At 71.0% G+C, this 57,671-nt stretch carries 49 protein-coding genes, 1 tRNA gene and 1 pseudogene (1 of these 51 only partly in view); 37 read left to right on the top strand and 14 right to left on the bottom strand.

The annotated features are described in order from the left end of the window. Window positions 1-17: 17 nt before the first annotated feature. On the bottom strand, window positions 18-1,733 hold the full coding sequence (locus ABZ808_RS21795) for a phospholipid carrier-dependent glycosyltransferase (RefSeq protein WP_357009345.1): 1,716 nt from the start codon (window positions 1,731-1,733) through the stop codon (window positions 18-20). 84 nt (window positions 1,734-1,817) lie between these two features. Between ABZ808_RS21795 and rsmI the strand changes: the two genes are divergently transcribed. Next, window positions 1,818-2,666 (top strand): 16S rRNA (cytidine(1402)-2'-O)-methyltransferase, encoded by an 849-nt coding sequence (gene rsmI / locus ABZ808_RS21790; RefSeq protein WP_357009342.1) that lies wholly within the window; start codon window positions 1,818-1,820, stop codon window positions 2,664-2,666. 25 nt (window positions 2,667-2,691) lie between these two features. Here the strand turns inward: rsmI and ABZ808_RS21785 are convergent, their stop codons facing one another. Beyond that, entirely contained in the window at window positions 2,692-3,660 is a 969-nt protein-coding gene (locus ABZ808_RS21785) for a hypothetical protein (RefSeq protein WP_357009339.1), read from the bottom strand. 149 nt (window positions 3,661-3,809) lie between these two features. Here ABZ808_RS21785 and metG point away from each other — a divergent pair, with 149 nt between their 5' ends. Beyond that, window positions 3,810-5,612, top strand: a complete 1,803-nt coding sequence (metG, locus tag ABZ808_RS21780) for a methionine--tRNA ligase (RefSeq protein ID WP_357009336.1) — start codon at window positions 3,810-3,812, stop codon at window positions 5,610-5,612. A gap of 50 nt (window positions 5,613-5,662) precedes the next feature. Here metG and ABZ808_RS21775 read toward each other — a convergent pair whose 3' ends face one another. After that, window positions 5,663-6,910 carry a hypothetical protein gene (locus ABZ808_RS21775; RefSeq protein WP_357009333.1) on the bottom strand — a complete coding sequence of 416 codons (1,248 nt, stop codon included), beginning with the start codon at window positions 6,908-6,910 and terminating at the stop codon, window positions 5,663-5,665. Window positions 6,911-7,131: 221 nt separating this feature from the next. On the opposite strand from ABZ808_RS21775, the gene ABZ808_RS21770 reads away from it, so the two are divergent. From ABZ808_RS21770 to ABZ808_RS21745, 6 genes are all read left to right on the top strand, one after another. Then, on the top strand, window positions 7,132-8,031 hold the full coding sequence (locus tag ABZ808_RS21770; RefSeq protein ID WP_357009329.1) for a TatD family hydrolase: 900 nt from the start codon (window positions 7,132-7,134) through the stop codon (window positions 8,029-8,031). A gap of 46 nt (window positions 8,032-8,077) precedes the next feature. Then, the gene (gene rsmA, locus ABZ808_RS21765) at window positions 8,078-8,947 is read left to right on the top strand and encodes a 16S rRNA (adenine(1518)-N(6)/adenine(1519)-N(6))-dimethyltransferase RsmA (RefSeq protein ID WP_357009326.1); all 870 of its coding nucleotides are present in this window, start codon (window positions 8,078-8,080) and stop codon (window positions 8,945-8,947) included. A 77-nt stretch (window positions 8,948-9,024) separates the two neighbouring features. After that, window positions 9,025-9,975: a 4-(cytidine 5'-diphospho)-2-C-methyl-D-erythritol kinase gene (locus ABZ808_RS21760; protein ID WP_357009323.1), complete on the top strand. Its 951-nt coding sequence runs from the start codon at window positions 9,025-9,027 to the stop codon at window positions 9,973-9,975. A gap of 114 nt (window positions 9,976-10,089) precedes the next feature. Then, entirely contained in the window at window positions 10,090-11,895 is a 1,806-nt protein-coding gene (locus ABZ808_RS21755) for an ABC-F family ATP-binding cassette domain-containing protein (RefSeq protein ID WP_357009322.1), read from the top strand. A gap of 102 nt (window positions 11,896-11,997) precedes the next feature. After that, window positions 11,998-12,453, top strand: a complete 456-nt coding sequence (locus ABZ808_RS21750; RefSeq protein WP_357009319.1) for a DUF4383 domain-containing protein — start codon at window positions 11,998-12,000, stop codon at window positions 12,451-12,453. Between the two features lie 207 nt (window positions 12,454-12,660). Continuing rightward, the gene (locus ABZ808_RS21745; protein WP_357009316.1) at window positions 12,661-13,137 is read left to right on the top strand and encodes a DUF4383 domain-containing protein; all 477 of its coding nucleotides are present in this window, start codon (window positions 12,661-12,663) and stop codon (window positions 13,135-13,137) included. Window positions 13,138-13,167: 30 nt separating this feature from the next. Here the strand turns inward: ABZ808_RS21745 and ABZ808_RS21740 are convergent, their stop codons facing one another. Together ABZ808_RS21740 and ABZ808_RS21735 are read right to left on the bottom strand one after the other, a co-directional pair. Then, window positions 13,168-13,854, bottom strand: a complete 687-nt coding sequence (locus ABZ808_RS21740; RefSeq protein ID WP_357009314.1) for a TetR/AcrR family transcriptional regulator — start codon at window positions 13,852-13,854, stop codon at window positions 13,168-13,170. A gap of 220 nt (window positions 13,855-14,074) precedes the next feature. Further along, window positions 14,075-15,040 carry an acyl-CoA desaturase gene (locus ABZ808_RS21735; RefSeq protein WP_357009311.1) on the bottom strand — a complete coding sequence of 322 codons (966 nt, stop codon included), beginning with the start codon at window positions 15,038-15,040 and terminating at the stop codon, window positions 14,075-14,077. A gap of 303 nt (window positions 15,041-15,343) precedes the next feature. On the opposite strand from ABZ808_RS21735, the gene ABZ808_RS21730 reads away from it, so the two are divergent. The 8 genes from ABZ808_RS21730 to ABZ808_RS21695 all read left to right on the top strand — a co-directional run bounded on the left by ABZ808_RS21730 (window position 15,344) and on the right by ABZ808_RS21695 (window position 23,104). Next, window positions 15,344-15,415: transfer RNA gene (locus ABZ808_RS21730), tRNA-Gln, on the top strand. Window positions 15,416-15,525: 110 nt separating this feature from the next. Further along, complete coding sequence (gene glmU / locus ABZ808_RS21725; protein WP_357009308.1) at window positions 15,526-17,058, top strand: bifunctional UDP-N-acetylglucosamine diphosphorylase/glucosamine-1-phosphate N-acetyltransferase GlmU; 1,533 nt, start codon at window positions 15,526-15,528, stop codon at window positions 17,056-17,058. A gap of 57 nt (window positions 17,059-17,115) precedes the next feature. Next, window positions 17,116-18,096, top strand: coding sequence for a ribose-phosphate diphosphokinase (locus ABZ808_RS21720; RefSeq protein WP_357009305.1), 981 nt, complete (start codon window positions 17,116-17,118; stop codon window positions 18,094-18,096). Between the two features lie 344 nt (window positions 18,097-18,440). After that, entirely contained in the window at window positions 18,441-19,139 is a 699-nt protein-coding gene (locus ABZ808_RS21715) for a 50S ribosomal protein L25/general stress protein Ctc (protein ID WP_357009302.1), read from the top strand. 95 nt (window positions 19,140-19,234) lie between these two features. Then, window positions 19,235-19,825: an aminoacyl-tRNA hydrolase gene (pth, locus tag ABZ808_RS21710; protein ID WP_357009299.1), complete on the top strand. Its 591-nt coding sequence runs from the start codon at window positions 19,235-19,237 to the stop codon at window positions 19,823-19,825. 133 nt (window positions 19,826-19,958) lie between these two features. Next, on the top strand, window positions 19,959-20,789 hold the full coding sequence (locus ABZ808_RS21705; RefSeq protein WP_357009296.1) for an inositol monophosphatase family protein: 831 nt from the start codon (window positions 19,959-19,961) through the stop codon (window positions 20,787-20,789). Window positions 20,790-20,864: 75 nt separating this feature from the next. Next, window positions 20,865-21,776, top strand: coding sequence for a sulfate adenylyltransferase subunit CysD (gene cysD / locus ABZ808_RS21700; RefSeq protein ID WP_357009293.1), 912 nt, complete (start codon window positions 20,865-20,867; stop codon window positions 21,774-21,776). Between the two features lie 74 nt (window positions 21,777-21,850). Next, the gene (locus tag ABZ808_RS21695; RefSeq protein WP_357009585.1) at window positions 21,851-23,104 is read left to right on the top strand and encodes a GTP-binding protein; all 1,254 of its coding nucleotides are present in this window, start codon (window positions 21,851-21,853) and stop codon (window positions 23,102-23,104) included. A gap of 165 nt (window positions 23,105-23,269) precedes the next feature. Here the strand turns inward: ABZ808_RS21695 and galK are convergent, their stop codons facing one another. Both galK and galE read right to left on the bottom strand, forming a co-directional pair. Next, entirely contained in the window at window positions 23,270-24,439 is a 1,170-nt protein-coding gene (gene galK, locus ABZ808_RS21690) for a galactokinase (protein WP_357009290.1), read from the bottom strand. Then, window positions 24,436-25,422, bottom strand: a complete 987-nt coding sequence (gene galE / locus ABZ808_RS21685) for a UDP-glucose 4-epimerase GalE (protein WP_357009287.1) — start codon at window positions 25,420-25,422, stop codon at window positions 24,436-24,438. The genes galK and galE overlap by 4 nt, the downstream gene beginning before the upstream one ends. A 188-nt stretch (window positions 25,423-25,610) precedes the next feature. Between galE and ABZ808_RS21680 the strand changes: the two genes are divergently transcribed. From ABZ808_RS21680 to ABZ808_RS21655, 6 genes are all read left to right on the top strand, one after another. Continuing rightward, window positions 25,611-26,756 carry a hemolysin family protein gene (locus tag ABZ808_RS21680; protein WP_357009285.1) on the top strand — a complete coding sequence of 382 codons (1,146 nt, stop codon included), beginning with the start codon at window positions 25,611-25,613 and terminating at the stop codon, window positions 26,754-26,756. A 33-nt stretch (window positions 26,757-26,789) separates the two neighbouring features. After that, window positions 26,790-27,815 (top strand): tryptophan--tRNA ligase, encoded by a 1,026-nt coding sequence (gene trpS, locus ABZ808_RS21675; RefSeq protein WP_357009283.1) that lies wholly within the window; start codon window positions 26,790-26,792, stop codon window positions 27,813-27,815. Between the two features lie 25 nt (window positions 27,816-27,840). Then, window positions 27,841-28,410 carry a 2'-5' RNA ligase family protein gene (locus tag ABZ808_RS21670; RefSeq protein ID WP_357009280.1) on the top strand — a complete coding sequence of 190 codons (570 nt, stop codon included), beginning with the start codon at window positions 27,841-27,843 and terminating at the stop codon, window positions 28,408-28,410. A 78-nt stretch (window positions 28,411-28,488) separates the two neighbouring features. After that, window positions 28,489-29,412: a YhjD/YihY/BrkB family envelope integrity protein gene (locus ABZ808_RS21665; protein ID WP_357009277.1), complete on the top strand. Its 924-nt coding sequence runs from the start codon at window positions 28,489-28,491 to the stop codon at window positions 29,410-29,412. Window positions 29,413-29,431: 19 nt separating this feature from the next. Beyond that, window positions 29,432-29,800 carry a GntR family transcriptional regulator gene (locus tag ABZ808_RS21660; protein ID WP_357009275.1) on the top strand — a complete coding sequence of 123 codons (369 nt, stop codon included), beginning with the start codon at window positions 29,432-29,434 and terminating at the stop codon, window positions 29,798-29,800. Window positions 29,801-30,000: 200 nt separating this feature from the next. After that, window positions 30,001-30,438, top strand: a complete 438-nt coding sequence (locus tag ABZ808_RS21655) for a hypothetical protein (RefSeq protein WP_357009272.1) — start codon at window positions 30,001-30,003, stop codon at window positions 30,436-30,438. Between the two features lie 158 nt (window positions 30,439-30,596). Here ABZ808_RS21655 and ABZ808_RS21650 read toward each other — a convergent pair whose 3' ends face one another. Beyond that, window positions 30,597-32,216, bottom strand: coding sequence for a glycoside hydrolase family 13 protein (locus ABZ808_RS21650; protein ID WP_357009270.1), 1,620 nt, complete (start codon window positions 32,214-32,216; stop codon window positions 30,597-30,599). A gap of 32 nt (window positions 32,217-32,248) precedes the next feature. Then, entirely contained in the window at window positions 32,249-33,295 is a 1,047-nt protein-coding gene (locus tag ABZ808_RS21645) for a LacI family DNA-binding transcriptional regulator (RefSeq protein ID WP_357009267.1), read from the bottom strand. Between the two features lie 198 nt (window positions 33,296-33,493). On the opposite strand from ABZ808_RS21645, the gene ABZ808_RS21640 reads away from it, so the two are divergent. Genes ABZ808_RS21640 through ABZ808_RS21625 form a run of 4 tightly spaced genes read left to right on the top strand, consistent with a single transcriptional unit; the run spans window position 33,494 to window position 39,136 of the window. Beyond that, the gene (locus ABZ808_RS21640) at window positions 33,494-34,741 is read left to right on the top strand and encodes a maltose ABC transporter substrate-binding protein (protein WP_357009264.1); all 1,248 of its coding nucleotides are present in this window, start codon (window positions 33,494-33,496) and stop codon (window positions 34,739-34,741) included. Continuing rightward, window positions 34,741-36,378, top strand: coding sequence for an ABC transporter permease subunit (locus ABZ808_RS21635; protein ID WP_357009261.1), 1,638 nt, complete (start codon window positions 34,741-34,743; stop codon window positions 36,376-36,378). Before ABZ808_RS21640 ends, ABZ808_RS21635 begins: the two co-directional genes overlap by 1 nt. Before the next feature lie 44 nt (window positions 36,379-36,422). Continuing rightward, entirely contained in the window at window positions 36,423-37,304 is an 882-nt protein-coding gene (locus ABZ808_RS21630) for a sugar ABC transporter permease (protein ID WP_357009583.1), read from the top strand. Window positions 37,305-37,309: 5 nt separating this feature from the next. Continuing rightward, entirely contained in the window at window positions 37,310-39,136 is a 1,827-nt protein-coding gene (locus ABZ808_RS21625; protein WP_357009258.1) for a glycoside hydrolase family 13 protein, read from the top strand. A gap of 29 nt (window positions 39,137-39,165) precedes the next feature. Here ABZ808_RS21625 and ABZ808_RS21620 read toward each other — a convergent pair whose 3' ends face one another. Continuing rightward, the gene (locus tag ABZ808_RS21620) at window positions 39,166-39,885 is read right to left on the bottom strand and encodes a DUF305 domain-containing protein (RefSeq protein ID WP_357009256.1); all 720 of its coding nucleotides are present in this window, start codon (window positions 39,883-39,885) and stop codon (window positions 39,166-39,168) included. 415 nt (window positions 39,886-40,300) lie between these two features. On the opposite strand from ABZ808_RS21620, the pseudogene ABZ808_RS21615 reads away from it, so the two are divergent. From ABZ808_RS21615 to ABZ808_RS21590, 6 genes and pseudogenes are all read left to right on the top strand, one after another. Beyond that, window positions 40,301-41,641, top strand: a pseudogene (locus tag ABZ808_RS21615) (hypothetical protein); the annotation flags it as partial. Window positions 41,642-42,075: 434 nt separating this feature from the next. Continuing rightward, entirely contained in the window at window positions 42,076-42,417 is a 342-nt protein-coding gene (locus ABZ808_RS21610; RefSeq protein ID WP_357009580.1) for a hypothetical protein, read from the top strand. A 275-nt stretch (window positions 42,418-42,692) separates the two neighbouring features. Beyond that, complete coding sequence (locus ABZ808_RS21605; protein ID WP_357009578.1) at window positions 42,693-43,760, top strand: BMP family ABC transporter substrate-binding protein; 1,068 nt, start codon at window positions 42,693-42,695, stop codon at window positions 43,758-43,760. A 122-nt stretch (window positions 43,761-43,882) separates the two neighbouring features. Continuing rightward, entirely contained in the window at window positions 43,883-45,547 is a 1,665-nt protein-coding gene (locus ABZ808_RS21600) for an ABC transporter ATP-binding protein (RefSeq protein WP_357009253.1), read from the top strand. Window positions 45,548-45,703: 156 nt separating this feature from the next. Further along, window positions 45,704-47,065, top strand: coding sequence for an ABC transporter permease (locus ABZ808_RS21595; RefSeq protein WP_357009249.1), 1,362 nt, complete (start codon window positions 45,704-45,706; stop codon window positions 47,063-47,065). 3 nt (window positions 47,066-47,068) lie between these two features. Then, window positions 47,069-48,349, top strand: a complete 1,281-nt coding sequence (locus tag ABZ808_RS21590) for an ABC transporter permease (RefSeq protein WP_357009246.1) — start codon at window positions 47,069-47,071, stop codon at window positions 48,347-48,349. 93 nt (window positions 48,350-48,442) lie between these two features. On the opposite strand, the gene gap is transcribed toward ABZ808_RS21590, so the two are convergent. Together gap and ABZ808_RS21580 are read right to left on the bottom strand one after the other, a co-directional pair. Beyond that, entirely contained in the window at window positions 48,443-49,453 is a 1,011-nt protein-coding gene (gene gap, locus ABZ808_RS21585; RefSeq protein ID WP_357009243.1) for a type I glyceraldehyde-3-phosphate dehydrogenase, read from the bottom strand. Then, complete coding sequence (locus ABZ808_RS21580; RefSeq protein WP_357009241.1) at window positions 49,450-50,052, bottom strand: TetR/AcrR family transcriptional regulator; 603 nt, start codon at window positions 50,050-50,052, stop codon at window positions 49,450-49,452. The genes gap and ABZ808_RS21580 overlap by 4 nt, the downstream gene beginning before the upstream one ends. 89 nt (window positions 50,053-50,141) lie before the next feature. On the opposite strand from ABZ808_RS21580, the gene ABZ808_RS21575 reads away from it, so the two are divergent. The 3 genes from ABZ808_RS21575 (at window position 50,142) to ABZ808_RS21565 (ending at window position 52,954) form a co-directional block, all read left to right on the top strand. Continuing rightward, on the top strand, window positions 50,142-50,846 hold the full coding sequence (locus ABZ808_RS21575) for a cytidine deaminase (protein ID WP_357009238.1): 705 nt from the start codon (window positions 50,142-50,144) through the stop codon (window positions 50,844-50,846). Window positions 50,847-50,880: 34 nt separating this feature from the next. After that, window positions 50,881-52,161 (top strand): thymidine phosphorylase, encoded by a 1,281-nt coding sequence (locus ABZ808_RS21570; protein ID WP_357009236.1) that lies wholly within the window; start codon window positions 50,881-50,883, stop codon window positions 52,159-52,161. A 112-nt stretch (window positions 52,162-52,273) separates the two neighbouring features. Continuing rightward, window positions 52,274-52,954, top strand: coding sequence for a DUF4272 domain-containing protein (locus ABZ808_RS21565; protein ID WP_357009233.1), 681 nt, complete (start codon window positions 52,274-52,276; stop codon window positions 52,952-52,954). A gap of 12 nt (window positions 52,955-52,966) precedes the next feature. Here ABZ808_RS21565 and ABZ808_RS21560 read toward each other — a convergent pair whose 3' ends face one another. Next, a complete protein-coding gene (locus tag ABZ808_RS21560; protein ID WP_357009230.1) occupies window positions 52,967-54,004 on the bottom strand; it encodes a putative RNA methyltransferase in 1,038 nt (345 codons plus the stop codon). Window positions 54,005-54,064: 60 nt separating this feature from the next. On the opposite strand from ABZ808_RS21560, the gene ABZ808_RS21555 reads away from it, so the two are divergent. Further along, a complete protein-coding gene (locus ABZ808_RS21555; RefSeq protein WP_357009228.1) occupies window positions 54,065-55,144 on the top strand; it encodes an adenosine deaminase in 1,080 nt (359 codons plus the stop codon). A gap of 3 nt (window positions 55,145-55,147) precedes the next feature. Here ABZ808_RS21555 and ABZ808_RS21550 read toward each other — a convergent pair whose 3' ends face one another. Continuing rightward, window positions 55,148-55,483: a hypothetical protein gene (locus ABZ808_RS21550; protein WP_357009225.1), complete on the bottom strand. Its 336-nt coding sequence runs from the start codon at window positions 55,481-55,483 to the stop codon at window positions 55,148-55,150. 460 nt (window positions 55,484-55,943) lie between these two features. On the opposite strand from ABZ808_RS21550, the gene ABZ808_RS21545 reads away from it, so the two are divergent. Further along, window positions 55,944-57,671: the 5' portion of a nitrate- and nitrite sensing domain-containing protein gene (locus ABZ808_RS21545; RefSeq protein ID WP_357009222.1), read on the top strand. Its footprint extends 1,914 nt past the window's final position; 1,728 of the gene's 3,642 nt are visible here — the first part of the coding sequence; its start codon is at window positions 55,944-55,946; its stop codon lies off the right edge, out of view.

Genomic DNA, 57,671 nt, shown 5'->3' with positions numbered 1-57,671 from the left:
GCGTCGCCTGCCGGTGCTTATATCCACCGGCCGTCGAGCCACATCCGTGCCAGCCAGTCCGAGTACGGGATCACCTTGCCCACGAAGATCGGATAGAAGTACGCGAAGCACAGCCCCACCAGCAGCACGTAAGCCCCGGCCGCGACGCTGCCCACCAGCCTGCGTTCGTAGCCCGGGTCGCCGGGCGTCAGCGCTGCCATCTCGCCCACGTCGCCCCCGGCCGGGGCGATCAGCGCACCCAGCACGTAGACCACGGCCAACACCAGGAACGGCAGCACCGGCGCGGCGTAGAACGAGAACATCGTCCGGCCGTCGAGGGCGAGCACGAACCAGGGCAGGATCCCCGCCGCCACACTCAGCAGGATCGCGCCGGCCCGCCAGTCGCGCCGTGCCACGCCCAGCCACACCAGCGCCACCAGGGCGGGCAGGAACGACCACCACAGCAGCGGGGTGCCCAGCAGCAGGATCTCCGAGGCGCAGGACGGTGCGCCGCAGACACCGTCGCCCGAGTAGTGGAACGCCACCGGGCGACCGAGCAGCAGCCACTGCCACGGCCAGGACTGGTATTTGTGTGCGTCGTCGAGTTGGGCGTGGAAGCCGTACGCCGCACGGTGGTATTCGAAGAGGTTGATCAGCGGGCCGATCACCGGGGCGTCACTGAGCGAACCGGTCGGGTACGCCGTCGACGATGCGGACCGGTAGTAGCCGTCGTCGGTGAGCAGCCACCCCGACCAGCTGGCGAGGTAGGTGAGCACCATCAGCACGCCGGCCAGCACCAGCCAGGGCAGCTCGTCGAGCGCGGTGTCCCGCCACGGCCTGCGGACGCCCGCGGACCGGCGGACCCCGACCTCCCAGAGGATCACCAACAGCGCGAAGACGGGCACGAAGTAGACCGCGCTCCACTTCACCGCGCAGGCGCAGCCGATCAGCACTCCGGCGGCGAGCCGCCACCAGGGCCACGTGCGCCAGCCGGTCGGCGGGCGACCCGCGCGGCCTGGCTGGCTGGGGTCGAGCCCGTCGTCCAGTGCGCGTGCCCAGCGCCGGCGGCGGGCGTCCCGGTCGAGCACCAGTGCGCCGAAGGCCGCCAGCACGAAGAACAGGAGGAAGATGTCGAGCAGCGCCGTGCGGGACAGCACCAGGTGGAAGCCGTCCAGGGCGAGCAGCAGACCGGCCGCGCAACCCAGGACCGTCGAGCGGAACATCCGCCGGCCGATCCGGACCAGCAGGAGCACTGACAGGGTGCCGATGACGGCCGCCGAGAACCGCCAGCCGAACTCCGGCGAGGTGGTGATCAGGTGCCCGGGAACGGAGACCTTCGAATCGGCGTCCTGATAGCCGAAGGCCCACTCGCCGAGGCCGATCAACCACTTGCCCAGTGGTGGGTGCACCACGTACGAGGGGACGTTGTCCTTGTAGTTCCACTCGACGCCGCGGCTGATCAGCCCGTAGCCGTCCTTGGCGTAGTACGTCTCGTCGAAGATCTTGCCCTTGATGCGGGACAGGTCGACGAAGCGCAGGATCGCCGCGATGGCCACCACCACGGCGGTGGCGAGCCACGAGAACCGGTCCGCCCGTGCGTCGACGGTGGCGAACCGGCGGCGGATCACGGCGGCCGCGCCACCGCCGTCGGCGCGGGGTGCCGCCGGGTCCGGTGTGGGGCTGGGCTCGCCCGTCACCTCGACCGTGGTTGCCGGGTCGGCGCTCGGGCTCTGCGCTGTCGACGCACTCGTCACCCGGCGATCGTAGGCTGCCAAGGTGTCCGGTGGCGCCCGTCGTCCCTGATACCGGTATCGATTGTCGATGAAGGAGACGATGTCGTGGGTGAAATGTCCGAAGCTGGGCGCCTGATCCTGCTCGGTGCTCCGCTCGGCAACCCCGCCGACGCGTCGGCCCGGTTCCGGGACGTGCTGGTCAGCGCCGACGTGGTCGCCGCCGAGGACACGCGTCGCCTCACCCGGCTGGCCCGCGACCTCGACATCACCATCGGGGGCCGGATCGTCTCCTACTTCGAGGGCAACGAGGAGCGGCGAACCCCCGAACTGGTGGAGGTCATCCTCGGCGGGTACACGGTGGCGCTGGTCACCGACGGCGGCATGCCGAGCGTCTCCGACCCGGGCTACCGGCTGGTCCGGGCCACGCTCGACGTCGGGGCGCCGGTCACCGTCGCCCCCGGGCCAAGCGCGGTGACCACCGCCCTCGCCGTCTCCGGGCTGCCCTGCGACAGGTTCTGCTTCGAGGGATTCCTGCCCCGGACGCCCGGCGCCCGCCGGTCCCGACTGCGGGCGCTCGCCGCCGAGGAGCGCACCCTGGTCTTCTTCGAGGCGCCACACCGGATCGGCGCGTCGCTCGCCGACCTGGCCGACACGTTCGGCGCGGACCGGCCGGCCGCGCTCTGCCGTGAGCTCACCAAGACCTACGAGGAGGTGCTCCGCCGCCCTCTCGGCGAACTCGCCCGATGGGCCGCCGAGGGCGACCCGCGTGGCGAGATCACCCTGGTGGTCGCCGGTGCGCCGGTGACCGCCCCGGAACGTCCCGACGACGACACCCTGCGCGCGGCGGTCGCCGAGCGCGAGGCCGCCGGCCGGTCCCGCCGCGACGCCATCACCGACGTCGCCACCGAGTACGCCCTGCGTCGCCGCGACGTCTACACGATCGTGCACAGCTGACCGGGGCTCCCGACCCGGGCCGGGTTCACCACGCGGCGACGAGGAATCCGAGAGTGATCAGCGCAGGGCCGGCCAGCGCGGCGGTCACCGCCCAGCGGCGGTGCCGCCGACCGGGCAACCGGGTCGCGCCGGTCCACCGGGCGATGCCGGCGGCGCAGCCGGCCACCACCAGCAGGCCGGGCAGCCAGCGCAGGTGCCGACCCGCGCCGGTGTCGGCGTACGCGGTGCCGCTGCCCGGGCCGGTCATCCGCGCCGGCAGCGCCGTCCCGGGAGCGTCGCGTCCGATGGGCACACCGCTGACGCGTACCCCGTGGGCCAGGAACCGTCCGTCGTCCGCCGTGAAGATGCCCCGGCACCGCTGGGACAGCCCGCTGCCGGTGCACTCGTCGATCACCACGGTGCCGACCCGGGCGTGCCCGACTGCCAGCCAGAACGGCCCGGCGCTGACCCAGGCGAAGAAGGCCGCGACCAGGCTCAGCAGCACCAGCGCGGCCAGCCCGGGCAGCGGGTCCGGCAGCGCCGTCGTCCGGGTCGGCGCGCGGCGGGCGGGCCGCCGGTCCCGCTGGGGCTCGGTGTCCTGCCGCACCGGGGTGCCGTCCCAGTGCACCTGCTCGATCGGCGCCCAGAAGGCGCTGCCCTCGTCCTCTGGTGCGTCGGCGTCGAGCCGGCGGGCGCCCTGGTGCCAGCGGTTCTGCTGGCGGACCGGCACCCGGCGCGGCACCGCGTCCACCGGTGCCCCGGTGGTCGGCTCCACCTCGACCGTCGCCCCGGCCGGGTCAGCCGTCGCCACCGTGTCGGCCGTCGCCGTCTCGGCCGTCGCCACCGTGTCGGCCGACGGGCCGCTCCTGTCGGTGTCGGGCACCAACCGGGGCTGGGGCGCCACCCCGGCGCTCCGGGACGCGCCGGGCGCCGGGGCGGGCTCGTCGCCGACCACCGGCCCGGTGGGAGGGTCGTCGTGATCCCGGGCCGCTCGTCTGCCAGTCACGACGTTCATTGCACACCGGTCACGGAGGCAGAACGGGCAGCTTGACAGCGTGTCGGCGACAAATCGGACCATTGGCTGGGGTGGTCGGCCCGGTCCGCCGGGCCGGCACCCCCTATTGGTTCGCGGGCTCCCCGGACGGGTCACTAGGCTTGCTGCTCATGAGTCACGTTCTCGCGGCAGTGGCCTGGCCGTACGCCAACGGCCCCCGCCACATCGGCCACGTCTCCGGTTTCGGCGTTCCCTCCGACGTCTTCGCCCGGTATATGCGGATGGCCGGCCACGACGTGCTCATGGTCTCGGGCACCGACGAGCACGGCACCCCCATCCAGGTGCAGGCCGACGCCGACGGGGTCACCCCGCGCGAGCTGGCCGACCGGTACAACAGGGTGATCGTCGAGGACCTGCACGGCCTCGGGCTCTCCTACGACCTGTTCACCCGCACCACCACCCGCAACCACTACGCCGTGGTGCAGGAGTTGTTCGAGGGGATGTACCGCAACGGCTACATCGTGCCCAAGACCACGATGGGTGCGATCTCGCCGTCCACCGGGCGCACCTTGCCCGACCGGTACATCGAGGGCACCTGCCCGATCTGCGGGTACGACAGCGCGCGGGGCGACCAGTGCGACAACTGCGGCAACCAGCTCGACCCGATCGACCTGATCGACCCGAAGTCGCGGATCAACGGGGAGACTCCGAAGTTCGTCGAGACCGAGCACTTCTTCCTGGACCTGCCCGCCCTGGCCGACGTGCTGCGGCAGTGGCTGGACAACCGGGAGGGGTGGCGGCCCAACGTGCTGCGGTTCTCCCGCAACCTGCTCGACGACCTCCAGCCCCGGGCGATCACCCGGGACCTGGAATGGGGCGTACCGATCCCGCTGGACGGCTGGCGGGACCGGCCCGACAAGCGGATCTACGTCTGGTTCGACGCGGTGATCGGCTACCTGTCCGCCTCGATCGAGTGGGCGCGCCGCTCCGGCGACCCGGAGGCGTGGCGCAGGTGGTGGTCGACCGACGGCGAGGGCAAGGACGCCCGGTCGTACTACTTCATGGGCAAGGACAACATCGTCTTCCACTCGGTGATCTGGCCGGCGCTGCTCTCCGGTTACTCGGGCGAGGGCTCCCGCGACGGTGAGCCGGGCGAGCTGGGTCGGCTCAACCTGCCGACCGAGGTGGTCTCCAGCGAGTACCTGACCATGGAGGGGCGCAAGTTCTCCTCGTCCCGCAAGGTGGTCATCTACGTCCGGGACTTCCTGGAGCGCTACGACGCCGACGCGCTGCGGTACTTCATCGCCGCCGCCGGCCCGGAGAGCAACGACACGGACTTCACCTGGGCCGAGTTCCTCCGCCGCAACAACGACGAACTGGTCGCCGGCTGGGGCAACCTGGTCAACCGGTCCATCTCGATGGCGGCGAAGAACTTCGGCGCGATCCCGCCCGTCGACCCGGCGGGCCTCACCGAGGCCGACGAGGCGCTGCTCGCGGTGGCCCGGACGGGCTTCACCACGGTCGGCGACCTGATCGGCCGGCACCGGCAGAAGCAGGCCATCGGTGAGGCGATGAAGGTGGTCGCCGAGGCCAACAAGTACCTCTCCGACCAGGCGCCGTGGAAGCTCAAGGCTGAGGCCGACAAGCCCCGCCAGGGCACCATCCTGCACGTCGCCCTCCAGGTGGTCAGCGACGCCAACACGCTGCTCACCCCGTTCCTGCCGCACTCCGCGCAGCAGGTGCACGAGCTGCTCGGCGGCACCGGTGTGCACGCGCCGATGCCGGTCATCGAGCAGGTCGACGACCTGGACGGCGGGCCGGCGTACCCGGTGCTGACCGGGGACTACACGGTCGGTGCGCGCTGGGAGTCGGTGCCGCTGGAGGCCGGCCGGCCCCTGGCCGCGCCGACGCCGGTGTTCCGCAAGCTCGACCCGTTGATCGTCGACGAGGAGCTGGCCCGCCTGGCCGGCTGAGCGGCTGAGCGCTCGACGCGCGGCGGTGAGCGTCCTACCGCCGCGCGTCGTCACATCGCGTACCGGGTGTCCATCACCTGGTCGTCGGTCACCTCGGTGGCCGGCGCCCACGTCTCGTAGACGCCACGGTCGTGGCACTGCGCGCCGGTGGTGACCACCGAATCCGGATCCGGGTAGCGCAGCCGCAACCGCAGCCAGCCGGCCTCCTCCCGCAGCACGAGGCACGGCACGCCGCGCCACTGCGCGAACCGTAGTCGGCGGGCCACCAACTCCACCGGGTACCGGGCCGCCCGGGTCATCGCCAGCACCCGGAAGCCGCCGGGCAGGTCGGCCACCGCCTCGTACTCGGTGTCGCCGTACATGCCGACCAGTTGGGTGGAGCGCGGCGCGTCCCCGGTCGGCACGTACTCCTGGTCCGGGGACAGATCCGGCACCGCCGCCAGCAGGTGCCGCCACTGCGGGCCCGCCATCCGCAGCCACCCGCGCTGCTCGGCCTGGTAGGTGTAGAGCACCACCTCCACCCCGTCGGCGGGGTACGCGAGCAGGGTGGCGTTCGCCGGCATCGGCAGATCGGCGAAGTCCCGGGTGATGAACTCCGGGATGAACTGGCCGTTGCTCGGCACGAAGCCGGTGCCCAGCACCGGTGGACCCAGCCGGTCCCGGGATGCGAGGGCGGTCAGCCCTCGGTGGGCCCCGCCCGCCGGTACGTCGTAGTCACCCGGGTCGGCGGCCCGCCACCGCAGCGCGTACGCGACGTCGAGGCCGTCCCGGCTGGTGTCCCCGTCGGTGCGCAGCACCGTCGTCGCCGCCGGAGTGCGCAGGTGCGCCACATCGTGCTCCCGGTAACAGAAGCCGTGCGGCAGCCAGCCCCGCACGTAGCCGGAGAGTTGCCGGGCGGAGAGCATCTTCACCATCCGGGTGCCCCGCCGCACGACCGCCGACGCGCGTACGGCGACGAGAGTCGGATCGCCCGCCGCGGCCGGCTGCTGGCTGAGTTGGTGCAGGTGGGCCCAGCCCTGCTCCCGGTGCGCCGGCATCATCAGCGGAGTCTCCGGCTCCTCGGCCGCCTCGGTGGCCCCGTGCACCGCGGTCACCTCGGTGACGTGCACGAACCGACGCCACGGCAGGGCGCCGCCGGACCGGGGCGCCCACTCGAAGCCGGCCACCTCGCTGGCGCTGAACAGCTCGTACGCGGCACCCCGGGCGATCTCCTCGGCCGCGTACGTCCCGCCACCGAACGCCACGCGCAGTCCGGTCCGTTCGTCGGCGGCGCCGCCGGCCTGGGGGGTGACGCTCATGCCGCCACCTCCCTCTGCTCGGTGAGATGCGGGCCGACACGGCCCGGTGGCGCACTCAGTCCGCTCATTGCCAGCACTCCGCCTCGCTCCGTGCCGTCGCCTCGCGTCACGCTGCTGTGCCTGCCGTTCGCTCGCCACGCTCGCTTGGTGGCACGCTAGAGTCGCGCGGCGTAGTCGAGGTGAACGCCGGGTGGCGGGCGGATGGACAGCCCCGGTGTGTGATGCTGTCGCTGATGAGCGAGCCGACTGAAACCCGCCGCGAACGTGCCGCCCGGCGGGCCGGAGAGTTCCCGCCCGCCCCCGAGCCACTGCCCCGGCCGGTGCTGGACAGCCACACCCACCTGGACCTCACCGTCAGCGAGGCCGGCGTGCCCGGTGGCGGGTCGGCCGACGACCCGATCGCCGCGGCGGTCGGGGTGGCCGCCACGGTCGGCGTGGACCGGCTGGTCCAGGTGGGCGTGGACGTGGCCTCCTCGCGCTGGGGCGCGGACATCGCCGACAGTCATCCCGCCGTGCTGGCCACCGTGGCGCTGCACCCCAACGAGGCGCCCCGACTGGCCGACCTCGACGAGGCGCTGCGGGAGATCGAGTCGTTGGCCGCCCGCGACCGGGTCCGGGGGATCGGCGAGACCGGGATGGACTTCTTCCGGACCGGCGACGAGGGGCGCGCCGCGCAGGAGGAGAGCTTCCGCGCGCACATCGCCATCGCCAAGCGGTACGACCGGGCGCTGGTCATCCACGACCGGGAGGCGCACGCCGACGTGCTGCGGATCCTCGACGCCGAGGGCGCCCCGGACACGGTGGTGTTGCACTGCTTCTCCGGTGACGCCGACTTCGCCCGCGAGTGCGTCCGCCGCGGCTTCCTGCTCAGCTTCGCCGGCACGGTCACCTTCGGCAGCGCCGGCGCGCTGCGGGAGGCCGCCGCGCTGACCCCGGTGGACCAGATCCTGGTGGAGACCGACGCCCCGTACCTCACCCCGATGCCGCACCGTGGCCGGCCGAACGCCTCGTACCTGATCCCGCTCACCGTCCGCTCGCTCGCCGCGACCACCGGCACCGACCTGGACGAGCTGTGCGCCGCCATCTCGGCCACCGGCGACCGGGTCTTCGGCCCGTGGTGAGCCCGGCCCGCCGGTCGGCCCCGACGCCGCCGCTACGCTGCCAGCCATGACCGGTCTTCTCGGCCCGGCGGAGATCCGGGAACTCGCCGCCCGGCTGGGCGTCGCGCCCACCAAGAAGCTGGGCCAGAACTTCGTGCACGACCCGAACACCGTGCGCCGGATCGTCACCGCCGCCGGCCTGACCCCCGACGACGTGGCCCTGGAGGTCGGTCCCGGGCTCGGCTCGCTCACCCTGGGGCTGCTGCCCGTCGCCGGGCACGTGCACGCCGTCGAGATCGACCCGGTGCTCGCCGGGGCGCTGCCGGAGACCGCCGCGCGGCACGCCGGGCCGGACGCCGACCGGCTCACCGTGCACCGCGCCGACGCGCTGCGCGTTCGCGCCGCCGAACTGGCCGACCCGCCGCCGACCGCGCTGGTGGCGAACCTGCCCTACAACGTGGCCGTGCCGGTGGTGCTGAACCTGCTCGCCGAGCTGCCCACCCTGCGGCACGGCCTGGTCATGGTGCAGAAAGAGGTCGCCGACCGGTTGGTCGCCGGTCCCGGCTCGAAGGTGTACGGCATCCCGTCGGTCAAGCTCGCCTGGTACGCGAAGGCCCGCAGCGCCGGTCGGGTGCCGCCGAACGTGTTCTGGCCGGTGCCGAACGTCGACTCCGGCCTGGTGGCCTTCACCTGCCACGAACCGCCTCGCGACGACGTACCCCGGGAACGGGTCTTCGCCGTGGTGGACGCGGCGTTCGCGCAGCGTCGCAAGACCCTGCGCGCCGCGCTGGCCGGCTGGGCCGGCGGCGCGGACCGGGCCGCCGCCGCGCTCATCGCGGCCGGCGTCGACCCCGGTGCCCGGGGGGAGTCGCTGACCGTCGAGCAGTTCGCCGCCATCGCCGCGTCGGCCCCGGTCGGTACGCCGGCCGCGAAGTAGGCTGACGCCGTGCCCGCCAAGGAGTTGACCTTGATCAAGCCGTTCGACACTCGCCTGCTCGTGCGGGACGTCACCCCGTGACCGAGGCCTGGCGACCGGACGACGAGGACGAGCGGCGCGGGGCCATCGGGCCGGTGAGGGTCCGGGTGCCCGCGAAGATCAACCTGCACCTCGGGGTGGGTCCGCTGCGCCGCGACGGCTACCACGAGTTGAACACCGTCTACCACGCCATCTCGATCTACGACGAGCTGACGGCCCGCCGGGGCGACACCCTTGCCCTGACCATGGAGGGCGAGGGCACCGGCGAGCTGGCGTTGGACGACACCAACCTGGTGATCCGCGCCGCGCACGCCCTCGCCGGGTACGCGGGGGTGCTGCCGCACGCCCGACTGCACCTGCGCAAGCAGATCCCGCTCGCCGGTGGGCTGGCCGGCGGCAGTGCCGACGCGGCCGCCGCGCTGGTGGCCTGCGACGCCCTCTGGGGCACCGGGCTGTCCCGCGACGAGCTTGCCGGGATCGCCGCCGACCTCGGCTCCGACGTGCCGTTCCTGATCTACGGCGGCACCGCGCTGGGCACCGGCCGGGGCGAGGCGGTCAGCCCCGTGCTGGTCCGGCCGACGTCCTGGCACTGGGTCGTGGCGATCGCCGACGTCGGCCTGTCCACGCCTGCCGCGTACCGCGAGTTGGACCGGCTTCGCGATTCCGGCGCCGCCGGCACCCCGCTGGGCAGTACCGATGCCCTGCTGGGCGCGCTGCGTCAGCGTGACCCCCGGGTCCTCGCCCGTACGCTCGGCAACGACCTTCAGGACGCGGCCCTGGCGATGCGCCCGGCGCTGGCGGACACGCTCAAGGCCGGTGAGGCGGCCGGCGCGCTCGCCGGCATCGTCTCCGGCTCCGGCCCGACCTGCGTCTTCCTCGCCCCCGACGCGGCCAACGCGGAGCGGATCGCCGCCGAGCTGGCCACGGCGGGCGTGTGCCGACAGGCGCGGGTCGCGCACGGCCCGGTCGCCGGGGCCCGCGTCGGCTGACGTCGCGTCCGCCGGTGGGCGCGCGGCGCGGTAGGCCGGGGCGTCCGCGTACCCTTGTGGCAGGCGTCCAGGTGCCCGCCGGCACCCGGACGCCTTGATCATGAAGGGTGGAACGTGGCCAACATCGTCAATCTGGACCGGGTGTCCAAGGGGTATGGCGCCGCCGGGCGGCTGCTCACGGACGTCTCGCTCGGCCTGGACGACGCCGACCGGATCGGCGTGGTCGGCCTCAACGGTGCCGGCAAGTCCACCCTGCTGCGACTGCTCACCAAGCAGGAGGACCCTGACGACGGCCGGGTGACCCACCGCCGCGACCTGCGCGTGCTCTGGCTGCCGCAGCAGCTCGCGCTCGCCCCCGACGCCACCGTCCGGGACGTCGTGCTCGGCACCGCCTGGCTCGGCGAGGGCATGGGCGCCGAGCACGAGTGGGCCGGTGACGCAGGGGTGCGCGCCATCCTCGACGGCCTCGGCATGCCACACCTCGGCCTCGACCAGCCGGTCGGCCCGATGTCCGGTGGCGAACGGCGCCGGGTGGCGCTCGCCGCGCTGCTCGTCCGCGACTCCGACCTGTTGATCCTCGACGAGCCCACCAACCACCTCGACGTCGCCGGTGTCGACTGGCTGGCCCGGCACCTGGTCGGTCGCAAGGGCTCCCTGGTGGTGGTCACCCACGACCGGTGGTTCCTGGACGCGGTCTGCACCACCACCTGGGAGGTCGCCGACCAGGCCGTCCGCGCGTACGAGGGTGGGTTCGCCGCCTGGATCCTCGCCCGAGCCGAGCGTGAGCGCGTCGCCGCCGCCACCGAGGCCCGCCGGCAGAACCTGCTCCGCAAGGAGATCGCCTGGCTGCGCCGTGGCCCGCCGGCCCGCACCTCGAAGCCCCAGTTCCGCATCGACGCCGCCAACGCGTTGATCGCCGACGTGCCGCCGGCCCGCGACACCATGTCGTTGCAGCGGATGGCCACCTCCCGGCTCGGCAAGCAGGTGTACGACCTGGAGAACGTCGAGCTGCACGCCGGGCCGAAAGAGATCCTGCGGGACGCCACGTGGCTGGTCGGCCCCGGTGACCGGATCGCCATTCTCGGTGCCAACGGCGCCGGCAAGACCACGCTGCTGCGGATGCTCGCCGGGATCACCCGCCCCGACGGTGGCCGCTTCAACACGGGCTCCACGGTCCGGCCGGCGTTCCTGTCCCAGGAGCTCGCCGAGCTGCCCGGGCACCTGCGGGTCCTCGAAGCCGTCGAGGAGGTCGCCCGCCGCGTCCAGCTCGGCGACCGGGAGGTCTCCGCCGCCCAGCTCGCCGAGGTCTTCGGTTTCGACGACCGCCGCCTCTGGACACCGGTCAGCGACCTCTCCGGCGGTGAGCGCCGCCGGTTGCAGATGCTGCGGCTGCTCGCGGGTGAGCCCAACGTGCTGCTCTTCGACGAGCCCACCAACGACCTGGACACCGACACCCTGGCCGCGCTGGAGGATCTGCTCGACTCGTGGCCGGGCACGATCATCGTGGCCAGCCACGACCGCTACCTCATCGAACGGGTCACCGACACGGCGTACGGGATGTTCGGCGACGGTCGGCTCGTGCACCTGCCAGGCGGCGTCGACGAGTACCTTGCCCGGACCGCCGAACGGGCCGGTGCACCCCGGACCGCTGCCAGCCCGACCACCGTGTCCGCCGGCCCTTCTGCTGGCGGCATGTCCGCGGCCGACGTCCGCCAGGCCCGCAAGGAGCTGACCCGGCTGGAACGGCAGCTCGGCAAGCTCGACCAGCGCGAGGTCACCCTGCTGGACCAGCTCGCCGCCGATGCCACCGACTACGCCAAGGTCGCCGACCTGGACACCCAGCTCAAGGACCTGCGCGCCGAACGGGAGCGGATCGAGGAGACCTGGATGACCCTCGCCGAGGACCTGCCCGAGAGCTGACCGGGGTGGAACGCGTCGCCCCGGGGGACGTGTGCGGCGTCACACCACCACATGCGGGACAATCGTCGGCGACACCTCACCCACGGCGTTGGAGACTCAGACATGGCCCACACCCCCGTCAACCACCCCGCGCGGCCGATCTACCGGGCGATCGGCGGGCTGACCGGTCTGTACCTGGTGGTCTTCGGTGTGCTCGGCATCATCACGACCGCCGGCGACGAGATCTTCGCTAAGGACGACACCCAGGTCCTCGGTCAGGGCACCAACTTCGGGTTCTCGCTGTTCAGCGTGCTTATCGGGATCATCGTGCTGGTCGGCACCGCGCTCGGCCGCAACATCGACGTGGCGATCAACCAGTGGCTGGCGTACGCCCTCATGGCGATCGGCCTGGCCAGCCTCGCGTTCATCCGGACCGACGCCAACATCTTCAATGTCAACGTGTTCACCGTGGTCGTCATGCTGACGGCCTCCCTGGTGCTGCTCATGGCCGGCATGTACGGCAAGGTCGGCTCGGAGGAGGAGGCGGAGGCGTTCCAGAAGGCTCGCCTCGTGCTCTGAGGTCGTTTCTTGGTCGCTGTTGTGGTTTTCGCCGGAGCCCGAGCTGCTCCGGGCGGTCAGGCTTGATCCCTGCGCAGCTCGGGCTCCGGCGAAAACCTGACCTGGTCCAGCCTTTCGGTGGCCCTTCCGCTTTGCCCGTTCATGGGACAGCTTCTGTCGCCTCGGGTGACAATCCTCCTGAATCGGTTAATTTGGGAGGTCCGAGGTATGCCGCACTTTCCGGTGAACCATCCGGCACGGCCGCTCTACCGGGTTCTGACCGGTCTGATCGGCCTCTACATCCTGGTCTTCGGCGTCTGGGGTGTCGCCGAGACGATCGGTGACCCGCTCTTCGACCGGGGCAGCCACTGGGCGCTCGGCCTGCGAACCAACCTGGCCTTCTCACTCGCCTCGGTGATCTTCGGAGTCGTTCTGATCATCGGGGCGTCCCGGCGCACCAACCTCGGCCACTACATGAACCTGACCGCCGGCGCGGTGTTCCTGGCGACCAGCATCCTCATGATGTCGGTGCTGCAGACCGATGCGAACTTCCTCAACTTCTCGATGTCGACAGTCGTCGTGTCGATGGTGTTCGGCCTGATCCTGCTCGGCACCGGCCTCTACGACAAGGTCGGGTCCGAGGAGCACGCCGAGACGGAACGCCAACGCCGTAACCACCCGGTCGCCGAGGTGCACCGCCGCTGAGCGGGAACGGCCGCGGCCGTCGCTGACGGGTCAGCGGCGGCGCGCGGTGATCAGGCCCGGTTTCGCCTCCAGGTGCGACAACCCGTTCCAGGCCAGGTTGACCAGGTGCGCCGCCACCACCTCCTTACGTGGCTTGCGCACCTCCAGCCACCAACTGCCGGTCAGCGCGACCATGCCCACCAGCGCCTGCGAATACAGTTCGGCCAGCTTCGGGTCGTACCCGCGGCTCTTGAATTCGGCGCCCAAAATGTGCTCGACCTGGTGTGCCACGTCGTTCATCACGCTGCTGAAGGTGCCCGTCGCGGACATCAGCGGCGACTCGCGGACCAGCACGCGGAACCCGCTGGTCTCCTCCTCGATGTAGCCCAGCAGGGCCATCGCCGCCTGCTCCAACAGCTCCCGCGGGTGCCCGGCGGTCAACGCCGTGGTGATCCGGTCCAGTAGGGCACGGACCTCCCGGTCCACGACCACCGCGTAGAGCCCTTCCTTGCCGCCGAAATGCTCGTAGACCACCGGCTTCGAGACCTTGGCGCGGGCCGCCACCTCCTCGATGGAGGTGGCGTCGAAACCGCGCTCGGCGAACAGTTGACGGCCGGTCGCGATCAACTGCTCCCGCCGCTGGGCCGCCGACATGCGTACCCGGGAGGTGGTTTTGGGTTTGGCCGCGGAAGCCGCAGCCGCGCGCCGGCCTCCGGCAGTGTCGCTGACCTCAGGCATGTCGCCGCCTCGCTGGCGCTCGGTGACGCCCTGCCGTGGGATGGTGCCTCCGTTGTGCCCGCTCACATCGTCGCCTCACTGGCGGGCGGCCCAGCCGCCCGCCGTGCAGTGCGACCGCACCCGGTTGGGGCCCGGCCCTGTCCGCCGAGCCGTCCGGTCCCCCCGCTTGGCTCGGTCATCCGGCCATCCTGCCAGGCGCCCTCCAGGAGTACCGCCCGGTTTACCGGGGTGGGACCGGCTTCACGAGCTTCGCCGCGATGCGTTCCGGCTTCGGCCAGCGGACCTGCGACGCCGCACCGATCTTCTCGAACAACCAGATGACGCGGGCGGAGATGTCCACCTGGCCACGCAGGACGCCGTGCCGTGCGCTGGTGGGGTCGGCGTGGTGCAGGTTGTGCCAGCTCTCGCCGAACGACAGGATCGCCAGCGGCCAGAAGTTCGACGCCCGGTCACCCTGGCGCATGGCGAACGGACGCTCGCCGTAGACGTGGCAGACCGAGTTGATCGCCCAGGTGACGTGGTGCAGCAGGCCGATCCGGACCAGCCCGGCCCAGAAGAACGCGGTGAGCGCGCCCTGCCACGACCAGGTGACCAGGCCGCCGATCAGCGCCGGGCCGAGCAGCGAGATGGCCACCAGGGCCGGGAAGAGCCGGTCCACACGGCTGATGTCGCGATCGGCGATCAGGTCGGGCGCGAACCGTGCCCGGTTGGACAGCTCCCGACGGAACAACCAGCCAACGTGGGCGTGGAACAGCCCGCGGGTCAGCGCCCAGAAGCTGGTGCCGAAGCGCCACGGGGAGTGCGGGTCACCCTCCAGGTCGGAGAAGGCGTGGTGCCGCCGGTGGTCGGCCACCCACTGGATGATCTCGCCCTGCACCGCCAACGAACCCGCGACCGCCAGCGAGACGCGCAGCCACCGCTTGGCCTTGAACGAGCCGTGCGTGAAGTACCGGTGGAAGCCGACGGTGATGCCGAGCCCGCAGACCACGTACCAGACCAGGCCGATGACCACGTCGGTCCAGCCCAGCCAGCCGCCCCAGGCCACCGGGACGGCGACCAGCAGGGCCGCGAAGGGAATCACGACGAACGCCCACAGGCCGGCCAGGATCCCGGGGGACTGGCTGCCGTCGGTGAGCGGTTTCGGGCCGGGGCCGGTGGTGTTGGGTTCGAGCACAGTGGTCGACATGGCACCTCGCAGGGGGGGACGAAAGGATCACGAAGCTACGCCTACGTCACCGTAACTTACGGCACCGTAGATCGCACGAGGAAGTTTCCGAAAAGGCGCTGAGAGGCAGGTCAGAGCCTCGCCGATGGCGACCGCAGGCGGCCGGTCACCGACGTCCGAGTCGAATCCGGACGGCCGCCCGGGGCGCTCCCGGGCGGGCGCGTCGCCAGGCGTAGGGCGGAATGAGCGATGGCGTCCGGCGGGCGGGGCGCTAAGGTGTAGCGCGGGATGCCCATCCCAGATGTGACGCCTTAGCGTCGCTGATCGGCCGTGGTGTAATTGGCAACACCCGGGTCTTTGGTACCCGTGTTTCAGGTTCGAACCCTGGCGGCCGAGCTGCCCCCTTTGGTCCGTTCTGGGCCCCACTGGGGGTAAGAGGGAACCGAGCCGGCCCTCGCGGTTAGCATGACCGCGAGAGTGTCCGCCGTCCCGACGGGAGCCACGTCGTGCCCCAGCCCCACCTTCGTACCGTCGTCGTGCTCGCCGCCGGTGAGGGCAAGCGGATGAAGTCGACACTGCCAAAGGTGCTGCACCCCCTCCTCGGCCGCACGCTGCTGGGCCACGTGCTGAGCGCGGCCGCCCCGCTGGCGGCCGACCGCACCGTCGTCGTGGTCGGGCACGGCGCCGACCAGGTTCGCGCCCACCTGACCGAGGTCGCCCCGGACGCCACTCCCGTGCTCCAGGCCGAGCAGCTCGGCACCGGGCACGCCGTCCGCATCGCGCTGGAGGCCGTACCGGACGGGGCCGGCACCGTCGTGGTGATCAACGGGGACGTTCCCCTGCTGCGCCCGGAGACGGTCGGCGCGTTGGTCACCGCGCACGAGCAGGCCGCCGCGGCGGCGACCGTGCTGGCCGCCGAGGTGCCCGACCCGACCGGGCTCGGCCGGATCGTCCGGGACGCGGACGGGCGGCTGGAGCAGATCGTCGAGGAGCGCGACGCCGACGCGACGCAGCGCGCCATCCAGGAGATCAACGCCGGCATCTACGCGTTCGACGCGGTGCGGCTGCGCGACGCGCTGGGCAAGCTCTCCACCGACAACGACCAGGGCGAGGAGTACCTGACCGACGTCTTCGGGTTGCTCCGCTCGGCCGGCGAGCCGGTCGCGGTCCACGTGGCCGACGACCACGTGGAGACGTTGGGCTGCAACGACCGGGTGGAACTGGCGACGCTGCGCCGGCTGCTGCGCGACCGGGTCAACGAGGCGTGGATGCGGACCGGGGTCAGCCTGCTCGACCCCGCGACCACCTGGATCGACGTGACGGTGGCGCTGGACCGCGACGCGGTCATCGACCAGAACACCCAACTGCGCGGCAGCACGGTGGTCGGCGCGGGCACGCTGGTCGGGCCGGACGTCACGCTTGTCGACACGATCGTCGGCCCGGCCGCCTCGGTGGTGCGCAGCCACGCCGTGGGCGCCGAGGTGGGCGCGGGCGCCAGCGTGGGCCCGTACGCCTACCTGCGGCCCGCCGCACGGCTCGCCGACAAGGCGAAGGTCGGCACGTTCGTCGAGGTGAAGAACTCCGAGATCGGCGCCGGCTCCAAGGTGCCGCACCTGACGTACGTCGGTGACGCGACGATCGGCGAGCAGAGCAACATCGGCGCGGCGTCGGTCTTCGTCAACTACGACGGGGTGCACAAGCACCGCACGGTGATCGGCAGCCACGCCCGGACCGGCGCGGACAACATGTTCGTGGCACCGGTCGAGGTGGGCGACGGCGCGTACACGGCGGCCGGCTCGGTCATCGTGGACGACGTACCGGCGGGTGCGATGGGTGTCGCCCGGGCACGCCAGCGCAACATCGAGGGCTGGGTGGTGAAGCGGCGGGCCGGCACGGCTGCGGCCGAGGCCGCCAAGCGGGCACGTGACGTGCAGGGTGCGTCCAACGGGGCCGGCGCCGCAAGCGACAGTGAGGCAATGCACGGGCCGGCCGAGACGGTGGGCGGTGCGTCGGGCACGGGAGATACTGCAACCGAATAGTCTCCGACCCACCACCACAGGGCCGGGTATCGCCGACAAACGGGAGCAGACGGGCCCATGGGCAGCATCGTCGCCGAAAACCGCAAAAGCCTGATGCTCTTTTCCGGACGAGGTTTTCCGGAGTTGGCCAAGGAGATCGGCGAGGTGCTCGGTGTCGCGCCGACGCCGGCCGACGCGTACGAGTTCGCCAACGGCGAGCTCTTCGTACGATTCAAGGACTCGGTGCGTGGTTCGGACGCCTTCGTGGTGCAGTCCGTGACGCACGGGGTGAACACCTGGGTCATGGAGACCCTGATCATGGTGGACGCGCTGAAGCGGGGGTCGGCCAAGCGGATCACCGTCGTGCTGCCGTTCTACCCGTACGCGCGGCAGGACAAGAAGCACCGGGGTCGGGAGCCGATCTCGGCACGACTGGTGGCGGACCTGCTGAAGACCGCCGGTGCGAACCGGATCCTCACCGTCGACCTGCACACCGCGCAGATCCAGGGCTTCTTCGACGGCCCGGTGGACCACCTCTTCGCGATGGACATCCTCGCCGAGTACGTGGAGCACAAGTACGCCGGCCGCCCGATGACAGTGGTGGCACCGGACTCGGGCCGGGTCCGGGTGGCGGAGCGGTGGACCGACCGGCTGGGCGGCTGCCCGCTGGCGTTCATCCACAAGACCCGCGACCCGATGAAGCCGAACCAGGTCGTGGCGAACCGGGTGGTCGGCGAGGTGGAGGACCGGGTTTGCCTGATCGTCGACGACATGATCGACACCGGCGGCACGATCACCAAGGCCGCCGACATCCTCAAGGAGTCGGGCGCGGCGGAGATCGTGGTGGCGTCCACCCACGCGCTGCTGTCGGACCCGGCCACCGAGCGGCTCAAGAACAGCTCGATCAGCGAGATCGTGGTGACCAACACGCTGCCGCTCCCGCCGGAGAAGCAGCTGGACAAGCTGACCGTGCTGTCGATCGCGCCGCTGCTGGCGCGGGCTATCCGGGAGGTCTTCGACGATGGTTCGGTGACCACCCTCTTCGGTGGGCTGAGCTGAGCCTCGCGGTGTGATGGGCCCCGTTTCCGCCATTCGGCACGCTGGCGGGTCCGGAGCTGGCAGGCTGAGGGGAAACGGGGCTGGTACGCGGACGGGATCACCGTCGGCGTGCCAGCCCGGAGCCGTGACCGGGGACTGCCGCGAGCCCTGGAATCAGCTCGGGTAGACTAGTGCGGTTGCCACGGCGAGGGTGCCCGGCGGGCCGCTGAAGAGCGCCGCACGGAGGCACCGTCATCGACGCGGTGCTCCGGGCAGTCGTTCATGACGCATGAGCCCCAGCGAGCCCCTCGCCCAGCACCGCAAGACGACAAGCCGCCGCAGCGAAAAGCATCAGGAGTTTCCCCGTGTCCGAGGTAAAGATCAGCGCCGAGCCCCGCACCGAGTTCGGCAAGGGTGGTGCCCGCCGTACCCGCCGGGCCGGCAAGGTGCCAGCCGTGCTGTACGGCCACGGCGAGAAGCCCAAGCACATCGCGCTGCCGTCGCGGGAGTTCGCCGCGGCGATCCGTAAGGGCGGTGCCAACCAGCTCTTCGCGATCGACATCACCGACGGCACCCAGGTGCTGGCGCTGCCGAAGGCGATTCAGCGTGACCCGATCCGGGACACCTTCGAGCACGTGGACCTCATCCTGGTCCGCCGGGGCGAGAAGGTCACCGTCGAGGTCCCGGTCCAGCTGACCGGCGAGGCCGCCCGGGACACCCTGATCGTGCACGACCACGACACCCTCTCGGTGACCGCCGACGCCACCAAGGTGCCGGACCACCTCGAGGCCTCGATCGAGGGCCTGGAGGCGGGCTCCCAGGTGACCGCCGGCGACGTCGAGCTGCCGAGCGGTGTCGAGTTGGCTGTCGACGCGACGCTGCCGGTCGCCGCGGTGACCGCCGCGCCGACCGCCGAGCAGCTCGAGGCGACGCTGCCCGAGGTCGAGGTGGCCACCGACGAGGCTGAGGCCGAGGTCGGCGAGGTCACCGAGGGCTCCGAGGGCGCGGACGCCGCTCCGGCCGCCGAGGGCGCGGAGAACACCGAGGCGCGCACCGAGGCCTGATCGGTTCGTATCGTGCGGCAGGCGTCCCCGAGATTTCGGGGGCGCCTGCCGGCGTATCGGGAGTCGGTCGGACGGGACTGCGAAAGGGACGGGTCGTGACGGACGAGGCGGGGCCGTGGCTGGTGGTCGGCCTGGGAAACCCCGGTCGGGAGTACGCCGGTAACCGGCACAACGTCGGCTTCATGGTGGCCGACCTGCTGGCCGGACGCGTGGGCGCGCGGTTCGGTCGGCACAAGCGGGCGGTCGCCGAGGTGGCCGAGGGACGGCTCGGGTTCGGTGGGCCGAAGCTGGTGCTGGCCAAGCCACTGACGTACATGAACCTCTCCGGTGGGCCCGTCGCGGCGTTGGCACAGTTCTACAAGGTGCCCCCGGCGCAGGTGATCGCGGCGCACGACGAGCTGGACATCGACTTCGGCCAGGTACGCATCAAGTTCGGCGGTGGCGAGGGCGGGCACAACGGCCTGCGCTCGATGTCGAAGTCGTTGGGCACGAAGGACTACGTCCGGGTGCGGTTCGGCGTCGGTCGCCCACCGGGACGGCAGGATCCGGCGGATTACGTGCTGTCGGATTTCGGCGCGGCGGAGCGCAAGGAGCTGGATTTCCTGGTGGACCGGGCTGCCGACGTGGTGGAGTCGGTGATCGTCAAGGGCGTGGAGCCGACCCAGAACCTCTACCACGGCGGTTGAGCGGTGCGGGGCGTACCGGATCGGAAATGGCGGGCCGGTAGTCTGCGCCTTTCGGAGTGCCGCGACCTGCGCAGCGGGTCGTGGCCAGTCAGTGCGTGCGGCGCGGGACGCGGCGAGGCGACGGGAGTGGCAGATGGGTAGTCCTCCGATGATCGACGGCGCGTTCGCCCGGTGGTTGGCCTCCCGGGCCGGTCAGGCGCTGCTCGCCCTGCGGACGGAGTTGGGTTTCGCGGACGCCGGTGCCCTGAAGTCGGCCGGTGACAAGGTGTCGCACGACCTGATCCGTACGGAGTTGGCGAAGTGGCGGCCCGGGGACGCGGTGCTCTCCGAGGAGGACGAGGGCTCGCGGCTGGCCTGGGCGGCCGAGGTGAACGCCGGGGCGGTGTCCCGGCTGACCGCCGACCGCGTGTGGATCATCGACCCGTTGGACGGCACTCGGGAGTTCTCCGAGGAGGGCCGCTCGGACTGGGCGGTGCACATCGCTCTCTGGGCCCGTAACGCGCCGAGCGCGCACGGGCTGGTGGCCGGGGCCGTGGGGCTGCCGGCGCAGCACCGGGTGCTGGGCACGGACTACCCGCCGGCGTACCCGCCGATGACCGTGGAGGCGGCGACGGCCGGCGAGCGGAAGATCCGCCTGGCCGCGAGCCGGAGCCGGCCGCCCGTCTTCCTGACCGACCTGGCCGAGGACGTCGGGGCGCACCTGGTGCCGATGGGCTCGGCCGGCGCGAAGATCGCTGCCGTGGTGACCGGCGAGGTGGACGCGTACATCCACGCCGGCGGGCAGTACGAGTGGGACTCGGCCGCCCCGGTGGCTGTGGCGACGGCCACCGGACTGCACGCTTCCCGGATCGACGGTTCTGCGCTTCGATACAACGAGGCGGATCCGCGCCTGCCGGACCTGCTGGTCTGTCGCAAGGATCTCGCCCACCGGTTGCTTGCAGCGCTGCAGAGACATTCCGGGTAGCCTGAGCGAACTTTCTTGACATGCCCGACCGGAAAGGTCTGGAAATCGGATGAGCAAGCGAATCGAGCAGCGGTCATGACCACCCCCGCGGCCTACCGGGTCTCCCACCTGGACGCCCTGGAGGCGGAGAGCATCTTCGTGATGCGCGAGGTGGTCGCCGAGATGGAACGCCCGGTGCTGCTCTTCTCCGGCGGCAAGGACTCGATCGTCATGCTGCGGCTGGCGCAGAAGGCGTTCGCCCCCGCCAACATCCCCTTCCCGGTCATGCACGTCGACACCGGGCACAACTTCCCCGAGGTCCTGGAATACCGCGATCAGCGGGTCGCCGAGCTGGGGTTGCAGCTCGTGGTGGCGAGCGTGCCGGAGGCCCTGGCGAGCGGCATGGTCCGGGAGTCCGGCGACGGGATGCGCAACCGGATCCAGACACCGGTGCTGCTGGACGCGGTGGAGAAGCACCGCTTCGATGCCCTGTTCGGTGGCGCCCGCCGGGACGAGGAGAAGGCCCGGGCAAAGGAGCGGGTGTTCAGCTTCCGCGACGAGTTCGGTCAGTGGGACCCGAAGAACCAGCGGCCGGAGCTGTGGTCGCTCTACAACGGCCGGCACCACCCGGGCGAGTCGATCCGCGTCTTCCCGCTGTCCAACTGGACCGAGCTGGACGTCTGGCACTACATCGCCCGGGAGCGGATCCCGCTGCCCTCGATCTACTACGCGCACGAGCGCGAGGTGATCGAGCGCGACGGCATGGTCTACGCGGTCAACGAGTTCTTCCGCCCCCGCGCGGGTGAGGAGCGGTTCAAGGCCCAGGTGCGCTATCGCACCGTCGGCGACGCGTCCTGCACCGCCGCGGTCCGCTCCGACGCGGACACCGTGGAGAAGGTCATCGAGGAGGTGGCGGCCACCCGGATCACCGAGCGTGGCGCGACCCGCGGTGACGACCGGGTCAGCGAGGCCGCCATGGAGGACCGCAAGCGGGAGGGCTACTTCTGATGAGCACCGAGATCGTGGCATCCGCGAATGCGGAGGCCCGGGCTGTTACCGGGGCCGGGCCGGAGGCCCGGGCTATGGACCTGCTGCGGTTCGCCACCGCCGGCAGCGTGGACGACGGAAAGTCGACCCTGATCGGGCGGCTGCTCTACGACACCAAGTCGCTCTTCACCGACCAGCTCGCCGCGGTGGAGGCGGTCAGCGCGGCCCGCGGTGACGAATACACCAACCTGGCGTTGCTCACCGACGGCCTACGCGCCGAGCGGGAGCAGGGCATCACCATCGACGTGGCGTACCGATACTTCGCCACCCCCCGGCGCAAGTTCATCATCGCCGACACCCCGGGCCACATCCAGTACACCCGCAACATGGTGACCGGCGCATCCACCGCCGACCTGGCGCTGATCCTGGTGGACGCCCGCAAGGGCCTGGTCGAGCAGTCCCGCCGGCACGCGTTCCTCTGCTCGCTGCTGCGGGTGCCGCACCTGGTCCTCTGTGTCAACAAGATGGACCTGGTGGACTGGTCGCAGGAGGTCTACGAGCAGATCGCCGACGAGTTCACCGCCTTCGCCGCGAAGCTCGACGTACCGGACCTGACCGTGGTGCCGGTCTCCGCGCTGCGTGGTGACAACATCGTCTCTCGGTCGGAGAACATGCCCTGGTACGAGGGCCCCTCGCTGCTGCACCACCTGGAGCGGGTGCACATCGCGAGCGACCGCAACCTGGTCGACGTCCGGTTCCCGGTGCAGTACGTGATCCGGCCGCAGTCCACCACGGTCACCGACTACCGCGGCTACGCCGGTCAGGTCGCCTCCGGCGTCCTCAAGCCGGGTGACGAGGTGATGGTGCTGCCGTCCGGCTTCACCAGCCGGATCGCCGCCGTGGAGACCGCCGACGGGCCGGTCGCGGAGGCGTTCCCGCCGATGTCGGTGACGGTACGCCTGGCCGACGAGATCGACATCTCCCGGGGCGACCTGATCTGCCGGCCGAACAACGCGCCGGCGGTCGCCCAGGACATCGAGGCGATGGTCTGCTGGATGGACGAGACCGCCCCGCTGCGGGTCGGCGGCCGGTACGCGATCAAGCACACCACCCGCTCGGCGCGGGCGATCGTGCGCGGGCTGCACTACCGGCTGGACATCAACTCACTGCACCGCGACGAGTCGGCCGACGAGTTGCGGCTCAACGAGATCGGTCGGGTGCGACTGCGCACCACCGTGCCGCTGCTGGCCGACGAGTACCGCCGCAACCGCACCACCGGAGGCTTCGTCATCATCGACGAGGCCACCAACCGCACGGTCGGCGCAGCCATGATCGTCGAAGCGAACTAACGCCCCGCCTCCGCCCCCGCCCCCGCCCTCCGCCCCCGCCCTCCGCGATCTTGCACTTTTGGTCGCCGTTCTGCCTCCTTGTGGGGGAATTGTCGCGACAGAAACTGCAAGATCGCCAGGGTGGGGCGGGGGTGGGGCGCGGGCCAGGGCGGGGTGGGGTGGGGGTTAGTCGAGGCGGGTTGCGCCGGGGGCCGGGAGGACTGTCACGGCGCTTGGTGCGGTGAAGTTGTGCTCGGCGTAGGCCGTCCTGACGGCGGTCGCCACCGCTTCGGCGCGGTCGGCGTCGACCAGGGCGAGGACGCAGCCGCCGAAGCCGCCGCCGGTCATCCGGGCGCCCAGCGCCCCGGCCGCCAGCGCCGCCTCGACCGCGGTGTCCACCTCGGGCACGGTGATCTCGAAGTCGTCGCGCATCGAGACGTGCGAGGCGGTGAGCAGCGGGCCGATGTCCCGGGCCCGCCCGGCGCGTAGCAGCGCGACAGTGTCCAGCACACGCTGGTCCTCGGTGACCACGTGTCGGACCCGTCGCCGGGTCACCTCGTCGTCGAGGCGGGCCAGCGCGGTGTCAAGCTGGTCGACGGCCACGTCGCGCAGCGCGGGGACGCCGAGCGCCTTGGCCGCCGCCTCGCAGGACCGGCGGCGGGCGGCGTACTCGCCGTCGGCGTGCCGGTGCGGCGCCCGGCTGTCGATCACCAGCACGGCCAGCCCCGTGGCGTCCAGGTCGAACGGGATGTGCTCGACGGACTCGTCACGGCAGTCGAGGAAGAGCGCGTGCCCGGCACGGCAGCGGATCACCGCGGACTGGTCCATGATCCCGGTCGGAGCGCCCACGTAGACGTTCTCCGCCCGCTGTGCCAGCCGGGGCTGTTGTTCGGCCGGCAGCTCCAGCCCACCGAGGTCGAGCAGAGCCGCGAGCACGGCCGACTCGAGCGCGGCCGAGGAGGAGAGCCCGGAGCCCAGCGGGACGTCGGAGGCGATCGCCAGCCGGGCGCCCGGCACCGCATGACCGGCCTCACGCAGCGCCCACACCACCCCCGCCACGTACGCGCCCCAGCCGGTGACCCGGCCCGGCTCGGCCACGTCGTCCGCGCCGAAGGTGATGGTCTCGCCGGAGAGCTCGGACCAGACCGTCCAGGTGTCGCCGTCCTGCCGGTCGGCGGCGACGACGGTACGCAGCGGCAGCGCGAAGGGCAGCACGAAACCGTCGTTGTAGTCGGTGTGCTCGCCGATCAGGTTGACCCGACCCGGTGCCGCCCAACGGCCGGTGGCCCGGCCGCCGTACTGGTCGGTGAAGCCGGCGGCGGCCCGCTCAGCGACGTCACCGCTGAGGTGGGTCACGGTTGCTGCTCCAGGACGTGCGTGCGGTAGAAGGCCCAGGCATCACCGACCATGTCGTGCAGGGTCGGCTTCTGCGGCACCCAGCCCAGCTCGTCGCGGGCCAGCGCGGAGGAGGCGACCAGCTCGGCGGGGTCGCCCTCGCGGCGCGGCGCCACCTCGACCGGCAGGTGGTGCCCGGTGACCTCGCGGACGACGTCGACGACCTGCCGGTTGGTGAAGCCGTTGCCGTTGCCCAGGTTGTAGATCCGGTGCTGGCCGCTGGTGGCGACGTCCAGCGCCAGCAGGTGCGCGCGGGCCAGGTCGGCGACGTGGATGTAGTCGCGGACGCAGGTGCCGTCCGCGGTGGGGTAGTCGTCGCCGAAGAGTTGGAGCTTGTCCCGCCGGCCGGCGGCGACCTCCAGCGCGATGGGGATCAGGTGCGTCTCCGGGTCGTGCCGCTCGCCGAGCGCGACGTCACCGGCGAGGTGTGCGCCGGCGACGTTGAAGTAGCGCAGCGAGACGGCGGCCAGCCCGTGGGCGATGGCCTCGGAGGTGAGCGCCATGTCGACGGCGAGCTTGGTGGCGCCGTACGTGTTGGTGGGCGCCTTGACCGCGGTCTCCGGGATGGGGAGTTCGGTGGGGTTGCCGTAGACGGCGGCGGTGGAGGAGAAGACCATCCGGGGCACCCCGGCGGCCCGGACCGCGTCGATCAGGGCCAACGTGCCGACGGTGTTGTTCTGCCAGTACAGCTCCGGCTTGACCATCGACTCACCGGCGGCGATCAGGGCTGCGAAGTGCAACACCCCGTCGAACCCGGCCTCGGGGGTGACGACCTGGGCGGCGTCGTGGATGGACGCCTGGACGTGGGTGGCGTCCGGGGCGAGTGCCTCGCGGTGGCCGGTGCGCAGGTCGTCCAGGACGACGACCTGGTGGCCGGCGTCGAGCAGCATGCGGGTCACCACGCTGCCGATGAAGCCGGCGCCCCCGGTGACGAGCAGTTTCACGTCGTTGCCTCCTGCCTGGCCCGCCGGGACGTGGCCCTCGGTGATCACCCTACGGCTGCGGCAGGCACCTCGGCCGACCCCACCGTCAACCCATTCCATCATAATCTCTCACGTTTAAACAGAGCCGAACATGACGACTCCGCGCGATCCCCGGGTGCGACGGGCCAACGGTGTCTACCATCTCTGTCATGCGGGAAGCGGCCCGTACCGGGCTCCGGCGACGCGTGCGGGGGCGGCCCCGCCGTGACCCGGGCCCGCTCGCCCGGGCCGTCGCCCGGGTGCTGGTCCGCGCCGCCGACGGTGCCAGCCGCCTCGTCACCGACCTGCTCGGGGCCGGCCCGGCGGCCGGTCGGGAGCGCATCTCCGAGGCCGAGCTGCGCGACCTGGTCGCGGCGAACACGGTGCTCGACCCGGACGAGCGGCGGATCATCGACGAGGTCCTGGTGGCAGGTGCCAGCCTGGTCCGCGAGGTGATGATGCCCCGCACCGAGGTGGTCTTCCTGCCGGCCCGGCTGACCATCGCCGAGGCGGCCCGGCTGGTCCGCGCCGAGACGCACACCCGCTACCCGGTCACCGACGGCACCCACGACGACGTGGTCGGTTTCGTGCACCTGCGCGACGTGCTGCTGCGTCCGGACATCGACCCGTGCGTCACCGTCGGCGAGCTGACCCGCGAGGTCAAGCGGCTGCCCGGCAGCAAACGCGTCCTGGCCGCGCTCACCGAGATGCGTCGGGAGGGCCAGCACCTCGCGGTGGTGATCGACGAGTACGGCGGCACCGCCGGGATCGTCACCCTGGAGGACCTGATCGAGGAACTCGTCGGGGAGATCCACGACGAGTACGACGCCGAGCCGGACCCGGTGCACGCCGGCCTTCCGGCGGTGGTGGACGGCCGGCTCAACCTCGCCGATTTCGCCGAGCGGACCGGAGTGGCTCTGCCCGTCGGCCCGTACGAGACGGTCGGCGGGTACGTGATGGCCGCGCTGGGCCGCCTGCCGCTGACCGGCGACGAGGTGCCGGTGCCCGCCGAGCCGGCCGACGACGGCGGGCCCGATCCGGGGGACCCGCCCGGCGGCTGGCTGCTGCGCGTGCTGGCCCTGGAGGGACGTCGGGTGGCCCGGCTCGCGGTCTCGGCTGTACGGACGCCGGAACAGCGCCGCGACGCCGCCGCCAGTCAGGCGCGTGACGGTGTGACGGGGCAGCCCCGGGAGAGCGGCGGCGGGCGGCCGGGTGGGGCCGGGCCGGGCCCGACGCGACGGATCGGAGTGGGGGAGCCGCGCGAGGTCAGCGCCCCGACACCGGCGGGCCGCGGCCGACCCGCCGGCCCGTCATGACGGACCCGGTTGCTTGCTGACAGAATTGTCGCCATGTCCGACGTTCCCGCCCGCCCGCGCGTCTTCTCCGGCATCCAGCCGACGGCCGACTCGTTCCACCTCGGCAACTACCTCGGCGCCGTGCGGCACTGGGTGGCCCTGCAGGAGACGCACGACGCGTTCTACTGTGTCGTGGACCTGCACGCCATCACCGCGGGCCACGATCCGGCGCTGCTGCGCCAGCGGACGAGGGTGGCGGCCGCACAGCTCTTCGCGGTCGGTCTCGACCCGGATCGCAGCACCCTGTTCGTGCAGTCGCAGGTGCCCGAGCACCCGCAGTTGGCCTGGGTGCTGGGCTGCATCACCGGCTTCGGCGAGGCCAGCCGGATGACCCAGTTCAAGGACAAGTCGCAGAAGCAGGGCAACGAGCGGGCCAGCGTCGGGCTGTTCACCTATCCCGTCCTGCAGGCCGCCGACATCCTGCTCTACCAGGCCAACGCGGTGCCGGTCGGTGAGGACCAGCGGCAGCACCTGGAGCTCTCCCGGGACCTGGCCCAGCGGTTCAACTCGTTGTTCGGCGCGACGTTCACCGTCCCCGCCCCGCACATCGTCAAGGACACCGCGAAGATCACCGACCTGCAGGACCCGACCGCGAAGATGTCCAAGTCGTCGTCCTCGCCGGCCGGCATCATCGACCTGCTGGAGGACCCGGCCCGGTCCGCCAAGAAGATCCGCTCCGCGGTGACCGACACCGGCCGGGAGATCGTCTTCGACGCCGAGACCAAGCCGGGCGTGTCCAACCTGCTGACCATCCACTCGGCGCTCAGCGGGCGCGGCATCGACGAGTTGGTCGCCGCGTACGCCGGCCGTGGCTACGGCGACCTGAAGAAGGACCTGGCCGAGGTTGTGGCGGACTTCGTCCGCCCGATCCAGGAACGCACCCGCACCTACCTCGACGACCCGGCGCAGCTGGACAAGCTGCTCGCCGCCGGCGCGGAGAAGGCCCGGTCGGTGGCCGGGGCGACGCTGCGGTCCGCGTACGAGCGGGTCGGGTTCTTCCCGCCGGTGCGCGGCGAATAGCGCCGCGGGACAGGTGGTCGGGTCGGTGGCCGAAGAGGCGGCACGGAGCGTGGATCGCAGTGGCGGGGTGACGCCGTCCGGCGACACCATCCAGATCGGCATCGCGGTGGACATCCCCGAGCCCTGGGGGACCCAGCTCACCCAGCGGCGGATGGAGGCGGGCGACGCCCTCGCGGTGCCCGCCCACGTGACGCTGCTCGGTCCGACCGAGATCCCGACCGCCATCCTGCCGGCCGTCGAGCGCCACCTCGGCGCGGTCGCCGCCGCGCACCTGCCGTTCGCGCTGCACCTGCGGGGCACCGGCACGTTCCGCCCGGTGACCCAGGTGGTGTTCGTCGCGGTCGCCGCCGGGATCAGCGAGTGCGAGCTGCTGGCCGCCGCCATCGCCGCCGCGCCAGGCGTGCATCGTGAGCTGCGTTTTCCCTACCATCCGCACGTCACCGTGGCGCAGGACGTGTCACCGGAGGCACTGGACAAGGTGTACGAGGATCTGGCGGACTTCTCCGCGATGTTCCAGGTCGAGGCGTTCACTCTCTTCTCGCACAGCGGGCAGGCCCGGTGGCAGCCCCGCCGGGACTTCCGCCTCGGCAACTGACCGCCGGCGACGCGCCGAGTGGCGAGCAATCGGAGTCGGTTGCCGTGACGGCGGTGGGAGATCGGCGAGGATGACCGCGTGAACGTGATCGGGGCGATCGAGGCGGGCATCGACCGCGGGGTGACCGCCGCGCGCCGCCGGTCGCGGCACTTCGACCACGTGTGGCGTGCCGGTGCGCTCTACGCCGAGGTGCTGGCCGGGCGACTGGCCGCGGCGATCGCCTACTACGGCTTCTTCGCGGTCTTCGCGCTCGCTCTGGTCGCGTACTCCATCTTCGGCGCGATCCTGGAGGACAACGACGAGGTCAGCGAGGCGGCGGCCGGGTTCCTGAAGGAGAATCTGCCGTTCCTGGACGCGGAGCAGATCGCCAACTCCAGCGGCACGGTCGGCGTGGTCGGCCTGATCATCCTGGTCTTCACCGGGATCGGCTGGGTCGAGTCGATCCGCTCGTCGCAACGGCTGATGTACGCGCTCAACCAGCAGCCGGGCAACCTGGTGGTCCGGCGGTTGGTCGACCTCGGCGTGATGATCGGCGTTTTCGTGCTGCTCGGTGTCTCGGTGGCGGCGGTGGACGCGCTGGAGTCGGTGCTGCGCTTCTTGCTGCGCAGCACCGGCTCGGTCGGCCTGACCACGATCAGCGCGATGCTCAGCGTGCTGGTCAACGCGGTGCTCGCCGCCGCGCTGCTGGTCGCAGTGCCCCGGCTGCGGATGAGCCGGTCCCGACTGCGCCCGGTGGTGGTGCTGGTCGCGATCGGCATCACGCTGCTCAACACCGTGGGGCGGTACTACGTGGTACGCACCGAGCGGAACCCGGCGTACACCGTGGTGGCCGGCGCGGTCGGGCTGCTGCTCTACCTCTACCTCCTCAACCAACTGGTGCTGTTCGGGGCGGCGCTCCTCGCGACCAGTGGGAAAGGGCGGGTGGTGGATCTGGCGGAGGGGCCGCGGGTGACGAATCTCGAAGAGGACACCGATCCCGGTACGCCGGGCGGTGCGGGCTGACGGCGTGGAAGGTGCGCAGGTGCTGATCTCGGTCGACCAGGACTCCCCGGTGCCCCCGTACGAGCAGGTGCGCGGGCAACTCGCCGAGCTGATCGGTGACGGCCGGCTCCCGGTGGGCAGCCGACTGCCCACCGTCCGGCAGCTCGCCGCCGACCTGCGGCTGGCCGCGAACACGGTGGCCCGGGCGTACCGGGAACTGGAGGCGGCCGGGCTGCTGGAGACGCGGGGGCGCAACGGCACCTTCGTCGCCCCCGGCCGGGACGACGCCGTGGACCGGCTGCACCGGGCTGCCGCCGAGTACGCCGCCGAGTCGCGGCGGCTGGGCGTCTCCCCGGATCGTGCCGTCGCCCTGGTCCGCGCCGCCCTCGACGCCATCCGCCACGACTGAGCGCGGACGGGATGCCGCTGGTTCCCCTGAAACGGCTGATGTCTCTGCGACATATTTATGCCTCTGAGACATCACGCTCCCAATGGCGGCCCCTCGCATGACCGCCCGGCGTGGCTCACGGGGCCGCCGGTGGGGCCACGTCGGCGTACGTTAAGGCGAATGACGCCCACCTTCCGGTCGGGAGCGGCCATGATGAGCCGGTGGGCGCACTCATGACACTGGACCTGCCGTCCGACTCGCCGATGCTCGGCCTGCCGTGGATCATCACCTTCGGTCCGCTCGGTGACCTCGACGAGTGGGAGCCGGTGGTCTGCGGGCCCTATGAGCGACCGCACGCGTTGGCGCTGGCCGAGGCGGTCGTGGCCGACGAGCAGTTGATGGCCGTGGTGGAGCCGCTGCTGCCGGCGCTGTCGCCCGACGAGATCCGCAGCGAGATCGCCGCCGCCCAGGTCGCCGCCGAGGACGAGGCCCGCCAGGTCGAGGGGGCCGATCTGTACGGCGACTTCGAGGACGTGATCGACGAGGAGTTGGACGCCGAGGCCGACGAGGCGGGCCACGGTGAGCCCACCGAACCGCCGGACGAGGCCGAGGTCCGCGCCGGCTTCACCCGGATCGCGGCGCTGCTCACCGCCAAGTGACCCGCAGGGGTCGCCGGCATCAGACGGACACCGGCGCCACGCGGAGGTAACTCCGCGTGGCGCCGGTGCACCTCACCCCCCACCACAAGGGGCTGGTAGCCCAGTCGCCCGTTGGCGCGGGGCACGACGGACGACCAGGTCGAGATCGGGTTACCCGCTCAGCGCCGTTCCAACCAGGCAGCCGCGTCGACGGGCAGCAGTTGGCCGGTGAGCGCCTCGCTGGCCAGGATCGGCTCGCCGTACCCGTCGATCGGGACCGGCGCGCTGCTGAGGTTGATTACGCAGGTCAGGGCGGTTGCACCGGCCGTGCGGGAGAAGGCCAGCACGCCCGGTCCGCTCTCCAGCCAGGTGACCCCGTCGGCGTCCATGGCCAGCGCCGGGTGCTCGTGGCGGACCCGCAGGGCGGCCCGGTACAGCTCCAGCGTCGAGCCGGGCACGCCGGTCTGCGCGGTGACCGACAGGGCACGCCAGGTCGCCGGGGCGGGTAGCCAGCTCGCCTCGCTGCCGGCCGGCCCGAAGCCGTACGGGGCCAGCTCGCCGCTCCACGGGATGGGGACGCGACAGCCGTCGCGGCTCTCGCCGGTACGCAGGAACGCCGGGTCCTGGCGCAGTTCGTCGGGGAGGTCGAGGACCTCGGGCAGGCCCAGCTCCTCACCCTGGTAGAGGTAGGCGCAGCCGGGCAGGGCGAGCATCAACAGGCTGGCGGCGCGTGCCCGGCGTAGCCCCTCGGCGCCGTCGCCGTAGCGGGTGACGTGCCGCTGCTTGTCGTGGTTGGACAGCACCCAGGTGGTGGGCGCGCCAACCACTGTCGCCTCGGCCAGCGCGGTGTCGATCACCTTGCGGAACGAGTCGGCCGACCAGGTGGCGTCGAGGAAGTCGAAGCTGAACGCCTGGTGCAGCTCGTCCGGGCCGATGTAGCGGGCGAGCCGCTCGGGGGTCTCGGCCCACGCTTCGGCGACCGCCATCCGACCGCCCTCGTAGCTGTCCAGGATGGGCCGCCACGCGCGGTAGATCTCGTGCACCCCGTCCTGGTCGAAGTAGGGCAGCCGGCCCTTGCCGAGCAGCTCGACCTGGCGTTGGCCGGTCGTCATCGTGCTGAAGCCGACGTCCGGCAACCCTTCGGCCTTGATCATCCCGTGCGCCACGTCGATCCGGAAGCCGTCCACGCCCCGGTCCAGCCAGAACCGCAGCACGTCCTCGAATTCGGCGCGGACCTCCGGGTGGCGCCAGTTCAGGTCCGGCTGGGCCGGGTCGAACAGGTGCAGGTGCCACTGGCCGTCGGCGATCCGGGTCCAGGCTGGGCCGCCGAAGATGCTTTCCCAGTCGTTCGGCGGCAGCTCGCCGTGCGCGCCGCGGCCGTCGGCGAACAGGTAGCGGGCCCGTTCGGGAGAGTCGGGGCCGGCGGCGAGGGCGGCGGTGAACCAGCGGTGCGCGCTGGAGGTGTGGTTGGGCACCAGGTCGACGATGATGCGCAGGCCGAGGGCGTGCGCGTCGGTGATCATCGCGTCGAAGTCGGCGAGCGTGCCGAACATCGGGTCGACGTCCCGGTAGTCGGCGACGTCGTACCCGCCGTCGACCATGGGCGAGGTGTAGAAGGGGGTCAACCAGAGCGCGTCCACACCGAGGTCGCGCAGGTACGGCAGGCGCTGCCGGATGCCCTGTAGGTCACCGACTCCGTCGCCGTCGCTGTCGGCGAAGCTGCGCACGTAGACCTGGTAGACGACCGCGGAGCGCCACCAGTCGTCGTCGGTGTGGGGCAGGGAGGCGGTCCTGATCATCTGAGCAATATGCCGGTCCGCTGCTGCAAGAGTCAAGCAGATCTTGCGTAAGAGAGTCGCGCGGCAGCCGGCGCGACCGCGGTGGAGCCGCGCACCACCAGCTCGGGGCGGAACAGGTATTCCGAGTGCGGGGCGCCGTGCCCGTTGATCTCGTCGACCAGGGCCCGGACCGCGGCGACCGCCATCGCGGTGACCGGCTGACGCATCGTGGTCAGCGGCGGGTCGGTGAAGGCCATCAGCGGCGAGTCGTCGTAGCCGACCACCGAGAGGTCCTCGGGGACGGTCATGCCGCGCTGCCGGGCGGCCCGGATCGCGCCGAGCGCCATCAGGTCGGAGCCGCAGACCACGCCTGTGACGCCCCGGTCCAGCAGGCGGCTGGCCGCTGCCTCGCCACCCTCCACACCGAACAGCGACAGCTCGGCCAGCGGGCCCAGATCGGCCTCGGCTACGCCGGCCAGCCGGGTCATCGCCGCCCGCCAGCTGGCCACCTTGCGCTGCACCGGCACGAACCGGTCCGGGCCGGTGATCAGGCCGATCCGCCGGTGCCCGAGCGCGACGAGGTGGGCCACGGCCAGTTCGGCGGCTTCCCGGTCGTCACAGGAGACGAACGGCGCGCCGATGCCGGGCACGTAGCCGTTGATCATCACGACGGGCAGCGGTCGGGCGATCAGCGCCCGGTAGCGGTCGTGGTTGGCGGCGGTGTCGGCGTGCAGGCCGGAGACGAACACGATCCCGGAGACCTGCCGGTCCAGCAGCATCTCCACGTACTCGTCCTCGGTGACGCCGCCCGCGGTCTGCGTGCAGAGCACCGGGGTGAACCCGCTCTGCGCCAGGGTCGACTCGATGACCTGCGCGAACGCGGGGAAGATCGGGTTGTCCAGCTCCGGAACCACCAGACCGACCAGCCCGGCGCTGCGTTTGCGCAGCCGAGCCGGGCGCTCGTAGCCGAGCACGTCGAGAGCGGTGAGGACGGCCTGCCGGGTCTCCGGGGCCACCCCGGGGCGGTCGTTGAGCACCCGCGACACCGTGGCCTCGCTGACTTCGGCCTGCTGGGCGATGTCGGACAGTCGAGCGCGCATGGCGGCACTTTAGCCCACCGGCAAGTTCTTGCGGGGCGCTCTGCAAGTGCTTCCATAATCTGCAACCTCTTGCTAACGTCCCCGCAACATGCGAGAGCAGCGGCGCAGTATTCACGCGCCGGTGGCAAGAACTTCCAGAGATCCCATCGGTGGAGCCGCCCTTCCCCCGGCGGTCCCGCCATGACGACAGGAGTACCGATGCGCATCCGTACCGCGGGTGTGGTCGCCCTCTTCACCCTGGCGCTCGCTGCCTCCGGGTGTGGCGGCGACAGCGACGAGCCGGCCGCGAAGGAATCCCCCAAGGCCGCCGGCGGCAAGCTGGTGATCTGGGCGGACGACAAGCGGACCGCCGCCCTCAAGCCGTTCGCCGAGAAGTTCGGCCAGGAGAACGGCGTCACCGTCGAGGTCCAGGCCGTCAGCAAGGACCTGCAGACCAACTTCGTCACCGCCTCGCAGCAGGGCAGCGGCCCCGACGTGGTCGTCGGCGCGCACGACTGGATCGGCAACCTGGTGCAGAACGGCGCCATCGACCCCGTGCAGCTCGCCGCCGAGCAGAAGAGCGCGTTGAACGAGACCGCCATCAAGGCGGTCACCTTCAACGGTCAGCTCTACGGCGTGCCGTACGCGCAGGAGAACCTGGCGCTGATCCGCAACACCGAGCTGGCCCCCGAGGCGCCGAAGACCATCGAGGATCTGGTCGCCACCGGCAAGCAGCTCAAGGCGTCGAAGAAGGCCACCGAGACGCTCTGCCTCCAGGTCGGCCAGAACGGCGACGCGTACCACATCTACCCGCTCTACACCTCGGCCGGCGGCTACCTCTTCGGCACCGGCGCGAACGGCGACTACGACCCGAAGGACCTGGGCGTGGGCAAGCCCGAGTCGATCGAGGCGTTCAAGAAGATCGGCGCGCTGGGCGAGAAGGGCGAGGGCGTGCTCAAGCGCTCCATCTCGGACACCAACTCGATCGCCACCTTCACCGGTAAGAAGTGCGCGTTCCTGGTCTCCGGCCCGTGGGCGGTGGCCGACGTGAAGAAGGCCAACATCTCCTACGACATCTCCGCCATCCCCGGCTTCGCCGGTGCCAAGGAGGCCCAGCCGTTCGTGGGCGTGCAGGCGTTCTACGTCGCCGCCAAGGGCAAGAACAAGGCCCTGGCCCAGGAGTTCGTGGCCAACTACACGACCACCCCCGAGTTGGCCGTCGCGCTCTACAACGCCGAGGCCCGACCGCCGGCGCTGACCGCCGCCCTGGAACAGGTCAAGGGCGGTGACCCGGACCTGGCCAAGTTCCAGGAGGCCGGCAAGAACGGCCAGGTGCTCCCGGCCATCCCGGCGATGGCCGCCATCTGGGACCCGTTCGGCAAGGCCGAGGCCGCCGTCATCGGCGGGGCCGACCCGACCAGCACCATCACCGCCGCCGGCAAGACCATCTCCGGCCAGATCAAGTAATGAGTACGCCGCTGTCCGGCCCGGAGCCTGCCCCGCAGGCCCCGGGCCGGGAGCCCGTCGGCTCCCGGCCCTCGCGCTCCCGTACCGCGCGTGACCACGCGCCGATCACCCTGACCGGCCTCGTCGGCAAGGTGCTCCTGCTCGGCCTGACCGCCGGAATCGCGGTCTGGGCGGCATTCCCCCTCATCGACGGTGCGAAGTGGACCGGCCTGGCCCTGCTGGCGGCGACCACCGCCGGACTGTTCTACCTGTACCTCACCCGTCGGCACATCCCGGCCAAGTACCTGGTCCCGGGCACCCTGTTCCTGATCGCCTTCCAGGTCGTCCCGGTGCTCTACACGGCGAGCACCGCCTTCACCAACTTCGGTGACGGGCACCGGGGCAGCAAGGACGAGGCGATCGTCGCGATCCAGACCTCGTCGGTCACCCAGGTGCCCGGGTCCGCCGAGTACGCACTGTCGATCGCCACCAAGGGTGACCCGGCGTCCGCCCCCCTGGTCTTCCTGGTCACCGACCCCGCCACCGGCGAGGTCTCCGCCGGCGACGCCGGAGGGCTGCGGCGACTCGACGCCGCCGACGTCACCGTCAGCGCGGGCGGCAAGGTCACCGCCGCCGACGGCTACACGGTGCTGAACTTCGGCCAGGCCAGCGCCCGCAGCGAGGAGATCACTGACCTGGTCGTGCCGACCGCCGGTGGCGCGCTGCGCTCCAGCGGCCTGTCCCGCGCCTACGAGGGCAAGGCGGTGCGGGCGTACGACGCCGACTGCGACTGCATCCGGGACACCGCGACCGGGCAGAGCTTCACCGCCGACGATGAGGTGGGCGCCTTCGTCGCCGCCGACGGCGAGCGGCTGGCCCAGGGCTGGAAGGTCAACGTCGGGCTCAGCAACTTCACCCGGGTGCTCACCGACCGGGACATCTCCGGCCCGTTCCTCAGCACGCTGGTCTGGAACTTCGCCTTCGCCATCGGTTCCACGGGCGGGACGTTCCTGCTCGGCATGCTGATCGCGCTCGCGCTGCACTCGCCCCGGATGCGTGGCACCAACCTCTACCGGGTGCTGCTGGTCCTGCCGTACGCCATGCCGTCGTTCGCGATGCTGCTGGCCTGGCGGGACATGTTCAACGCCGACTTCGGGCTGATCAACAACCTGTTCGGGCTGGACGTCGACTGGTTCGGTCACTCGTGGACGGCCCGCCTCGCGGTCATCCTCGTGCAGCTCTGGCTCGGGTATCCGTACATGTTCCTGGTGGCGACCGGCGCGTTGCAGGCCATTCCGCGTGAGCTGACCGAGGCCACCTCGGTCGACGGGGCGTCGCCCTGGCAGTCGTTCCGCGCGGTCACCCTGCCGCTGCTGCTGGTCGCGCTCTCCCCGCTGCTGATCTCGTCGTTCGCGTACAACTTCAACAACTTCAACGCGATCTACCTGACCACCGAGGGCGCGCCCTTCCCGGCCGACAACCCGACCAACGGCGCCACCGACCTGCTGATCACGTACACCTATCGGCTGGCCTTCGGCGGGCAGGGCGCGGAGTTCGGTTTCGCCGCCGCGATCTCCCTGTTCATCTTCGCCATCGTCGCCGTGGTCTCGATCGTCAGCTTCCGGCGGACCCGCAAGCAGGAGGAGGTGTACTCGTGACCACCCTCACCGCGCGTACCGGCGACACGGCCGGTCGCCCACCCGTGACCAACCGGAACGTCACCGGCCGGCGGCGCAACCGCTGGTTCGCCGACGTCGGTTGGCGGCACCTGGTCGCCGTGCTCGGCGTGCTGTTCAGCCTCTTCCCGATCGTGTTCGTGCTCTCCGCCGCGCTCAACCCGCTCGGCACGCTCTCCACCACCGAGCTGGTGCCGACCGGCGGGGTGTCGCTGGGTAACTTCACCGGGCTGTTCGAGCGGACCGCCTTCGAGCGATGGTTCCTCAACTCGCTGCTGATCGCCGGGGTGGCCTCGTTCGCGTCGGTGCTCCTCTCGGCGCTGGCCGCGTACGCCTTCTCCCGGATGCGGTTTCGCGGCCGGCGGGTGGGGCTGCTCTCGCTGCTGCTGATCCAGATGTTCCCGCAGTTCCTGGCGATCGTGGCGATCTACCTGATCTTCGGCGCGATCACCGACCTGTGGCCCGCGATCGGCTTCAACACTCCGTGGGGGCTGCTGCTGCTCTACATGGGTGGAGCGCTCGGTGTGAACACCTGGCTCATGAAGGGCTTCTTCGACACCCTGCCCCGGGAGCTGGACGAGTCGGCCACCATGGATGGCGCCTCGCACGCCCAGGTCTTCTTCCGGATCATGCTGCCGCTGGTGGCGCCGATCCTGGCGGTGACGGGGTTGCTGGCGTTCATCGGCACCATCAACGAGTTCCTGATGGCCAACGTGTTCCTCACCAGCACCGACTCGAAGACCCTGGCGGTCGGCATGTACGGCATGTTGCAGGGCAACGAGCGCAACAACAACTTCGGCATCTTCGCGGCCGGCACCCTGCTCACCGCGATCCCCACCGTGCTGGTCTTCCAGTTCCTCCAGCGCTACATCGTCTCCGGCCTCACCGCCGGAGCGGTCAAGGGATGAGCCCCGTGACCCCGCCCGTGGCCGCGCAGCGCCCGCACCACGACGGCTCGGCCACCTACGTCCCCGACCAGGAGCCCGCCCTCGGGCGAAGCGTCCCGGTCTTCGTCCGGGTTCCCGCTGGTGCGGACGTGCGGACCGTGCACGTCCGCACCACCCCGGACGGCGAGCCGCGTTTCGTCGAGGCCGTCGTCGACCGCCGCGCCGGCGGGGACGTCTGGTGGCGCGCCGACGTCGAGGTGCGTAACCCGGTGAGCAACTACCGGTTCATGCTCACCGGCGCCGATGGCTACCGCTGGCTCAACGCCGCCGGGCTGGTCGACCACGACGTGCCGGACAACAGCGACTTCAAGCTGGTCACCCACGCACCACCGCCGGCCTGGGCGCGGGACGCGGTGATCTACCAGATCTTCCCCGATCGGTTCGCCCGCTCGTCGGCAGCCGACGCCCGACCGCTGCCGGACTGGGCGATCCCGTGCGACTGGGACACCCCGGTGATCGGGCGTGGCCCCGAGACGCCGCGCCAGCTCTACGGCGGCGACCTGGACGGCATCGCCGAGCGGCTGGACCATCTGGACCGGCTCGGGGTGAACACCGTCTACCTCACCCCGTTCTTCCCGGCCCGATCCAACCACCGTTACGACGCGGCCAGCTTCGACCGGGTCGACCCGTTGCTCGGCGGGGACGCCGCGCTGGCCCGACTCGCCGAGGCGGTCCGCGCCCGGGGCTGGCGGCTGCTCGGCGACATCACCAGCAACCACACCGGCGACGCGCACGAGTGGTTCACCGCCGCCACCTCTGACGTGTGCGCGCCAGAGCGAGGGCTGTACTACTTCGACGAGATCACCGGGGACTACGAGTCGTGGAACGGTGTGAAGTCGCTGCCGAAGCTGAACTGGGGTAGCGACGACCTGCGCCGCCGCTTCGCCACCGCCGACGACGCGCCGCTGCGCCGCTGGCTGCGCCCCCCGTACGCGCTCGACGGCTGGCGGGTGGACGTGGCGAACATGACCGGCCGTCGGGGTGCCGACTCCTACACCCACGAGGTGGCCCGACTGCTGCGCGAGGTGGTTGCCGAAACCCGGGCCGACGGGCTGGTGCTCGCCGAGCACGGCCACGACCACACCGGCGACCTCGACCGCGACGGCTGGCACGGCACGATGAACTACGTGGGCTTCACCGACCCGGTCTGGTCCTGGCTGCGGCACGGTGCCGCACCGGTGCCGAACTTCCTCGGCACCCCGGGCGGGGCCCAACGGCGGGACACCGCCGCGGTGCTGTCCACCATGGATGCCTACCGGTCGCTGGTCTCCTGGCGGTCGTACGTGCACTCGTGGCAGCTGCTCGGCTCGCACGACTCGGCCCGGATCCGCACGGTGGTCGGCGACGCGGCCCGGCAGGAGGTGGCAGCCGGCCTACTCGCCACCATGCCGGGCACCCCGGTGATCTTCGCTGGGGACGAGCTGGGGCTGACCGGCGTGAACGGGGAGGAGTCGCGCACTCCGATGCCGTGGCATCGGCCGCAGAGCTGGGACGCCGGCACCTTCGCGGCGTACCGGGCGCTTGTCGCGCTGCGCCGTACCGAGCCGGCGCTGCGACACGGCGGCCTGCGCCGGGTGTACGCCGACGCGGACACCCTGGTCTTCCTCCGTGAGACGCCGGCCGGCTCGGTTCTCGTGCTGGCCCGGCGCTCCGCCGGTGCCCCGGTCCGGATCGCCGGCCTGCCGTCGGGGGAGAACGCCTACGGCGGCGCTCCCGCGCTGCGCCCGGACGCCGACGGCGTGGTCGTCCTCCCCGCCGACGGCCCGACCTTCCAGGTCTGGCGACTCGGCTGACGGGAGCCGGCCTGAGGTGAGCGGTCGGGTCAGCCGGTCAGCGCCTCGCGCATCCGTTCGATCTCCACCGCCTGTTCGAAGCCGACGCTGGTCGCCATCTCGTTGACGATGCTGTCGACGCCGAGGGTCAACGCCTCCCGCGCCATGTCGATGGCGCCCTGGTGGTGTTCGCTCATCATGGCCACGAACATCCGGTCGAAGGCGGCGCCACGGGCGGCCTCCAACCCCCGCAGGGCCTCGGCCGACTGCATGCCCGCCATCTCGTGCTGGTGCGCGCCGCCGCTTCCCGAATTCCGGTCCAGGCCCCGGGCCGCCAGCCAGCCCTCCAGTGCTCCGATCTCGGGCCCCTGCGCCGCCAGGATCCGGTCGGCGATGGCGAGGATCGTCGAACTCTCGGCCCGGCCGGGGGCGTACCGCGCCATCACGAGTGCCTGCTCGTGGTGCGGGATCATCATCGTGACGAACCGGACGTCCGTGGCGTTGTAGGCGGGGCTCGGTCCCGGCGTCACCTCGTTCGCCCGCGCGGTCCGGGCGACCTCGCCGGGCCGTCCGGGCAGCACCACCGGGGCGGTGGAGTCCGGCACGCCGGGCTGGGCGAGGGGTGCCGGCGGCGTGGCCTTGGCACTGGCCCGTGCCGTCGGCGTCGGGGCGTCCTCGCGCAGTCCGAGGGCCACCGCCGCGCCAGCGGCCAGCACCAGCAGGACGGCGAACTCCACCAGGAGGATCACCCGAAGCCGGGGAGAGATCATCCGAATCCGCTCACTTAGCACAAGTTGACTCCCGCCGCTGATCAGGTTGGCGGGGATCGTAGCGCGGCGCTGACCTGGGCGAAAAGGCGTGCCGGGAAATGGACCATAGGCCCCAGCTTGGGTTTTTGGTGACGCCCTTTTCGAGCTTTCGTTATCTGATCGTTACCTTGATCGGTTCCCGATCGTGTCGTAGATCACAATGAACATCCTGGGCACTGGATATGGTCCGGCTACTTCATGATCCACCCTTTGCTAGAAAGGGCGTGACCCAGTGTTCAGACAGAAATCACGAGGGGTACGCAGAGTCGGGGCCGTCAGCCTCGCCGCCGCCACCGCTGTTCTCTTCACGGCTGTCGCGGGGGCTCCGGCCATCGGCGCGGTCGACACCAGCGAGACCGCCGACAACTGTGAGTCGCTGCGGGAGGCCGGGGACAACTTCGCCGAGCTCTGCCTCTCCGCCGAGGAGACCGGTGCCCAGGCCGAGTACGTCGCCCCGGGCGTGGACGAGATCGCCAGCACCCCGAACCTCAAGCAGATCGCGAACCTGCCGAAGTCCGGGGCGTTCGCCCGGGAGGCGTCGTACAACACCGACATGGCGTTCCAGGGCAACTACGCCTTCGTCGGCAACTACGACGGCTTCACCATCTACGACGTCAGCAAGCCCAGCGCGCCGCAGATCACCAGCCAGGTCGTCTGCCCCGGCTCGCAGAACGACCTCTCGGTCTTCGGCAACCTGGTGTTCCTCTCGGTTGACTCGTCGCGCAACGACGACTCGTGCAACAGCACCAGCCAGTCGGCGAACATCAAGAGCTCCTGGGAGGGCGTCCGGATCTTCGATGTGACCGACAAGGCCAGCCCGACCTACATCAAGGCCATCGAGACCGACTGCGGCTCGCACACCCACACCCTCGTGCCGGGCAAGAACGACGGCAACCTCTACGTCTACGTGCAGTCGTACAGCCCGTCGACAAACGCCGCGGACTGCAAGCCGCCGCACGACAAGCTGTCGATCATCAAGGTGCCGCTTGCCAACCCGACCGCGGCCGCCGTCGTGGCCACGCCGAACCTGTTCCCCGACACGGTGGGCGCGAACTCGACGAGCGGTTGCCACGACGTGACCGTCTACCCGGAGCTGGACCTCGCGGCCGGCGCCTGCATGGGTGACGGCATCCTGATGGACATCTCCGACCGGGAGAACCCGGTGGTGCTCAGCCGGGTCCGGGACGCCAACTTCGCGTTCTGGCACTCGGCCACGTTCAACAACGCCGGCACCAAGGTGGTCTTCACCGACGAGCTCGGTGGCGGCAGCAGCGCGACCTGCAACGCGACCATCGGGCCGAAGCGTGGCGCGGACGCGATCTTCGACATCGTGGGCTCGGGCGCGAACCGCTCCCTGGAGTTCAAGAGCTACTTCAAGATCCCGCGCCAGAACACCAGCACCGAGAACTGCGTGGCGCACAACGGCTCGCTGATCCCGGCGATGGGCCGCGACATCATGGTCCAGGCCTGGTACCAGGGTGGCATCTCGGTCTGGGACTTCACCGACTCGGCCAACCCGCAGGAGATCGCCTACTGGGAGCGGGGGCCGCTCTCGGCGACCCGCCTGGTCCTCGGCGGCGCCTGGTCGACGTACTACCACAACGGGTACATCTACTCCAGCGACATCCAGAAGGGCCTGGACGTCCTGAAGCTGACCGACCCGCGTACCGACAACGCCCGCGCGATCGCCTTCGGTGAGCTGAACGTGCAGAGCCAGCCCAGCTACCCGACCTGCACCGAGGTGATCACCGAGCGGCGCAACGGCGGGCTCACCGTCAAGTCCGGCGTCGTCTGCCTGGACGGGGCGACGGTCAACGGTGGCGTCAACGTCGCGCCGGGGGCCAGCCTGATTGCGTTCAACGCCAAGATCAACGGCGGTGTCAAGGCGAACGGCGCCTCGGTGGTGTCGGTCGTGGAGAGCCAGGTCAATGGTGGGCTGACCGCCCTCGGCGCCAAGGCGTCGGTGCGGGACAGCAAGATCAACGGCTCGGTGAAGATCGATAGCTGACAGCACGGCACCGCCGCCCCACGGTGGCGGACAGTTCGTTGAGGCGCTCGGTCGGGACATTCCGGCCGGGCGCCTCGCCCGTTCGCCCCATCCCCCGGGCGGGCCCTACTACAAAGTGTCGTTGATGGGGGAGAATGGCTGGCGTGGAAACGACTCGACTGATTCTTCTCTATGTCCACCTGATCGGCTTCGCCCTGTTGCTCGGCGGCACGATCGCGCAATACATCAGCGGCCGGCTTCGGATCAACCCCGCGATGCTGTGGGGCTCCGTTATCGGTCTGCTGACCGGGATCGGGCTCGCCGCCCCGCTGCGCGACGGTGACGAGCCGGCACCGGCAAAACTTGTGACGAAGTTGACGCTCGCGCTGCTGATCTTCGTCATGGTCTTCTTCTCGCGGAAGCGTGACTCGATCAACCGGGGGCACTTCCTCACGATCGCCGGCTTGACCCTGGTCAACGCGGCAGTGGCGGTCTTCTGGCGGTAACGTCCGAGAGGGAGCGGCCTCCCGCGAACCGGACTTTCGTGACGCCCGTGGACGCGATTAGCAGCACAAAGAGTGACTTGCCCCACGCAAGGGTTACACCCGGGTAACAGGCGCTCAACAGTCGTGCACGATTGTCGGCCGGTGGGTGGGCGCGGGCGTACGCTCCCGTCCGTAACGTGGGACAGCCGGCGGCACCCGCAGGTCGGCTGATGGGCTGCCACCGCACTAGGCGCGGTGTGCAATGGGAAGGAGACGTCTTGCGCTCGGTGCGTGGGATGCGGATCGCCTCGATCGTCGCGGTGGGTGGGCTTGCGCTCTCCGTCGCCGCTTGTGGCGAGGCCCCCGATGATGACAAGAACGCCGGCAGTGGCGCCAAGAAGTTCAGCGCCTGCATGGTGACCGACACCGGCGGCATCGACGACAAGTCGTTCAACACCTCGGCCTGGAAGGGTCTGCAGGAGGCCAAGGCCGCCAACGACAACATCGACATCAAGTACGTCGCGTCGAAGGCTGAGGCCGACTACGAGCCCAACCTGACGCAGTACGTCAACCAGAAGTGCGACTTCATCCTGGCGGTCGGTGGCCTGATGGCCGACGCCACCTCGAAGATCGCCAAGGCGAACCCGAACCAGGAGTTCGGCATCGTCGACGCGAACCCGGGTGACGCCAACATCTACCCGATGCAGTTCGACACCGCCCAGGCCGCGTTCCAGGCCGGCTACCTGGCCGCCGGGATGAGCAAGACCGGCAAGGTGGGCACCTACGGTGGCCTGCCGATCCCGCCGGTGACGATCTTCATGGACGGCTTCGCCGACGGCGTGGCGTACTACAACACCACGAAGAAGAAGGACGTCCAGTTGTTGGGCTGGAACAAGGAGACCCAGAAGGGCTCCTTCACCAACGACTTCGGCAAGCAGGACGAGGGCAAGAAGGTCTCCGACGCGCTGGTCGCCCAGGGTGCGGACATCATCATGCCGGTCGCCGGTGGCGCCGGTCTCGGCACCACCGCCGCGGCGAAGGCCTCGGGCGGCAAGTACAACACCATCTGGGTGGACGTCGACGGCTGCGAGAGCACCCCGGACTGCTCCGCGATCATCACCACGGTCGTCAAGAACATCCCGGAGGCCGTCAAGGAGGCCGTGGTCAAGGCCGCCGCTGGCGACAAGCTGCCGGCCAACCCGGGCTTCGTCGGCACCCTGGCCAACAACGGTGTCTCGATCGCCCCGTACCACGACTTCGACAGCAAGGTTCCGGCCGAGCTGAAGGCCGAGGTCGACAAGATCAAGGCGGACATCGCCGCTGGCACCATCACCGTCACCTCGAAGGCCCAGCCGACCAAGTGACAACCGGCCGGCCCGTCCGATGAGATCATCGGGAGGGTCGGCGGGGGACAGGTACGACCGATCCGGCCGCTCTGACGCCGCGGGTTGACCCGCGGCGCCGGAGCGGCCGATCGCGCGCCACGGTGACCCAGCCGGCCGGCTGGGTCAGCGGCAGCTACGCTGCACCATCGCTCGCACTCCAGGAGGTTGCGCTGAGACTCGAACTGCGCGGCATCACCAAGCGGTTCGGTGATCTGGTCGCCAACGACCACATCGACCTGACGGTGGAGCCTGGAGAGATTCACGCCCTGCTCGGCGAGAACGGCGCGGGCAAGTCGACCCTGATGAACGTGCTCTACGGGCTCTACCAGCCCGACGAGGGCGAGATCCTGGTCGACGGCAAGCCGTTGAAGCTGAAGGGCCCGTCCGACGCGATCGGCGCCGGGATCGGCATGGTGCACCAGCACTTCATGCTGGTGCCGGTCTTCACCGTGGCGGAGAACGTCATGCTCGGCGCCGAGCAGGTCAAGGGCGGCATCGCCGGCTTCCTGGACCGACGCCGCGCCCGGCGCGAGGTCTCCGAGGTGTCCGAGCGCTACAACCTCCGGGTCGACCCGGACGCGGTGATCGAGGACCTGCCGGTCGGCATCCAGCAACGCGTCGAGATCGTCAAGGCGCTCACCCGCGACGTCGACCTGCTCATCCTGGACGAGCCGACCGCCGTGCTCACCCCCCAGGAGACCGAAGAACTGTTGACGGTCATGCGGTCCCTCAAGGCCGCCGGCAAGTCGATCGTCTTCATCACCCACAAACTCGGCGAGGTCAAGGCCATCGCCGACCGGATCACGGTGATCCGGCGCGGAAAGACCGTCGGCACCGCCTCACCCGAGGCCAGCCGGGACGAGTTGGCCGCGCTGATGGTCGGGCGCAACGTCCGGCTCACCGTGGACAAGTCCCCGGCCACGCCGGGGGAGCCGGTGCTCGAGGTGGCCGGGCTGGTCGTCGACGACGACCGGCAGGTTCGGGCGGTCGACGGCGTGGACCTGACCGTGCGCGCGGGCGAGGTGCTCGGCGTGGCGGGCGTCCAGGGCAACGGTCAGACCGAGCTGATCGAGGCGATCATGGGCCTGCGCCCGGTGCTCGCCGGCACGGTGAGCCTGGGCGGCGACCGGATCGACGGCTGGACGACCAAGAAGGTGCTCCGCGCCGGCGTCGGCTACGTGCCCGAGGACCGCAGCGTGGACGGCCTGGTCAAGGAGTTCAGCGTCGCGGAGAACCTGGTGCTGGACATCTACGACCGGCCGCCGTTCGGCGCAGGGCTCGCGCTCAAGCCGGATGCGATCGCCGCCTCGGCGAAGGAGCGGATCGAGCAGTTCGACGTCCGTACCTCGTCGGCCGACGCGGCGGTGGGCACCCTCTCCGGCGGCAACCAGCAGAAGGTGATCGTGGCCCGGGAGCTGTCCCGGCCGCTGAAGCTCTTCATCGCCGCCCAGCCGACCCGCGGCGTCGACGTCGGGTCGATCGAGTTCATCCACAGCCGGATCATCCGCGAGCGGGACGTCGGCACCGCCGTCATGGTGGTCTCCAGCGAACTCGACGAGGTGATCGGGTTGGCCGACCGGATCGCGGTCATGTACCGCGGCCGGATCATCGGCATCGTCGGCCCGGACACCCCGCGTGAGGCGATCGGCCTGCTGATGGCCGGCATCAGCCCGGACGCCACCGCCGAGCCCAGCGCTGCCGACGACACGGTGACCGACGAGGGCCCGGCGAGCGCCGACGGCCCCGCGAACGAGGACAAGGCATGAGCGAGCCCCGGCGAGCGAATCATCGTTACAGGGCGTCGGTGCCTCATGGCGTCACGCAGCGAAGCGGAGTGACGGCATGAGCGAGCCCCAGCGAGCGAATCATCGTTACAGGGCGTCGGTGCCTCATGGCGTCACGCAGCGAAGCGGAGTGACGGCATGAGCGACACCAGCCCGCAGTCGGGCTCCCCGGACAAGGAGCCGGCGAGCGAGGCGCAGGCCGCGCAGGACGCGCTCGCCAACACCGAACGGGCCGAGTTGGCGACCGAGCCGGGCCCGGCGGAGCCGAAGCCGGAGCCGAAGCCGAGCCTGGGCCGGCTCTTCCTGGACAACCTCTGGGCGGCCAACACCTTCACGGTGACCCTGCTGTCGCTGGTGCTGGCGATCGTGGTCGGCGCGGTGCTGATGATCATTTCTGATCCGGCGGTGCTCTCCACCTACTCGTACATCACCTCCCGCCCGTCCGACGCGATCAACTCCAGCTGGACGCTCGTCAGCGAGGCGTACGCGAACCTGTTCAAGGGCTCGATCTTCGACCCCGAGGCGTTCTCCGGCTGGCTGAACGGCACCAACGGTTGGCAGGCCGCGCTCGCGCCGATCTCCGAGACGCTGACCTACGCCGCGCCGCTGGTCTTCACCGGCCTGTCGGTGGCGCTGGCCTTCCGTGGCGGCCTGTTCAACATCGGCGCACAGGGCCAGGCCACGATCGGCGTGATCATGGCGGCGCTGGCCGGCTTCCTGCTGCCGCTGCCGCCCGGCCTGCACCTGCTGGTGGCGGTGCTGGCGGGTGCCCTGGGTGGGGCGATCTGGGGTTTCATCCCCGGCATCCTCAAGGCCCGCGCCGGCGCGCACGAGGTGATCAACACGATCATGCTCAACTACGTCGCCACGTACTTCCTCACCTGGTTGATCGTGCAGAACGGCGTGCAGGACCCGAAACGTACCGACGCGATCAGCAAGGCGGTGGACACCTCCGCTCAGCTGCCCCGACTGCTCGGTGACAACCTGCGGGTGCACGCCGGCATCCTGCTCGCCGTGCTGGCCACCTGGGCGGTCGCCTGGCTGCTGAACCGCTCGACGCTCGGCTTCGAGCTGCGAGCGGTCGGCGCCAACCCGGACGCCGCCCGCACCGCCGGTATCAGCGTCACCCGGACGTACATCCTGATCATGGTCTTCGCCGGGATCCTGGCCGGGCTCGGCGGCTCGAACATGGTGCTCGGCTCGACCGCCAGCGCGTTGACCCCGTTGGTGGTCGCGCAGGTCGGCTTCGACGGCATCCTGGTGGCGCTGCTCGGCCGGGTGAAGCCCTGGGGGGTGCTGCTGGCCGCGCTGCTGTTCGGGGCGCTACAGGCCGGTGGCAACCGGATGCAGTCGTACTCCGGGATCTCGCTGGAGTTGGTGACCGTGCTCCAGGCGCTGATCGTCATCTTCATCGCCGCGCCGGCACTGGTGAAGGCGATCTTCCAGCTCCGGGCCGCGCGGGCCGCGCGGTTGCAGACGAGCCTGGCGAAGGGCTGGTAACTCATGTCCACCATGGCTGTCCCCGACATCGCGGTCGCCCCGGTCGACGAGGGCTTCTGGACCCGTAGCCGCAAGGTCGGCCTCACGCTGCTGGCGCTCGGCCTGCTGGCTGCGGTGCTCTTCGGTGCGCTCGCCACCGACGAGCAGGCCCGCTTCACGCTCAGCGACGACGCGGCCGGTACCGCGTTGGAGATCAACGGCACGATCGGCGCGATCCTGTTCGGGATCATCGCGATCGCCGCCGGCGCGGCGCTGCTCGCCGGGGTGCCGAAGCGCTGGTTCCTGCCCGTGCTCGCTGTCGGGCTGGTCGGCTTCGTGCTCTCGTTCCTCTGCTGGCAGGTCTCCTCCGCGCCGGCCGGGCAGAACTTCATGCCGCTGGTCAACATCATCCGGGGCACCTTCATCCTGGCCCTGCCGCTGATCTTCGGCGCGCTCGCCGGGGTGCTCTGCGAGCGGTCCGGCGTGGTCAACGTGGCCATCGAGGGCCAGCTTCTGATGGGTGCGTTTAGCGGCGCGCTGTTCGGCAGCATCTCCGGCAGCGTCTGGGTGGGTCTGGTCGCTGCCGCTCTCGGTGGCGCGTTCATCTCGCTGCTGCTGGCCGTCTTCGCCATCCGCTACCTGGTCGACCAGGTCGTCATGGGCATCGTGCTGAACCTGCTGGCGGTCGGTGTCACCGGCTTCCTCTACGAGCGGCTGATGCAGACCGACGCCGCGAAATACAACAGTGCGCCCCGCTTCAGCAACTGGGAGATCCCGTTGTTGAAGGACATCCCGGTGCTCGGGCCGGCGCTGTTCCGCGGCAACATCTTCCTCTACCTCGGCCTGCTCCTGGTGCTGGTGATCCACATCGCGCTGTTCCGCACCCGGTGGGGGCTGCGCACCCGCTCGGTCGGTGAGCACCCGACCGCCGCCGACACGCTCGGCGTCAAGGTGCTGCGGGTGCGCTACCGCAACGTGCTGCTGGCCGGCGTGGTCGCGGGCATCGGCGGCGCCTCCTACACGCTGGCGCTCTACTCGTTCACCAAGAACATGATCGGCGGTAAGGGCTTCATCGCGCTCGCTGCGCTGATCTTCGGCCGGTGGAACCCGACGGGCGCGCTGCTCGCCGCGCTCTTCTTCGGCTTCGCCGACCAGCTCGCCACCTACCTGGGCGCGATCAGCAGCTCGATCCCCAGCCAGTTCCTGGCCATGCTGCCCTACCTGGCGACGATCCTGGCGGTGGCCGGGCTGGTCGGCAAGGTCCGCGCGCCGGCCGCCGACGGTAAGCCCTACATCAAGGGCTGACGCCCGCAGACGTGCCCGGCGGCGTCCCGCCGGGCACGTCGGACAGCGAGCCCACCCGGACCCTTCCCGGGTACGCCGTGGTGGTGCTCGGCGTCAGGCCGCAGCAGTCGTTCCGATCCGCTCGGAGAACTCCACGAGGCGGTTGGAGAAGCCCCACTCGTTGTCGTACCAGCCGAACACCTTGACCTGGTTGCCGACGGCCTCGGTCAGCGGCGCGTCGAAGATCGACGAGTACGGGTTGCCGACGATGTCCGCCGAGACCAGCGGCGCCTCGGAGTACTGCAGGTAGCGCCGGAGCCGCTGGGAGGCGGCCGCCTCGCGGAACGCCGCGTTGACCTCCTGGACGTCGGCGCTCCGGCGGAGGACCACGGTGAGGTCGGTGATCGAGCCCGTCGCGACCGGTACGCGTAGTGCGGCGCCGGTGAGCCGCCCGTCCAGCTCCGGGATGACCTTACCGATCGCCTTCGCGGCGCCCGACGACGTCGGGATGGTCGAGACGGCCGCCGCGCGGGCCCGGCGCAGGTCGGAGTGTGGCGCGTCGTGGAGCCGCTGGTCGCCCGTGTAGGCGTGGATGGTCGTCATCAGTCCCGACTCGATGCCGAACGAGTCGTTGAGCACCTTGGCCAGCGGCGCCAGCGAGTTCGTGGTGCAGGAGCCGTTGGAGAAGACGTCGTGGCTGTCCGGGTCGAGCCGGTCGTCGTTGACGCCGAGAACGAACGTGGGGACGTCCCCCTTGGCCGGCGCCGAGATGACGACCTTCCTCGCGCCGCCCTTGAGGTGGGCCGCCGCCGCGCCGCCGTCGGTGAAATGGCCGGTGGACTCGATCACGACGTCGGCGCCCACGTCACCCCAGGGGATGGTGGCCGGGTCGGACTGCGCGAAGACCCTCATGCGCGTGCCCTGAACGGTGATCGCGTCGCCGTCGAAGGCGACGCCGTCCAGATGGCCGGAGACCGAGTCCCACTCGAGCAGGGTGGCCAGCGTACGGGCATCGGTAAGGTCGTTGACCGCGACAACCTCGACGTCGGCGTTGTTCGCCAGGGCCGCACGCAGGTAGGTGCGCCCGATCCGTCCGAACCCGTTGATGCCGATGCGTACCGTCATGGCTTCAGTTCCTTCCTGTTGTTCTCTGGGGCGGACCCGGCTGGCGCCGCCACCCGGAGCAGGCTGAGAGCGCCGGCGCGGGCGTCGTCGAACGGGCCCGGGTCCTGCTGGGCGATCGCGAGCACATAGCCGCCCTGTAGGACGGCCATCAGGGCGTTGGCGAGTTGCTCGGGGTCGAGGTCGTCTCGCAGTTGGCCCGCGTCGACGGCCTCGCGTAGCACCGTGACCCAGCTGACGCGGACCTGGGCGAACGCGCGGGCCACCGGGGCAAGCAGCACCGGATCCTCGCGGACCTGCGGGTCCTGGGTCATCCGGCCGACCTTGCAGCCCTTGAGTGCGTCGCGGGGACGCATCAGGTATGCCTCGATCCGGGCCATCGGGTCGCCCGGATCGTCGAGTTCGGACGCGGCCGGCAGCAGGTCGGCGACGTTGCGCTCCAGGGCGGCGAGCGCGAGATCCCGCTTGGTCGGGAAGTGGTGGTACATGCTGCCCTGGCCCACGCCGGAGCGTTCGCGGACGTCACGCGGGCTGGTGTCGGCGTAGCCGCGCTCCCACATGAGCTCGCTCATCGTGTCGAGCAGTCGTTGTCGCGAGTCCATGGCATCACTGTACATACCAGTAGGTACAGAGTGCCTGAGGACCCGGCCCTGCCTGATCCTGACCTGGGCTGCTTGGGCAGAATGAGGGCATGACCGACATTGACTGGGCGCGGTTACGCGCCGCCGCCACCGACGCGATGCGGCACGCGTACGCGCCGTACTCGACGTTCCCGGTCGGCGCGGCCGCCCTGGTCGACGACGGCCGCGTGGTGGTCGGCTGCAACGTGGAGAACGCCGCGTACGGGGTGACGCTCTGCGCCGAGTGCGGGGTGGTCTCCAGCCTGCACGCGACTGGTGGCGGCCGCCTCGTCGCGCTCTCCTGCGTCGACGCCACCGGAGAGCCGCTGATGCCGTGCGGCCGGTGCCGGCAACTGCTGTGGGAACACGGCGGGCCGGAGTGCCTGATCGAGACGAAGACCCACCCGCTGCGGATGGCCGAGCTGCTGCCGCACGCCTTCGGTGTGGAGGACCTGGAGGCGGTCACCGGTGAGACGCCGCTGCCGGTGGTCCCGGAGCGGCTGGCCGCCTGGCGTGGACGCGGCACCGTCTTCGTGCACCCGGACATGTCCGCCGGGCAGCAGGTCTGGACGGCGTACTGGGAGCGGTCGGCCGGCGACGACGCGGGCGCCGAAACCGGTGTGCTGGAGGAGGCGCCCAGCTGGGGCGACCCGGCGGAGGCGATCACCTGGGGAACGGCCCGTACGCCCCGGGTCGTGGTGGTGGACGCCACCGGCACGATCTTCTGGGCCGGCGAGGGTGAGCCGCCCGCGGAGATCCCTGTTCGCTGGGCTTGATCGTCGTTGCGCCCCATAGCTGAGAGAGATCTTGATGAGTGGTTTTGCTGCTGTTGATGTCATTCGGGCCAAGCGGGACGGCGGTGTGTTGTCGGACGCGCAGATCGACTGGGTGGTCGACGCGTACACCAGGGGGGTTGTCGCCGACGAGCAGATGTCCGCGCTGGCCATGGCGATCCTGCTCAACGGCATGACCGGCCCGGAGATCGCCCGGTGGACCGCCGCGATGATCGCCAGCGGTGAGCGGCTCGACCTCTCGGCGGTACGCCGGCCGACCGTGGACAAGCACTCCACCGGCGGCGTCGGCGACAAGATCACCCTGCCGCTCACGCCGCTGGTCGCGGCGTGCGGCGCTGCCGTGCCGCAGCTGAGCGGGCGGGGTCTCGGGCACACCGGCGGCACGTTGGACAAGCTGGAGTCCATCCCCGGCTGGCGGGCCAACCTGAGCAACGACGAGTTCATCGCCCAGCTCGGCAACGTCGGTGCGGTGATCTGCGCGGCCGGCGCCGGGCTCGCCCCCGCCGACCGCAAGCTGTACGCGCTGCGCGACGTGACAGGCACCGTGGAGGCGATCCCCCTGATCGCCAGCTCGATCATGAGCAAGAAGATCGCCGAGGGCACCGGCGCGCTGGTCCTCGACGTCAAGGTCGGTTCGGGCGCCTTCATGAAGTCCGTCGACCAGGCCCGCGAGCTGGCCCGCACGATGGTCGAGTTGGGCGGCGCGCACGGCGTACGGACGGTCGCCCTGCTCACCGACATGTCCACCCCGCTCGGCCTGGCGATCGGCAACGCGGTCGAGGTGACCGAGTCGGTCGAGGTGCTGGCCGGCGGCGGGCCGGCCGACGTGGTGGAGCTGACCCTGGCCCTGGCCCGGGAGATGCTCGACGCGGCCGGGCTGCCGGACGCCGACCCGGCGGCGGCGCTGCGCGACGGCCGGGCGATGGACTCCTGGCGGGCGATGATCCGCGCGCAGGGCGGCGACCCGGACGCGCCGATGCCGAGCGCGCCGGAGGTCGAGGTGGTCCGCGCCGAGCGGGACGGGCACGTGGCGGCCGTCGACGCGTACGCCATGGGGGTTGCGGCCTGGCGGCTCGGCGCGGGCCGCGCCCGCAAGGAGGACCCGGTCAGCGTGCCGGCCGGGGTGGTGCTCCACAAGCGGCCGGGCGACGCGGTGCGGGCCGGCGACCCCCTCTACGAGCTGCGCGCCGACGACGCGACGCGGATCCCGGCGGCGCTGGCGGAGGCCGCTCGCGCGGTACGGATCGCGCCGGCCGCACCGGCCGCGACGCCGCTGGTCATCGAGCGGATCGGCTGACCCGGTCGGGCGGTCGGGTCGGCATGGTGCCGGTCATCTTGGAGCGCTATTGTCGCAGGCCAAGGGGGGACGATCGGCCTTGGGCCGTCGCGAGCAGACAGGAAGATCCGCCGTGACCGTACCTGCCCCCGACCCACGTGAGGTGCGCGAGGCGAGCCTGGACGAGCTGTCCCGGCTCGGGTTGCCGTTGCCGCCGGCCCAGTTCCCGCTCGTCTGGGAGCCGGGTGACGAAATTGAGCTGCGTCCGAGGGCGGAGATCGAGGCGCGGATCGCCGTGCTGCACCTGATCCTGGCCCGCTGTTTCGGGATGCCCCCGCAGGCGGCGATGAGCTGGCTGCTCGGTTCGCACCTGGTCGAGATGGTCACGCCGCCGGAGTGGCAGTTCGTGATGGGCGGCAAGGGCGACCACCGTTCGTTCGTGCTGCATCACGACGCGCTCTTCGCGCTGGCCTGGGTGCTGGGGTTGAGCAAGCAGCTCGATCCGACCCTGGCCGTGGACGAGCGGCTGGTGGAGCGGTTGCCGCACATCGCCGAGGGGGAGACGTTCGCCCACTGGCGAACCAGGATCCTCGCCGCCCCGCAGCACCCGGCCGACGCGGCTGCCCTGCTCGACCTGCACTACTGCCTCGACTGGGCGTACCTGGAGACCGAGCGGAGCGGTCATCGGGCGCCGGGGCTGGTCGACGCGAACGCGATCGGGCAGCGGCGCTGGGCGCTGGAGTGGGCGGTGATCCTGCGCGGGCCGTACCACGACGAGCCGCCGGGTTGGGAAGAGGTCGACCTCTCCACCTGAGCCGCGCTGCCGTCAGCGCGGCAGGTGGGCGTCCAGGTGGACCGCCAGGGTCACCCGGATCGGCTCGGGCAGCGCGGCCAGCCGTTCGGCGAGCTTGCCCGGGTCGGTGTGCCAGGCACTCGGGCCCATTCCGACCAGGGTGGCGACCTCCGGCCGGGTCAGGGTCAGCTCCGCGCGGTGCACCGTCGAGCTGGCCGGGGTGAAGTGCCCGCCCAGGCTGGCGGCGACCCGGTCGGCCTTCTCCGGGTCGACCCGCAGGAGGTCGAGGGCGTCGACCAACTCGGCGAGGTGGTCGGCGGCGGGGGTGACCACCAGCAGCGTGCCCGTCGGGTCGAGCACCCGGTGGAACTCCGGGCCGTTGCGCGGGGCGAAGACGTTCAGCAGCACTGCGGTCGAGGCGTCGGCGAGCGGCAGCCGCTGCCAGGTGTCGGCGAGCGCCGCGGCGGCCCGGGGATGCGCGCGGGCCGCGCGGCGCAGCGCCGGCTTGGACACGTCCAGGGCCAGACCCACGGCGTCGGGCAGCGCCGCCAGGACCGCGCCGAGGTGCCGGCCGGTGCCGGCGCCGACATCCACCACCAGGGGGTACGCCCCGGAGTCCGGCGCGGGCGGTTCGGCCCGTACCCCCGCTGTTGTGTCCTTTGCTCTGCTTACCTCTACGCACCGGTTCTGGTCGGACATTGGTGCGTGGGGGTAAGCAGAGCAAAGGGTGGGCGGGGCAGGTGCCGGCCGCGTCGCGGCCGTCGCGCCGAGCCGGGCGGCGGCCTCCGTCGCGGCAGCGGCGAGGGCTGCCGAAATGACGTCGTAGTGCCCGGCGGCCTGGAAGTCCGCCCGGGCGGCGACCATCTCCGCGGTGTCCCCGACGTGCGGGGCGCGACCGGCGAGCAGGTTGACGTAACCCTGTCGGGCGATGTCGAAGCTGTGCCGGCGCGGGCAGCGCAGCGCCCGGCTGGTGCCGGCGGCCGTCTCGCTCAGCGGCTCGCCACAGACCGGGCAGCGCAGCCGTTCCAGGATGCGCCCGGCCCGCTCGTCGAGCCACCGAGCTGTGTCCACGGGATCAAGTCTAGGCCGGTCCCGTCCCGGCCCAGGAGGGTCGCTGACTAGGGTCTGAGCATGGTCGCAACTATCCGATACGAGGACATCGTCAAGGTCCCGAAGGCGCTGCTGCACGACCACCTCGACGGCGGACTGCGGCCGGCGACGATCGTCGAGCTGGCCGCAGAGGTGGGCCACGAACTGCCCACCACCGATCCGGAGGCGCTCGGGCGCTGGTTCGTCGAGGCCGCCGACTCCGGGTCGCTGGAGCGCTACCTGGAGACGTTCGCGCACACCGTCGCGGTCATGCAGACCGGGCCGGCGCTGCGCCGGGTGGCGCGCGAGTGCGCCCTGGACCTGGCCGCCGACGGGGTGGTCTACGCCGAGGTGCGCTTCGCACCGGAGCAGCACCTGGAACGGGACCTGAGCCTGGACGAGGTGGTCGAGGCGGTGCTGGCCGGGTTCGCCGAGGGCACCGCGCAGGCCGCCGAGGCGGGCCTGGGCATCCGGGTGGGCACGCTGCTCACCGCCATGCGGCACGCCGCTCGCTCACAGGAGATCGCCGAGCTGGCCGTGCGGCACCGGGACGCCGGGGTGGTCGGCTTCGACATCGCCGGCGCCGAGGCGGGTTTCCCGCCCACCCGACACCTCGACGCCTTCGAATACCTCCAGCGGGAGAACTTCCACTTCACCATCCACGCCGGTGAGGCGTTCGGTCTGCCGTCGATCTGGCAGGCGATCCAGTGGTGCGGCGCGGACCGGCTCGGTCACGGCGTGCGGATCGTGGACGACATCACCCCCGGCGGGGCGCCGGTGCTCGGTCGGCTGGCCGCGTACGTCCGCGACAAGCGCATCCCGCTGGAGTTGTGCCCCTCGTCGAACGTGCAGACCGGTGCGGTGGACTCGATCGCCGACCACCCGATCGGCCTCCTGCGGGACCTGCGCTTCCGGGTCACCGTCAACACCGACAACCGGCTGATGAGCGGCACCTCCATGTCGCGGGAGATGTTCCTGCTGACGGAGACGTTCGGCTACGGCTGGCGGGAGTTGCAGTGGTTCACCATCAACGCGATGAAGAGCGCCTTCATCCCGTTCGACGAACGACTCCGGATCATCGACGAGGTGATCAAGCCGGCGTACGCCAAGCTGCTGGCCTGACCGTCAGCCGTGCGGGTGGCCGGAGAGCAGGCCGGCCACCCGGTGCAGCACCTCCCGGGCGCGGGCCGCCTCGGCGCCCAGCCCGGTCTGCCGGCGCAGCACCGCGGGTTCCGCCCGCAGCAGGGCCACCCCACGTCGGACCAGCACCCGGGGTGCCTTGCGCTGCTCGGCCAGGTCGCGGGCCAGCCGGCGCAGGAAGGTCGCGCCGCGCGGCCGGCGCAGCGCGTACGCCCCGGCGAGCAGCCCTCGCCGCCGGCACTCCTCGACGATCTCCGCGGCGAAAATCCCTTCGGCTACGAAAAGTGGCGATCCGTCGACATCGAATGTCCGGGTGGTCACCCGACGATCTGCGCCGATCGCATAAACCGGCACATCGGCTCGACCCTCGCGGGCCAGTCGGGCAATCGTTTCGACGGCCGTCCCCGCGTCCCAGGACTGAGGTGAATCCCAATCGACCTGGCCGTTTCGTCGCGGCAACGTAGGGTCATCGCCGTCCTTGTAGAAGTCGTCCAGACAAAGCACTGGCAGGCCAGTTTGCCGTGCTATGTACGACTTTCCGGAGCCAGAAGGGCCGGCGAGCAGGACAACACGATGCCGATGTTCCATTACCTTCAGTTACTCCGACCAGACGGACTGCTATCAAAACGTATCAACATCTCATCACACCTTCGGCGGGTGACAACCTGGGCTTTCTTCTTGCCGAGCGGCGTGATGGAATCTCGGGGGTCCGACCCGCCGGGTCGGTCGCTGGGCGTTGCCCGGGGCAACGCGTTCAAGCTGTAATCGCGAGGGCGGTGACGTGAGCAAACGGCCAAAGACGGCGGGCTCCTTCCTGTCGCGGCTCGGCCGGCCGGCCAGCCGGCTCCGGGACATGCCGATCTGGTCCAAGCTCGGTCTCATCATGATCGTGCCGACCATCGCCACGATCGTGGTGGGCACCAGTGGTCTCGTCGACCACCTGGAGACGCTCGACAATGCCAACCGCGCTGGCGACCTGGCTAGCCTGTCGAGTTACTCCGGTGACCTGGTCGACACACTGCAGGATGAGCGGACCACCGCCGTGCTGCTGCTCCAGGCGACCGGGACGCAGCCGAAGGCGCAGTACCAGGAGGCCTACAACCGGGTGAACACCCGGGTTGACCGGGCGACCGGCACCTACCGGCAGCAACGTGGCCAGATCGACGACCTGACGGGCAGCCTGGACGGTCTGCTCGACGGCATCGACCAGAGCCTGAAGGACCTGCCGGGCGTCCGGAGCCAGGTGTTCAGCGGCAAGCTCAAGCTCGCCGAGGCCACCCAGGCGTATGAAGGCCTGATCAACGATCTGCTCGCCATCCGTGACTCGGCCACCCAGCTCGCGGGCGACAACGACCTGAGCGACCGGATGCGCGCCGCCGCGGCGGTCGCCCGCGAGAAGGAATTCCTCGCCGTCCGCCGGGTCGTCGTGCACCGCGCGCTGGGCGTACAGGGCGGGCAGCGGCTGACTCCGGCGCTCCGCACCGAATACATCGCCAGCGGCACCGGCCAGCAGCAGGCGCTGCAGAGCTTCAAGGCCGCCGCCAGCCCCGACGAGGCGAAGTTCCACGACCAGACGGTCGCCGGCGGTGACCGCCGCGAGGCACAGAACTACATCGGCTGGATCGACGGCAACACCACCGGCGACATGCGCGGCGCGCCATTCGGCCCGGACCAGTGGGACTCGGCCATGACGGCCAACGCCAAGCTGATCCGCACCGTCGAGATGAAGCTCGACGGCGACGTGGTCGCCGAGGCCGACAACCTGCGCGCGGACGTCCAGCGCCAGGTTTTCCTGGAGACCGGCCTGCTGCTCAGCATGCTGCTGCTGGCCATCCTCTTCGCGTACCTGGTCGCCCGCTCGATGGCCCGCTCCCTGCGCGAGCTGCGCCAGGGTGCCCTCGCGGTCGCCCAGTACGGCCTACCGCAGGCGGTGGCCCGACTCCGTGACCCGCAGGTCGTCGGCCAGCTCTCCCCGGTGCAGTTGGCCAACCAGATCGCCGAGCCGCTGCCGGTCCGCAGCAAGGACGAGTTCGGTCAGGTGACCGAGGCGTTCAACGCCGTCCACCTGGAAGCCGTCCGGACGGCCGCCGAGCAGGCCGCACTGCGCGCCTCCGTCGCGACCATGTTCGTCAACCTCGCCCGCCGTTCGCAGATCCTGGTCGACCGCCTCATCGGGCACCTCGACCGGTTGGAACGCGGCGAGGAGGACCCGGACCGGCTGGCCGAGCTGTTCCAGCTCGACCACCTGGCCACCCGGATGCGCCGCAACGACGAGAACCTGCTCGTGCTCGCGGGCGCCGACTCCACCCGCGTGCAGCGCGAGCCCGCCGCTCTCATCGACGTGCTGCGCGCCGCCCAGTCCGAGGTCGAGCACTACACCCGGATCGAGTTCGGGGTCATCGACCGCGACATCGAGGTCGCCGCGCACGCGGTCAACGACCTGGTGCACCTCGTCGCCGAGCTGTTCGACAACGCCACCGCGTTCTCCCCTCCGGACTCGCAGGTGATG

This window comes from Micromonospora sp. NPDC047527 (assembly GCF_040643015.1).
Lineage (GTDB): Bacteria > Actinomycetota > Actinomycetes > Mycobacteriales > Micromonosporaceae > Micromonospora.
This window is presented reverse-complemented; position numbering and strand designations above follow the sequence as displayed.

Bases quoted from the DNA above. Each gene is read 5' to 3' on its own strand.
- ABZ808_RS21695 (WP_357009585.1), top strand. From the start codon at position 21,851: ATGGACCTGCTGCGGTTCGCCACCGCCGGCAGCGTGGACGACGGAAAG.
- cysD (WP_357009293.1), top strand. From the start codon at position 20,865: ATGACCACCCCCGCGGCCTACCGGGTCTCCCACCTGGACGCCCTGGAG.
- ABZ808_RS21720 (WP_357009305.1), top strand. From the start codon at position 17,116: ATGGGCAGCATCGTCGCCGAAAACCGCAAAAGCCTGATGCTCTTTTCC.
- ABZ808_RS21770 (WP_357009329.1), top strand. From the start codon at position 7,132: ATGCTGTCGCTGATGAGCGAGCCGACTGAAACCCGCCGCGAACGTGCC.
- ABZ808_RS21650 (WP_357009270.1), bottom strand. From the start codon at position 32,216: ATGATCAGGACCGCCTCCCTGCCCCACACCGACGACGACTGGTGGCGC.
- ABZ808_RS21570 (WP_357009236.1), top strand. From the start codon at position 50,881: ATGAGTGGTTTTGCTGCTGTTGATGTCATTCGGGCCAAGCGGGACGGC.
- ABZ808_RS21635 (WP_357009261.1), top strand. From the start codon at position 34,741: ATGAGTACGCCGCTGTCCGGCCCGGAGCCTGCCCCGCAGGCCCCGGGC.
- ABZ808_RS21735 (WP_357009311.1), bottom strand. From the start codon at position 15,040: ATGTCGACCACTGTGCTCGAACCCAACACCACCGGCCCCGGCCCGAAA.
- ABZ808_RS21595 (WP_357009249.1), top strand. From the start codon at position 45,704: ATGAGCGACACCAGCCCGCAGTCGGGCTCCCCGGACAAGGAGCCGGCG.
- metG (WP_357009336.1), top strand. From the start codon at position 3,810: ATGAGTCACGTTCTCGCGGCAGTGGCCTGGCCGTACGCCAACGGCCCC.
- ABZ808_RS21680 (WP_357009285.1), top strand. From the start codon at position 25,611: ATGCGGGAAGCGGCCCGTACCGGGCTCCGGCGACGCGTGCGGGGGCGG.
- ABZ808_RS21590 (WP_357009246.1), top strand. From the start codon at position 47,069: ATGTCCACCATGGCTGTCCCCGACATCGCGGTCGCCCCGGTCGACGAG.
- ABZ808_RS21555 (WP_357009228.1), top strand. From the start codon at position 54,065: ATGGTCGCAACTATCCGATACGAGGACATCGTCAAGGTCCCGAAGGCG.
- trpS (WP_357009283.1), top strand. From the start codon at position 26,790: ATGTCCGACGTTCCCGCCCGCCCGCGCGTCTTCTCCGGCATCCAGCCG.
- ABZ808_RS21580 (WP_357009241.1), bottom strand. From the start codon at position 50,052: ATGGACTCGCGACAACGACTGCTCGACACGATGAGCGAGCTCATGTGG.
- ABZ808_RS21640 (WP_357009264.1), top strand. From the start codon at position 33,494: ATGCGCATCCGTACCGCGGGTGTGGTCGCCCTCTTCACCCTGGCGCTC.
- rsmA (WP_357009326.1), top strand. From the start codon at position 8,078: ATGACCGGTCTTCTCGGCCCGGCGGAGATCCGGGAACTCGCCGCCCGG.
- ABZ808_RS21740 (WP_357009314.1), bottom strand. From the start codon at position 13,854: ATGCCTGAGGTCAGCGACACTGCCGGAGGCCGGCGCGCGGCTGCGGCT.
- ABZ808_RS21645 (WP_357009267.1), bottom strand. From the start codon at position 33,295: ATGCGCGCTCGACTGTCCGACATCGCCCAGCAGGCCGAAGTCAGCGAG.
- ABZ808_RS21785 (WP_357009339.1), bottom strand. From the start codon at position 3,660: ATGAACGTCGTGACTGGCAGACGAGCGGCCCGGGATCACGACGACCCT.
- ABZ808_RS21775 (WP_357009333.1), bottom strand. From the start codon at position 6,910: ATGAGCGTCACCCCCCAGGCCGGCGGCGCCGCCGACGAACGGACCGGA.
- ABZ808_RS21620 (WP_357009256.1), bottom strand. From the start codon at position 39,885: ATGATCTCTCCCCGGCTTCGGGTGATCCTCCTGGTGGAGTTCGCCGTC.
- ABZ808_RS21745 (WP_357009316.1), top strand. From the start codon at position 12,661: ATGCCGCACTTTCCGGTGAACCATCCGGCACGGCCGCTCTACCGGGTT.
- gap (WP_357009243.1), bottom strand. From the start codon at position 49,453: ATGACGGTACGCATCGGCATCAACGGGTTCGGACGGATCGGGCGCACC.
- ABZ808_RS21575 (WP_357009238.1), top strand. From the start codon at position 50,142: ATGACCGACATTGACTGGGCGCGGTTACGCGCCGCCGCCACCGACGCG.
- ABZ808_RS21705 (WP_357009296.1), top strand. From the start codon at position 19,959: ATGGGTAGTCCTCCGATGATCGACGGCGCGTTCGCCCGGTGGTTGGCC.
- ABZ808_RS21750 (WP_357009319.1), top strand. From the start codon at position 11,998: ATGGCCCACACCCCCGTCAACCACCCCGCGCGGCCGATCTACCGGGCG.
- ABZ808_RS21605 (WP_357009578.1), top strand. From the start codon at position 42,693: ATGCGGATCGCCTCGATCGTCGCGGTGGGTGGGCTTGCGCTCTCCGTC.